Genomic DNA, 57,186 nt, shown 5'->3' on the forward strand with positions numbered 1-57,186 from the left:
CCGGCCACCTGGCGGACCTGGTGTCGGCGCTGGGGCTGCTCACCGTCGACGAGCGCAAGCAGGAGCGCCTGTCCGAGCAGCTGGCCGACCACTTCGACCTGGTCGAGCAGCGCAGCTGCGAGTTCAGGCTGGAGTTGACCGAGGCGGAGGCCGAGGCGGTGGTGGCGATGGGCCCCAGCGCCTGGCACGCCGACCCGGAGGACCTGCGCGCCCGCATCGCGGCACTGCCGGGGCCGCTCACGCCGACGGCGTCCGTCACGGTCGCCACCTACCGCCCTCGGGGCTAGGCGGCGACGCCACCGATCGCTCGGCGCGGGACTCGATCTCCCGGCGGTCAGAGCGTCGGTCGAGGCCGAGCCGTGGCCTGGAGGGGGCCCGCCACGTCCTCGGAGCCGGTGCTCGCCGACGGCGCGTCCGGCAGCGCTGGTCGGCGCACCGTGACGACCGAGGTCTGCACGACCCGGCCCGTGAGCCGCCGGCGCGCCCGGCGGCTCACGGGCCGGGGGGTCACTTCGGGGTGTGCCGGGTCTGGGGGACGCCCCAGGGGTTGTCGTCCCGGAGCGGTTCCGGCAGGAGGGCCTGCGGGACGTTCTGGTAGGTCACCGGGCGGAGGAAGCGGTCGATGGCGGCCGTGCCGACCGAGGTGAAGCGGGCGTCGGTCGTCGCCGGGTAGGGGCCGCCGTGCTGCATGGCGGGGGAGACCGCCACACCGGTCGGCCAGCCGTTGAACAGCACGCGGCCCGCGCGGTCGCGCAGGCGGCGGACCAGGCTGGCGGCGAACTCGGCGTCGTCGTCCTCGGCGTGCACGGTGGCGGTGAGGTTGCCGTCGAAGGCCTCGGCCGCGCGCCGCGCCTCGTCCTCGGAGGAGTAGGTGACCACGATGGACAGCGGCCCGAAGACCTCCTCCAGCAGCGTCTCGCGGTGCTCCAGCAGCGTGTCCACGTCGGTGCTCAGCAGGGTCGGGGTCGCGCCGTCGTCGACGCTGCCCTCGACCAGCACCCGCACGCCCGGGACCTCGGTGACCGCCGCGCGGCGGGAGCAGTAGCCCTCGTGCAGGCGGTCGTTGAGCAGCCGGTGCGCGGCGACCGCCTTGGACTCCGCGGTCAGCACCTCGTCCAGGCCGTGGTCGGCGGGCAGGAACAGCAGGCCTGGCTTGGTGCACAGCTGGCCCGCGTTGCCCGAGTAGGACGTGACGTAGCCCTTGGCGATCTCCTCGCCGCGCGCCCGCACCGCGTTCGGGGTGGCGAACACCGGGTTGAGGCTGCCGAGCTCACCGAAGAACGGGATCGGGCTCGGGCGGGAGTTGGCGATGTCGAACAGGGCGCGCCCGGCCGGGACCGAGCCGGTGAACGCCGCCGCCTTGATCCGCGGGTCGCGCAGCGCGACGGTGCCGGTCTCGAAGCCCAGCACCACCTGGAACGCGCCGTCCGGCGCACCGGACTGGGCCAGGGCCTTCGTGATGATCTCGCCGGTGCGCACCGACAGGCGCGGGTGGCCGGGGTGGGCCTTGAGCACCACCGGGCAGCCCGCGGCCAGGGCCGAGGCCGTGTCGCCGCCGGCGACGGAGAACGCGAACGGGAAGTTGCTCGCGGCGAACACCAGGACCGGGCCCACCGGCACCAGCACGCGCCGCAGGTCCGGCTTGGCGCCCAGCGGGAAGTCCGGATCCGCGCTGTCCACAGTGGCCTGCAGGTAGCCGCCGTCGTCGAGGACGTCGGCGAACAGCCGCAGCTGGAAGGTGGTGCGCTTGAGCTCGCCCGTCAGGCGTCCCTCGCTGAGCCGGGACTCCTCCATGGCCAGGGGGATCAGCTCGCCGGCCGCGGCGTCGAGCGCGTCGGCGACCGCGCGGACCTGGCCGGCGCGGGTGGCGGGGGACTGCGCGCCGAACGCCTCGGCGGCGTCGGCCGCTCGCTGCAGGGCGGTCTCCAGTTCGGCTGGCGTGGTGTCCGGGATCTCGGTCAAGGTACCCGTCCTTTGCGCGGTCGGATGACGTCTTGCCTACACCGTAGTACGTCGGACGGCCGACTGGTCGGACGACGTTCGAGATGACGGCGCGTCGCGCAGGGCCGGGACCCACCTGACCAGGGCGAGCACGGAGGGCACCTCCCGTCGACCCGCGGCGGAAGGCGCCCTCGAGATCACTCCGCGCGGGAGATGCGGACCATCTCCTCGCGGGGCACGACCTTGATGCGCTCCCGGCCCTGGGCCTCGCCCAGCGCCCGCTCGTGGGCGTCCAGCCGGCCCCAGCCCTCCCACGTCGTGCACTCCACGCCGCGCTCCTCGAGCAGGCGCAGGACGCTGTCGCTCGACGGCTCCTCGGGCTCCGGCAGCGACTCCACGTCGGCGAGCAGGTTGCCGATCGTCTCCAGCGCGTCGCCCTTGGTGTGGCCGATCAGACCCACCGGTCCGCGCTTGATCCAGCCCGTGGTGTAGACGCCGGGGATGTGCTGGCCGTCCAGGTCCAGCACCCGGCCGCCCTCGTTGGGCACGGTGCCCGAGGCGTGGTCGAACGGGATGCCGGCCAGCGGCGAGCTCAGGTAGCCCACGGCGCGGTAGACCTGCTGCACCGGGTAGGTCTCGTACTCGCCGGTGCCGCGCACCCCGCCGTCGCCGGTGAGCTCCATGACCTCGACCGTGAAGCCCTCGACCCGGTCGGTGCCCAGCACCTCGACCGGCGCGCGCAGGAAGTGCAGGTGCAGCCGCCGCGGGGTGTCGTGCTTCGGGTCGCGCAGCGCCCAGTCCTGCAGCGTCTTGACGACCGTCTTCACCTGGTTGTTGGTGCGGACCGCTTCCTCGCTGGCCTCGTCGAGCTCGAAGCCCTCGGGGTGCACGATGATCTCCACCCCGTCCTGGTGGTCGAGCTCGCGCAGCTCCAGCGGCGTGAACTTGGCCTGCGCGGGACCGCGGCGGGCGAACAGGTGCACGTCGGTGACCTTCGAGTCCGCCAGCCCGCGGTGCACGTTGTCCGGGATCTCGGTGCGCAGCAGGTCGTCGGCCTGCTTGGCCAGCACGCGCGCCACGTCCAGCGCCACGTTGCCGGCGCCGATCACCGCGACCTGCTCGCCGTCCAGCGTCCAGTCGCGCGGGGCGTCCGGGTGGCCGTCGTACCAGGAGACGAAGTCGGCGGCGCCGTAGCTGTGCGGCAGGTCGATGCCCGGGATGTCCAGCGGGCGGTCCTTGGTCGCACCGGTGGCGAAGACGACCGCGTCGTAGTGGCGCCGCAGGTCGTCCAGCTTGACGTCCACGCCGTAGTCGACGTGCCCGAGGAAGCGGATCTCCGGCTTCTCCACCACGCGGTGCAGCGCGCTGACGATGCCCTTGATGCGCGGGTGGTCGGGGGCCACGCCGTAGCGGATCAAGCCGTAGGGCGCGGGCATCCGGTCCAGCAGGTCGATCTCGACCGCGGTCTCGGACTTGGTCAGGACGTCGGCCGCGTACACCCCGGCCGGCCCCGCGCCGACGATCGCTACCCGCAGTGGGCGAGTCATTCCATCTCCTCCTGCCCCGGCACCGCGGCCGAACGGACGTCGGCCGAACCCCCGGAGTGCTTCGCTGACCGGCCCATCACGGCTGGGCCTGGTGGACGTCCACCACCCGGACGAGTTCAGCTTAGGTTCGCCTTACTCGGGATCCCGCGATGCGGACGGTGATGATGGTCATAACGGGGCGTGAGTGCTGCCCCGGGCGGACGCGGAGTGCGTGACTCGATGCGGTGGGTGACAGTAGGATCGCCGCGTTGATCAACGTCCGGTCGCGGTGGACGCTCGCCCGTTGACGCACGAGGTGATCTCGGCGGCCGGGCGGGGAGCGAGGGCTTGGAGGTCACGCGACATGGCACAGCGACCGGACTGGGCACCCGAGGGAGTCGACCTGGAGACGCCCAGTGCAGCGAGGGTCTACGACTTCTACTTGGGCGGTGCCCACAACTTCGAGGTGGACCGCGAGCTCGGGCGCAAGGCCATCGCAGCGGTGCCCCACCTCAAGGAGATCGCGGTCAACAACCGCGCGTTCCTGCGGCGCGCGGTGCGGTACTGCCTGGACCAGGGTGTGCGGCAGTTCCTCGACATCGGGGCGGGGATCCCGACCGCGGGCAACGTGCACGAGATCGCGCAGGCGGTCGACCCGGAGACCCGGGTGGTGTACGTCGACAACGAGCCGGTGGCGGTGGCGCACAGCCGCGCCATCCTCGACGGCAACGACAAGGCGACCATCGTGCAGGCCGACGCGCTGGAGGTCGAGAGCGTCCTGGACGCCCCGGAGACCCAGGGCCTGCTGGACTTCTCCCAGCCCATCGCGGTGATGATGGTCGCGCTGCTGCACTTCGTGCCGGAGAGCGCCAAGCCGCGCGAGGTGATCCGCCAGTACCACGAGCGGCTCGCGCCCGGCAGCCACATCGTCGTCTCCCACGTCACCGGGGACCACGACCCGGCCAGCGCGCAGGCCCTGGTCGACCTGTACCAGAACAGCAGCAACCCGGGCACGCTGCGCTCGCGGGACGAGGTGGCCGAGCTGGTCAGCGACTTCGAGCTCGTCGAGCCGGGCGTGGTGCACGTCCCGGAGTGGCACCCGGACTCCCCGGAGGACGTGTGGGAGGAACCGGAGCGGTCCATCGTCTACGGGGCTGTCGGACGCAAGGCCTGAGGTCGGTGCGGAGCGAAGAGCGGGGAGGTCACGCGGCATGCAGGAGCGGCCGGACTGGGCGCCGGAGGGGATCGACCTGAGCAAGCCCAGCGCTGCGCGGGTCTACGACTTCTACCTGGGCGGGGCGCACAACTTCGAGGTGGACCGCGAGCTCGGGCGCAAGGTCATGGCGGTCGTGCCCGAGGTCGGTGAGCTCGCGGTCAACAACCGTTCGTTCCTGCGGCGCGCGGTGCGGTACTGCCTGGACCAGGGTGTGCGGCAGTTCCTCGACATCGGGGCGGGGATCCCGACCGCGGGCAGCGTCCACGAGATCGCGCCGGAGGCTCGGGTGGTCTACGTGGACAACGAGCCGGTGGCGGTGGCGCACAGCCGCGCCATCCTCGAGGGCAACGACCGGGCCACCGTCGTCCAGGCGGACGTGCGGGACGTCGACGGCGTCCTGGACGCCCCGGAGACCCGGGAGCTGCTGGACTTCTCCCAGCCCATCGCGGTGATGATGGTCGCGCTGCTGCACTTCGTGCCGGAGAGCGCGAAGCCCCGCGAGGTGGTCCGCCGCTACCACGAGCGGCTCGCGCCCGGCAGCTACCTGGCCCTCTCCCACATCACCGGGGACGACGACGAGGAGCGCGTGGGCAAGCTGGTCGAGCTCTACCAGGGCAGCAGCGATCCGCTCACGCTGCGCTCGCGGGACGAGGTGGCCGAGCTGGTCAGCGACTTCGAGCTCGTCGAGCCGGGCGTGGTCTACCTCTCGGAGTGGCGTCCGGAGTCCCCCGAGGACAGGTGGGAACGACCGGAGCAGTCCATTGGTTACGGCGCCCTCGGGCGCAAGGTGTGAGGTTGATGCCAGACACAGTCGATGCTGGACCGGAGCACGACGAAGCGGTCAAGGAGTGGGCTCGCCGCATCATCCACACCAGCTACGTCGCGATGGGGCGACCCGAGCTGGAGGCCTTCCTGGCCGAGCGCCTGGGCGAGCTGCTGGCCGCGCTCGACAGCGGGCCGCCCGACGCCGCTGCCGACGTCGGGCGGCACCTGGTCGACGTGCACCTGACCAACTCGCAAGCGCTGGCCCGCACGCTGCGGCACCTGGCGACCGTGCTGCCCACCCTCCGCGAGGTCGACCCGGTCCGGCTGCACGAGGTGCTCAGCGAGCTGGCCGCGGGCTACGCCGGCGCGCTGCGCGAGCAGACCCTCACCGAGCAGGCGTTGATCCAGCGCGCGGTGTCGGCCGCCCGCGACGCCGCCGAGGAGGCGCTGCGCGCCAGCGAGGCCCGGTCCCGCGCCGTGGTCACCTCCTCCGCGCTGGGCATCGCCGTGGTCCGGCTGGACGGCGTCATCGAGGAGGTCAACACGGCGCTGCGCCGGATCTTCCGGCGGGGCGACGACGAGCTGCTCGGCCGCACGATCTTCGAGCTGGCCGACGAGGCGTGGACCAAGGAGCTGGAGGCCGCCAACGACCGCCTGGTCGGGGGCAGCGACGACCACTACCAGCTGGACACCCGGTTCACCGCGCCGGACGGCTCGCACGTGTGGACCCAGCTCTCGGCCGCCCTCGTCCGCGACGCCCGCGGCGAACCCGAGTACCAGGTGGTGCTCTACGAGGACATCACCGACCGGCACATGCTCCAGGAGAACTTCCGCAGGCAGGCCGTGCACGACCCGCTCACCGGCCTGGCGAACCGGACCCAGCTGCAGACCAGCCTGGACTCGGCGCTGGAGGAGACCCAGCCGGGCCGGCGGGTGGGGCTGTGCTACTTCGACCTGGACGGGTTCAAGGCGGTCAACGACAGCCTCGGCCACCAGATCGGCGACCAGCTGCTGCGCACCGTCGCGCAGCGGCTGCAGGCCGCGGCGCAGCGCGCGGCGAAGGGGGCGCTCGCGGCCCGGATGGGCGGTGACGAGTTCGTCGTCCTGGTGCCCGACTCGACCGGTGCCACCCACCTGATCGCCGTGGTCGAGGAGATGCTGCGCGAGGTCACCAGCCCCGCGCGCATCGGCTCGCACGAGCTCAGCGCCTCGGCCAGCGTCGGGATCGTGGAGCGCCCGGTCGCCGAGACCGACGCCGAGTCGCTGCTGCGCGACGCCGACGTCACCCTCTACCGGGCCAAGCAGGACGGCCGGGCCCAGTGGGTGCTGTACGACCCGGAGCGCAACGCGGCGGCGCTGGACCGGTTCCGGCTCTCCGCCGAGCTGCCCGCGGCGATCGAGCAGTACGAGCTGTTCGTCGAGTACCGGCCGATCGTGGAGCTGGCGACCGGGCGCTGCATCTCGGCCGCCGCCAGCATCCGCTGGGACCACCCGAAGTTCGGCGAGCTCGGCGAGGAGAGCTTCCTCGGGCTGGCCGAGGAGACCGGGTTGATCACCCGGCTCGGCACCTGGGCCCTGGAGCAGGTGTGCGAGCAGGCCGCGCGCTGGGTGCAGCAGCTCGGCGAGGCGGCCCCGGTCGCCGCCGTGCGCCTGTCGCCGCGCCACGTCCGCGACCCCGAGCTGGTCGGTGACGTGCAGCGCATCCTCCGCGACACCGGGTTGCCGCCCCGGTACCTCGCGCTCGGGCTGCCCGAGTCGGCGCTGTTCGACCCGCAGGGCGACCCCGAGGACATGCTGGAGATCTTCGCCGACATGGGGCTGCGGCTGTGCGTCTACGAGTTCGGCGAGGACTACGCCCGCATGTCGCGGCTGAAGGACCTGCCGCTGGGGATGGCGCGGATCGAGGGCCCGCACCTGGACAGCTTCGCCGACCCGAGCGGCCCCACTCCGCTGGACGAGCACCTGGTGGTGGCCGCCTGCGGCGCGGCCAAGCTGCTGGGCCTGCCGGTCAGCGCGGCGGGCGTGCGCGACGAGCGGCAGGCCCACCGCCTGCGCGACCTGGGCGTGTCGCTGGCGCTGGGGCCGTTCACCGGCGGCCTGGTGTCGGCGGTCGAGCTGGTCGAGCTCGTGCTCGAGCAGTCGGCGTGACCCCGGGTGGTGGCCGAGGACCGTCCGCGACCAGCCGATAGCATCGGGGATGCGAAGCGTGTCCGCGCCGGTCGCGGCCGGCCCAGTGGAGGAGTGATCGTGTCCGTACAGCCTTCCCAAGCCCAGCAAGCTCCCCGGGTGAAGGTTCCGGCGGGCACTACTGCGGGGGCAGCCGTGGCCGAGGCCGGGCTGCCGTCCAAGGGCCCGGAGGCGGTCGTCGTCGTCCGTGACGCCGAGGGCACCCTGCGCGACCTGGCCTGGGCGCCCGAGACCGACGTCGAGGTGGAGGCGGTCGCCGCCGACACCGAGGAGGGCCGCAGCGTCATCCGGCACTCCGCCGCGCACGTGCTCGCGCAGGCGGTGCAGAACCTCTTCCCGGACGCCAAGCTCGGGATCGGCCCGCCGGTCAAGGACGGTTTCTACTACGACTTCGACGTCGACCGCCCGTTCACCCCGGAGGACCTGCAGGCGCTCGAGAAGCGCATGAAGCAGATCATCAAGTCCGGGCAGAAGTTCTCCCGCCGCCGGCTGGAGTCGGTCGAGGAGGCGAAGGAGGAGCTGGCCTCCGAGCCCTACAAGCTGGAGCTGGTCGACCTCAAGTCCGATGTGGACACCAGTGAGGTGATGGAGGTCGGCGGCGGCGAGCTCACCGTCTACGACAACATCGACCGGCACGGCGAGGTCGTCTGGGGCGACCTGTGCCGCGGCCCGCACGTCCCGCACACCCGGTTCATCCCCGCGTTCAAGCTGATGCGGGTGGCCGCCGCCTACTGGCGCGGCAACCAGAACAACCCGCAGCTGCAGCGCATCTACGGCACCGCGTGGGAGTCCAAGGAGAAGCTCGAGGAGCACCTGGAGCTGCTGGCCGAGGCCGAGCGCCGCGACCACCGCCGGCTCGGCGCCGAGCTGGACCTGTTCTCCTTCCCGGAGGAGATCGGGTCCGGGCTGCCGGTGTTCCACCCCAAGGGCGGCATCATCCGGCGCGAGCTGGAGGACTACTCCCGCAAGCGGCACGAGCAGGCCGGCTACGAGTTCGTCAACACCCCGCACATCACCAAGGACACGCTGTTCAAGACCTCCGGTCACCTCGACTGGTACCAGGACGGCATGTTCCCGGCGATGCACCTCGACGAGGAGCGCGACGCCAACGGCGAGCTGCGCAAGCCCGGGGTGGACTACTACCTCAAGCCGATGAACTGCCCGTTCCACAACCTGATCTACCGCTCCCGCGGGCGCTCCTACCGGGAGCTGCCGCTGCGGTTGTTCGAGTTCGGGTCGGTGTACCGGTACGAGAAGTCCGGTGTGGTGCACGGGCTGACCCGCGTGCGCGGCATGACCCAGGACGACGCGCACATCTACTGCACCCCGGACCAGCTCCAGGACGAGCTGAAGTCGCTGCTGGGCTTCGTGCTCGACCTGCTGCGCGACTACGGCCTGGACGACTTCTACCTGGAGCTGTCCACCCGCAACGAGGAGAAGTACGTCGGGGACGACGAGAGCTGGGAGGTCGCGACCGAGGCGCTGCGCCAGGCGGCCGAGGCCTCCGGCCTGGAACTGGTGCCGGACCCGGGCGGCGCGGCGTTCTACGGGCCGAAGATCTCGGTGCAGGCCAAGGACGCGCTGGGCCGCAGCTGGCAGATGTCGACCATCCAGGTCGACTACCACCTGCCGGAGCGGTTCGACCTGGAGTACACCGCGCCGGACGGCAGCAAGCAGCGGCCGATCAAGATCCACCGGGCGCTGTTCGGCTCCATCGAGCGGTTCTTCGGCGTGCTCACCGAGCACTACGCGGGCGCCTTCCCGGCCTGGCTCTCCCCGGTGCAGGCGGTGGGCATCCCGATCGCCGACGAGCACGTCGAGCACCTGCAGCGGGTCGCGAAGGCGTTGCGCGACAAGGGGATCCGCGTCGACATCGACACCAGCGACGACCGCATGCAGAAGAAGATCCGCACCCACACCACGCAGAAGGTGCCGTTCCTGCTGCTGGCCGGCGGCAAGGACGTGGAAGCGGACGCCGTGTCGTTCCGGTTCCGCGACGGCTCGCAGATCAACGGGGTGCCGGTGGACGCCGCGGTGAACGCGCTCGTCGACTGGGTGCAGCGCCGCGAGAACGCCTCGCCGAACGCGGAGAACTTCCAGGTGGGGACGGCGTGAGCGTCGAGCCGGGAGGAGTGGAGCTGACCGAGCAGCACGGGGTCGGGGTCCAGGACGCCCTGCAGCGGTTGTGGACCCCGCACCGGATGGCCTACATCCAGGGCGAGAACAAGCCCGACGGTGACGACAGCGACGGCTGCCCGTTCTGCCGCCTGCTGGAGTCCGGCCGCCCCGACTCCGAGACGCTCATCGTCGCCCGCGGCGAGCTGGTCTTCGCGATCCTCAACCTGTACCCGTACAACCCCGGGCACCTCATGGTGCTGCCGTACCGGCACGTGGCCGACTACACCGAGCTCACCGAGGCCGAGACGGCGGGGGTCGCGGAGTACACCCAGCGCGCGATGCGGGTGATCCGCCGGGTGTCGGCGCCGCACGGGTTCAACATCGGGCTCAACCAGGGCCCGGTGGCGGGCGCGGGCATCGCCGCGCACCTGCACCAGCACGTGGTGCCCCGCTGGGGCGGTGACTCGAACTTCATGCCCGTCATCGGGCACACCAAGGTCCTGCCCCAGCTGCTCGGCGAGACCCGCCAGCTCCTCGCCGACGCCTGGGGCGAGCTGGACTGACGCGACTCTGGTGGGAACCGGGCCCGCGATTCCCACGGGGATCGCGCACTGACGCCGGCGAGGGGCCGGGGACCTGGGGTCCCCGGCCCCTCCGCGTGCGTGGGCTCAGCTGCGGAGCTTGGCCTCGATGTCGAGGCTGATGGTCACCTTCTCGCCGATCATCGCGCCGCCCGGCGCGCCCACGCCGAAGTCGGTGCGGTTGATGACGGTCTTGGCGGACAGGCCCAGCAGGCCGTCCTCGGTGAAGCCGCCCAGCTCGGTCTCCAGCGAGATCGGCTTGGTCACGCCGTGCAGGGTGAACTCGCCGTCGATGATGAAGTCCTCGCCGTCCTGGCGGATCCCGGTGGAGCGGAAGGTCGCGGTCGGGAACTGCTCGACGTCCAGGAAGTCGGCGTTGCGCACGTGGGCGTCCCGGTCGGCGTTGCCGGTGTCGATCGAGGCGGTGTCGATGGTCGCGGTGACCGAGGACTGCAGCGGGTCGGCGGCGGTGACGATCTCGCCCTGGAAGGAGCCGAAGCGGCCGCGGGACTTGCCGACCCCCATGTGCCGCACGGTGAACTGGATGTCGGAGTGGACGGTGTCGATGTCCCAGGTGCCGGTGACGTAGCCCGGGATCTGCTCGGTGGTGGTCATGCTGCCTCCCGTGTTGCTGTGCGGGGTCTGTGTCGCTTGCGGGGTCTGCGTCGACGTCGTGCCGCCGCGCACCGTGCGCGGGGTGCCTCGGACGCAGGCGTTTCCCACCGCCAACACCCTTGAAACTTCAATGATTCCGTGGTGTGTTCGAGATCACCGAGGGGGTCCCGGTGGGCGCCCACCGGTGTTCGTGATCAGCGCGGGCTAGTCTGCTGGCAGGGCACACGACAAGCACAGGGCGGCTGACTCTTCACGCACATGCTGAACATCTTCGCGCGGGACTCGCTGTCCCGACTGACCAACCCGATCGGTGCGGGCCTGGTCCGGCTCGGTCTCTCGCCGAACGCGGTGACGCTGACCGGCACGGTCGCCAGCGCTGCGGCTGCGCTGTGGTTCTTCCCGCGCGGCGAGCTCTTCGTGGGCACCGTGGTGGTCGCGGTGTTCCTGCTCTTCGACGTCCTCGACGGCGCGATGGCCCGCGCGGGCGGCCGGGCCTCGCGGTTCGGCGGGGTGCTCGACGCGAGCTGCGACCGGCTCGTGGACGGCGCGCTGTTCGGCTCGCTGGTGTGGTGGTCGCTGGTGGTGGAGGTGGACCGGTCGCGCGGCCTGGGCCTGCTCATCTGCCTGGTCAGCGCGCAGGTGATCTCCTACGTCAAGGCCCGCGCGGAGGCCAACGGGCTCCGGGCCGACGGCGGCCTGGCCGAGCGCGCGGAGCGCTTCCTGGTGGTGCTCATCGGCACCGGCCTGCACGGCCTCGGCGTCCCGTACGTCCTCGACGTGGCGGTGTGGCTGCTGGTGCTGCTGTGCCTGATCACCATCGCCCAACGCCTGGCCACCGTCCACCGCTCCGCCCGCACCCAACGCGAGATGAGGTGAAGGGCACCGCCCGCCGACCGGGTCGGCGGGCGGTGCCCTTGGCGCTTCACCAGGACGTGTCGTCGGTTGCGGTGGTCTTCGGCGTCCTGCCCGATGTGCGGGGGAGGAGGCGCCCTTCACGCCTCGCTCGGTCGGGTCACCAGCCGCGGTGGGCGTAGCGCTGCTGCTCGGGGAGGTCGTCCACGTTGATGCCGACCATCGCCTCGCCGAGACCGCGGGAAACCTTCGCGATCACGTCCGGGTCGTCGTAGAACGTCGTCGCCTTGACGATCGCCTCGGCGCGCTTGACCGGGTCGCCCGACTTGAAGATGCCGGAGCCGACGAACACGCCCTCCGCGCCCAGCTGCCGCATCATCGCCGCGTCCGCCGGGGTCGCGATGCCGCCCGCGGTGAACAGCACCACCGGGAGCTTGCCGGTCCGCGCGACCTCGCGCACCAGCTGCACCGGCGCGCGCAGCTCCTTCGCCGCGACGTGGAGCTCGTCGTCGTCGAGCACGGACAGCCGGCGGATGTCGGCGCGGATCTGGCGCATGTGCCGCGTCGCCTCGACCACGTTGCCGGTGCCCGCCTCGCCCTTGGAACGGATCATGGCCGCGCCCTCGGAGATCCGGCGCAGCGCCTCGCCGAGGTTGGTCGCGCCGCACACGAACGGCACGGTGAACGCCCACTTGTCGATGTGGTTCGCCTCGTCGGCGGGGGTGAGCACCTCCGACTCGTCGATGTAGTCCACGCCCAGCGACTGCAGCACCTGCGCCTCGACGAAGTGCCCGATCCGGGCCTTGGCCATCACCGGGATGGACACCGCGTTGACGATGCCCTCGATCATGTCCGGGTCGGACATCCGGGCGACCCCGCCCTGCGCGCGGATGTCGGCCGGGACCCGCTCGAGCGCCATCACCGCGACCGCGCCCGCGTCCTCGGCGACCTTGGCCTGCTCGGGCGTGACCACGTCCATGATCACGCCGCCCTTGAGCATCTCCGCCATGCCGCGCTTGACCCCGTCGGTCCCGGTCTGGGAGGTGGGGGCGGTGTCCTTGACGGTCGTCACCTTCGGCCTTCCTCTGGTCGGTGTTCTGCCGGTCTTCACGGTAGGAGCGAACTGGACCACCGACACGGTCCACTGGAGGCCGTTTTCAGTAGTCCACTTCAGGTGGCGTGGAGGCGCCACCTGCGACGGGGCCGAGCGCGGGTGTGAGTTGCGACCCACTCTGGTTAGTGGTTAGTAACCAGTGACTACTCTGGACCCCATGGGCAAGCGGATGCGCGGGGCCGATCGCCGGGCCCAGGTGCTGGAGATCGCGGCGGAGGAGTTCGCCGCCCACGGGCTGCACGGGGCGTCCACCGAGGCGATCGCCCGGGAGGCCGGGATCACGCAGGCGTACGTGTTCCGGATGTTCGGCACCAAGAAGGCGCTGTTCCTCGAACTGGTCCGGGCGTCCTTCGACCGGTTGACCGACGCGATGCGGGCGGCGGCCGGGGACGCGACCGGCCTGGCGGCGCTGTCCGCCATGGGCGCGCAGTACTACGACCTGCTCGCCGACCGCACCGGTCTGCTGCTCCAGCTCCAGGGCTTCGCCGCGTGCGGCGACGAGGAGGTGCGCGCGGCGGTCCGGGAGTGCTTCGCGCGGATGTGGGACACCGTCGCGGAGACCACCGGGCTCGAGCCGGTCACGGTGAAGTCGTTCCTCGCGTTCGGGATGCTGCTCAACGCCGGGGCGGCGCTGGACGTCGAGGACGCCGACGGGGCGTGGGCCGAGGGCGTGCGGACCCGGATCCGCCCGGGCCTGTTCGAGCACATCACGGCCGAGGCGAACCGATGAGCACGCAGGTGCGCGTCGCGCCCCGCCTCGGCCCCGCGCTCGTCACCGTGGCGCTGCTGGGCGCGGTCATCGGCAGCGTCGGCGCCCCGCTCATCACGGCGGTCGCGACCGGGCTGGACGTGCCGCTCGAAGCCGCGCAGTGGACCCTCACGATCACGCTGTTCACCGGTGCCATCGCCGGTCCCGTCCTCGGCAGGCTCGGCAGCGGTCCGCACCGCCGCACCGCGGTCCTGGCCACCCTGGGACTCGTCACGCTCGGCGGCGCGCTGACCGCGCTGCCGCTGCCGTTCGCGGTGCTCGTGGTCGGGCGGGGCCTGCAGGGGCTCGGCGTCGCCGTGGTGGCGCTGCTGATGAGCGTCGCCCGCGCCCACCTGCCGGCGGAACGCGCCGCCTCGACGATCGCCGCCCTGTCTGTCGCGTCCACGGTCGGCATCGGCGTCGGCTACCCGGCGATCAGCCTCGTCGACCAGCTGGCCGGGCTCCGCGCCGCGTACGCGGTCGGGTTCCTGCTCTCCGCCGCGGCGCTCGTCGTCGCCTGGCGCGCGCTGCCCCGCGAGACCCCGGGGCCACGGCCGCGGATCGACGTGGTCGGGGCGCTCCTCCTCGGCGTCGGGATGCTCGGCGTCCTGCTGCTCGTCGCCGAACCCGCGCTGTGGGCCGACGCCCGGGTGGGGGCGGGCGTCCTCGTCGTCTCGCTCGCGGTCCTCGCGGTGTGGGCGGCCGTCGAGCTGCGCACCGCCGCGCCACTGGTGGACCTGCGGTTGCTCGGCCAGGGGCCGGTGGTCCGCGCGAACCTCGCCATGCTCGTCGCGGGAACCGGCATGTACCTGCTGTTCAGCCTCCTCACCCGCTACGTGCAGACCCCGGCGGGCGCGGGGTACGGCTTCGCCCTCCCCGGTGTCGCCGCGGGGGCCGCGCTCATCCCCTTCTCGCTCGCCGGGTTCGTCGCCGGGAAGGTGGTGCCCGGCCTGCTCGCCCGCCTCGCGGAGCGGTGGACCTACGCGCTCTCCGCCGCCGCGGTCGTGGTCGCCGCGGTGGTGTTCGCGGCCGCCACCGGCTCGCTCGTCGTCGTGCTGGTCGCGATGGCGGTCCTCGGCTTCGGCGTGGGCGGTGTCTCCTCGGTGATGCCGAAGCTCGTGCTCGCCGGGGTCCCGCAGGCCGAGACCGCCAGCGTGCTGGCGATCAACCAGATCGTGCGCAGCACCGGATTCAGCGTCGGCAGCGCGCTCGCCGGGTTCCTGCTCGCCCTCGCCACCCCGCCCGGAGCGCTGGTCCCCGCGCCGGGCGGCTACGTCACCGCCGCGCTGTGCTCGGTGCCGCCGCTGGTGATCAGCGCGCTCGTGGTCGCCGTCCGCCGCCGTTGACCCCGGACCGGGTTCGACGCGCGGGGCGGCCTTGCACGGGGTGGAGCTCGGGTGTGTGATCGGAGACACAACCGGTCGCCGGGAGCGTGCGAGGAGTACTCATGGGGAGCAAGCAGAGCGGCACAGCAGGAGGGCCGGTCCTCCCGGCCCCCACCGATCCGGCCAAGATCCGCAACGTCGTGCTGGTCGGGCCCTCGGCGGCAGGCAAGACGACCCTGGTCGAAGCGCTGCTGGCGGCCACCGCGACGATCCCCCGAGCGGGCTCGGTCACCGAGGGCACCACGGTGTGCGACCACGAACCCGCGTCGATCGAGCAGCAGCGGTCCGTCTGCCTGGCCGTGGCGCCGATGCAGCACGGCGACGTCAAGATCAACCTCATCGACACCCCCGGTTACGCCGACTTCGTCGGCGAGCTGCGCGCCGGTCTGCGCGCCGCCGACGCCGCGCTGTTCGTGGTGGCCGCCGCCGAGGGCGTCGACCCGGCGACGCGCGCGATCTGGCAGGAGTGCGCCACCGTCGGCATGCCCCGCGCGGTGGTGGTCTCCCGCCTGGACCAGCCACGTGCCGACTTCGACGACGCGCTGCTGGCCTGCCAGGACGCCTTCGGCGGGGGAGTGCTGCCGCTGTACCTGCCGCACCGCGGCGCGGGCGGCGAGGTGACCGGGCTGGTCGGGCTCGTCACCGAGAGCGTCTACGAGTCCGGTGAGCAGCGGACCGCCGACGACGAGCTGCGGGCGCAGATCGACCAGCCCCGCGGCGAGCTCATCGAGGCGATCATCGCCGAGAGCGAGGACGAGTCCCTGATGGACCGCTACCTCAACGGCGAGCGCATCGACGAGGACACGCTCATCGCCGACCTGGAGGCGGCGGTGGCCAAGGGCGGCCTGCACCCGGTCGTGCCGGTGTGCGCGGCGACCGGCGTCGGCGTCCCCGAGGTGCTCGACGGCATCGTCCGCGGCTTCCCGTCACCGCTGGAGCACGCGCTGCCGGAGTTCACCGATCCGCACGGCCGCAACCCGCGGGTGCTCACCCCCGACCCCGAGGGACCGCTGGCGGCCGAGGTGGTGCACACCTCGGTCGATTCCTACGTGGGGCGGGTGTCGCTGGCGCGGGTGTTCTCCGGGACCATGCGCCCGGAGCGCGCGGTGCACGTCTCCGGGCACGGCATGGCCGAGCGGGGGCACCCCGACCACGACGAGGACGAGCGCGTGGCGCACCTGTACTCGCCGCTGGGTGCGAACCTGCGCGAGGTGCCGCACTGCATCGCCGGTGACCTGTGCGCGCTGACCAAGATCGGGTCGGCGGAGACCGGCGACACGCTCTCGGACCCGTCCGACCCGCTGCTGCTCACGCCGTGGCCGATGCCGGAGCCGCTGATGCCGATCGCGGTCACCGCGCACACCCGCAGCGACGAGGACGCGCTGGCCCGCAACCTCAACCGCCTCATCGCCGCCGACCCCAGCCTGCGGCTGGAGCGCGACAGCGAGACCCACCAGCTGGTGCTGTGGTGCATGGGCGAGGCGCACGCGGACGTGGTCCTGCAGCGGCTGCGCGAGGGCGGCGCGGAGGTCGACACGGTGCCGGTGCGGGTGCCGCTGCGGCAGACCTTCGCCCAGCCGGCCAAGGGCCACGGCAGGCACGTCAAGCAGTCCGGTGGGCACGGCCAGTACGCGGTGTGCGACATCGAGGTGGAGCCGCTGCCGCGCGGGTCGGGCGTGGAGTTCGCCGAGCGCGTGGTCGGCGGGGCGGTCCCGCGCCAGTTCATCCCCAGCGTCGAGAAGGGCGTGCGGGCGCAGGTGGAGAAGGGGATCACCGAGGGAGTCCCGCTGGTGGACCTGCGGATCACGCTGGTCGACGGCAAGGCGCACAGCGTCGACTCCTCGGACGCGGCGTTCCAGGCGGCCGGCGCGCTGGCGCTCAAGGCCGCCGCCGAGCAGGCCGGGCTGATCACCCTGGAACCCGTCGACGAGGTGGCGGTGCACATCCCGGACGAGCACCTCGGCGCGGTGCTGGGTGACCTGTCGAGCCGCCGCGGCAAGGTGGTGGGCACCGAGCCCGAGGACGGTGGCTGGACGGTGGTGCGCGCGCACGTGCCGGCCAGCGAGCTGGTCCGCTACACGGTCAACGTCCGCTCCCTGACCTCGGGCAGCGCGACCTTCACCCGCCACTTCGAGAGCTACGAGCCGGTGCCGGAGCACCTGCTGGCCCGCGGCTGACGACGGTCAGCGGTGCTCCATGACGAGCACCGCGGTGGTGCCGGGGGCGAGGGCCTCGTAGCGGTGCGGGACGTCGCCGGAGAAGGAGACGTAGTCGCCCACCTCGAGCTCCACCGGGCTGTCCTCCGGGCCCACCCGGAGGCGCCCGGCGGTGAGGACCACGTGCTCCACCGAGCCGGGGATGTGGGCGTCGGCGCGGCGGACCCCGCCCGGCTCGAGCTCGAGCACGTAGAGGTCACGGCGGGCGCCCGGTTCGCCGGACGACAGCAGCGCCGCCCCGTAGGTCGACTGCTCGGACCGCACGATCGGCACCTGGCCGGCGCGGACCACCCGGACCTGGGGGGTCGGCGGGTCGACGAGCCGGCTGAACGGCACGCCCAGTGCCACGCCGAGCGCCCACAGGGTCTCCACGCTGGGGTTGCCGGTGCCGGACTCCAGCTGGGAGAGCGTGGACTTGGCGATCCCGGCGCGCTTGGCGAGCTCGGTCAGGGTCAACCCGGCGCGTTCCCGCTCGCGGCGCAGCGACCGCGCGATGGTCTCCAGCGGCGCGGCCGGGGTGTTCTCGGTCTCACTCATGCGTGTTCGCTTCGTCGGTCGTCGTATTCGGTTTGACGAACGCTCCGTCGTGAGTTCATCCTAGCGAACGTGAGTACGGCACAGCGAACACGAGTGGGCTTCTGGCGGGACGCGCTGGTGCGCGACGTCCTCTCGATGGCGCTGGCCATGGCCATCGTGGGCGCCTCGCTCGGCGCCATCGCGGTGAGCGAGGGCGTGCCGCTGTGGATGATCACCTTGATGGGGGCGGTCGTGTTCGCCGGCGGGTCCGAGTTCATGGCCGTCGGCCTGCTCGCCGCGGGCGCGGCCCCGGTCACCGCCGTGCTCAGCGGGCTGCTGCTCAACGCCCGCCACCTGCCGTTCGGCCTGGCGGTCGGCGGGCTGTTCGGCCGCAGCTGGCCGCGCCGCCTGCTCGGCAGCCACCTCATGGTCGACGAGTCCGTCGCGTTCGCCCTGGCGCAGGACACGCCCGAGGAGAAGCGGCGCGCGTACTGGCTGACCGGCACCGCGCTGTACTGCGCCTGGGCGCCGTCGGTGTTCCTCGGCGGGCTGCTGGGGCAGGGCGTCGGGGACCCGGGCGCCTTCGGCCTCGACGCGGCGATGCCGGCCGCGCTGCTCGCGCTGATCGTGCCGTCGCTGCGGGAGTTCCGGACGCTGCGCGCCGTGGTGGTCGGCGTCCTGGTCGCGGTGCTGACCACGCCGGTGCTGCCGGAGGGCCTGCCGGTGGTGGCCGCGCTGGTCGGGCTGGCCGCGGCGCTGCCGCTGCCGAAGGCGCTGGAGGAGGCGCGGTGACGCTCGGAGTCGTCCTCGCCCTGGCCGCCGGCACCTACGCGATGCGCCTGGCGGGACCGCTGCTGCGGGGCAGGCTGCGGATCTCGCCGCGGTGGGAGCAGATGATGTCGATCGCCGCGGTCGTGCTGCTCGGCGCCTTCGTGGCCACCAGCGCGGTGTTCGAGTCCGGCGGGTTCGCCGGGTGGGCCCGCTTCGCCGGGGTGGCGGTCGGCGGGGTGCTGGCCTGGCGGCGCGCGCCCTTCGTGGTCGTCGTGGTGGTGGCGGCGGCCACGACCGCCCTGCTGCGCCTGGTCGAGCCGGCGACGTGAACTCCCGTTAACCCCGGCGTCGACCTCCGGACGCCGGGTCTTAAGGTCTCGCGTGGCTTCCGGCGCCGCTGATCGGCGCCGAGGCGGACGGAACACGCACCGAGCCGGACGATCCCGGCTCCCGCCACGGAGGACCACACCCATGGTCACCACACCCGGCACCCTCGACCGCGGCGTCGAGGAAGGAGAGGGCTACGCCAAGGGGCTGCGCAACCGGCACGTCCAGATGATCGCCATGGGCGGGGCCATCGGCGTCGGCCTGTTCCTCGGCGCCGGCGGCCGGATGCAGCAGGCCGGGCCCGCCCTGGTGCTGTCCTACCTGCTGTGCGGCATCGCGGCGTTCTTCGTGATGCGCGCGCTCGGCGAGCTCGTGCTGCACCGGCCGGTCGCGGGCAGCTTCGTGGAGTACGCCCGCGAGTTCATCGGGCCGTGGGCCGGGTTCGCCGCGGGCTGGCTGTACTTCCTCAACTGGGCGGGCTCCGGCATCGCCGAGATCACCGCGGCCGGCATCTACATCGGCAAGTGGTTCCCGGACTTCCCGCAGTGGGTGACCGCGTTGATCTGCCTGGCCGTGCTGCTGGTGGTCAACCTGCTGTCGGTGAAGCTGTTCGGCGAGCTGGAGTTCTGGTTCGCGGTCATCAAGGTGCTGGCCATCGTGACCTTCCTGTTCGTCGGCCTGGGCCTGGTGGTCACCGGCGCCGAGGTCGGCGGCAGCACCGCCGGTCCGCACCACCTCGTCGACCACGGCGGGTTCACGCCGCACGGGCTGCCCGTGGTGCTCATGAGCATGCAGGGCGTCATGTTCGCCTACGCCTCGATGGAGATGGCCGGCATCGCCGCCGGGGAGACCCGGGACCCGGCCAAGGTCATGCCGCGCGCCATCAACGGCGTGGTGTGGCGGATCGCGGTCTTCTACGTCGGCTCGGTGCTGCTGCTGGCCATGGTGCTGCCGTGGACGTCCTACAGCGGCGAGCAGAGCCCGTTCGTGACCGTCTTCTCCAGCATCGGCATCCCGTGGGCCGGGGACGTCATGAACTTCGTGGTGCTCACCGCCGCGTTGTCCAGCTGCAACTCCGGGCTCTACGCCACCGGCCGGATCCTGCGCTCGCTGGGCCGCCGCGGCGAGGCGCCCTCGTTCACCGAGCGGATGAACGCCCGGCACGCGCCCTACGGCGCGGTGCTGTTCACCGGTGCGGTGTTCCTGGTCGGCGTGCTGCTCAACTACGTCGTGCCCAAGGACGCCTTCGACATCGCCACCTCCATCGCCTCGCTCGGCGTCATCGCGACCTGGGCGGCGCTGCTCGTCGCGCAGGCGCGGCTGCGCGAGCGGGCGCAGCGGGGCGAGCTGACCCGCCCGTCCTACCGGATGCCCGGCTCGCCGTGGACCAACTGGGTCGTCCTGGCGTTCCTGCTGCTCATCGTGCTGCTGGCGGCCTTCTCCGACGAGCTGGCGGTGCGCGCCTCGTTCTACGCGGTGCCGGTCGTCGTGGTCGCCCTGTTCGTCGGGTGGCGCCTGGTCGGCAGGTCCCGGTCTTCGACCGCGCGGCGGCGTGCAGGACAATCGGAGACGTGACGACACCCGTGATCGGCGTCCTGGCCCTGCAGGGCGGCGTGGCCGAACACCTGGCCGCGCTCGAGCGCTGCGGCGCGGACGCCCGCCCGGTGCGCCGCGCCGAGGAGCTCGACGCGGTGCACGGGATCGTGCTGCCCGGCGGGGAGTCCACCACGATGACCCGCCTGCTCGACACCTTCGAGCTGTACGAGCCGCTGCGTGAGCGGCTCGCCGCCGGGCTGCCCGCCTACGGCTCGTGCGCCGGGATGATCATGCTGGCCCGTGAGGTCGTCGACCCCGGCTCGTCCGCGGTCCGCCCGCTCGGGGCGCTGGACGTGGCCGTGCGGCGGAACGCCTTCGGGCGGCAGGTCGACTCCTTCGAGACCGACCTGGACTTCGCCGGGGTGACCGACGGCCCGGTGCGCGCGGTGTTCATCCGGGCACCCTGGGTGGAGTCGGTGGGCCCGGACGTGCAGGTGCTCGCCGCGGTCCCGGAGGTCCCGGACAGCGCTGGGCACGAGGCGGACGCCGGTAGGATCGTCGCGGTTCAGCAGGGCCCGGTGCTCGCCACCGCTTTCCACCCGGAGCTGGTCGGCGGTGACGATCGCGTGCACCGCTATTTCGTACAGATCGTCCGCGCGCAGCAGATGGACGCAGCGCAGGCGCAGTGAAGACGGAGGAGAGATGAGCGGCCACTCGAAGTGGGCCACCACCAAGCACAAGAAGGCCGCCCTCGACGCCAAGCGCGGCAAGCTCTTCGCGAAGCTGATCAAGAACGTGGAAGTTGCCGCCCGCACCGGCGGGGGCGATCCCGACGGCAACCCGACCTTGTACGACGCCATCCAGAAGGCGCGCAAGAACTCCGTGCCGTTGGACAACATCGAGCGCGCGCGCAAGCGCGGGGCCGGTGAGGAGGCCGGCGGCGCCGACTGGCAGACGATCATGTACGAGGGGTACGGCCCCAACGGCGTCGCGGTGCTGGTGGAGTGCCTGACCGACAACCGCAACCGGGCCGCGGGCGAGGTGCGCACCGCGATGACCCGCAACGGCGGCTCGATGGCCGACGCCGGTTCGGTGTCGTACCTGTTCAACCGCAAGGGCGTCGTGCTGCTGCCCAAGAACGGGCTGAGCGAGGACGACGTGCTCTCGGCGGTGCTGGAGGCCGGTGCCGAGGAGATCAACGACCTCGGCGAGAACTACGAGATCCTCACCGACCCGGCCGACCTGGTCGAGGTCCGCAAGGCGCTGCAGAGCGCGGGCATCGAGTACGACTCGGCCGAGACCAACTTCCTGGCCTCGGTGAACGTCCAGCTCGACGCCGAGGCGGCGCGCAAGATCTTCAAGCTGATCGACGCGCTCGAGGACTGCGACGACGTGCAGAACGTCTACGCGAACTTCGACGTCAGCGACGAGGTGATGGCCGAGGTCGGCTGAACCTCCCCACGACCGGCGACCGGCCCCGACCCGCTCGGGGCCGGTCGCCGGTCGCGGCCCGGACACGCCACGGGTCCGGGGCGTCGCGCCTGGTGGTCGCCCCGGCCGCTGGTGGGGGCGGGGAGGTGCGCGGGCACAATGGCGACCGTGGTCGACACGGACGAGCAACTGCGCCGGTGGCTGGTCAACACCGCTGAGAAGCACGGCGCCGCGGTCATGCACGTGCCCGCCGACGAGCACGGCGCGCAGTACGCCTTCTCGGTCGGCGCGTGGCGGCGCTTCGGCAAGCCCGAGGTGGTGGTGGTCGGGCTGCCCGAGGACGTGGCGAACGCGGTGGTGAACACCTACGTGCAGCGGGTCGGGCAGGGCGAGCGGTTCGTGCCCGGCCGACTCTACGACGGGTTCCTCAAGGGCTGCCCGGTGACCTTCGAGAAGGTCGCCCTGCGGCACTACCCCGAGTACCTGGGCAGCGCCTTCCTGGTCTACAACGGGCCGGACTTCCCGGCCGTGCAGCTGATCGCTTCCAGCCCGGAGGACGCGAAGTTCCCGTGGCAGCCGGACGCGCCCGGTGGGTTCCGCGAGCACCAGCCGGTGCTGACCGACAGCGGCCTGCCCGAGAGCTGGACGCCCGGCACCGACGGCCCCTGAACGCCGGTTTCACCCGTCCAGGCGGTCTGCCCGTGTGTCGGTGCGCGCGCCGGGGAGATCGGTCCGATAGGGTCTCGAACGGGTGTTCAGTTCGAGGGGCAGGTGGCGTCGTGCGCGTGCTGGGAGTCGACCCGGGGCTGACCCGCTGCGGGCTCGGCGTGGTCGACGGGGGACGGGGGCGGTCGGTGACGGCCGTGGCCGTCGGCGTCGCGCGCACCCCGCCCGCGGACGAGCTGCCGTCCCGGCTGAGCGCCGTCGCCGACGAGGTCGAGCGCTGGATGGACCTGCACCGCCCCGAGGTGGTGGCCATCGAGCGCGTGTTCAGCCAGCACAACGTGCGCACCGTGATGGGCACCGCGCAGGTCTCCGGCGTGGTGGCGCTGCTGGCCGCGCGGCGCGGCCTGCCGGTCGCCTTCCACACGCCCAGCGAGGTCAAGGCCGCCATCAGCGGGTCCGGCCGGGCGGACAAGAAGCAGGTCACCACCATGGTCACCAAGATCTTGGGGCTGGCCGCCGCGCCCAAGCCCGCGGACGCCGCCGACGCCCTGGCGCTGGCCGTCTGCCACCTGTGGCGCGCGCCGATGGCCAACCGCCTGGCGCAGGCTGAGGCCAGGGCCGCCGAGCTCGCCCGCACGCACCGCGCCCGGCTCGAGGCGGCCGCGAAGACGATCCGGAGAGGCGATGCTCGCCGCTGACCCGGGGTGCGCGACGATGCCGGTGCCCGCCGTGCGGTGGGGGCCGGTCGACGGCTGCGGCGCTCCGGCGACCGACGTCCAGGCACGACCAGGAGGTGTTGACCGGTGATCTCCACGGTGCGCGGTCCGGTGCTGTCCATCGGGCTGGACCACGCCGTGATCGAAGTCGGCGGCGTGGGCATGGCGGTGCACGCCACCCCGGCCACGCTGGCCGGGCTGCGGCGCGGCGAGGAGGCCCGGCTGTGGACCTCGCTGGTCGTCCGCGAGGACTCGCTCACCCTCTACGGCTTCGCCGACCCGGAGGCGCGCGACCTGTTCGTCTTGCTCCAGACCGCGTCCGGGGTGGGCCCGCGGCTCGCGCTCGCCGCGCTCGCGGTCCTCTCGCCCGACCAGCTCTGCCACGCGCTGGCCGACGGCAACCTCACGGTGCTCACCCAGGTGCCCGGCATCGGGAAGAAGAGCGCCGAGCGGTTGATCCTCGAGCTGCGGGACAAGGTCGGCGCGGTGACCGCGAGCGCCGAACCGGCCGCGGCGGTGGACCGCAGCCGGGTGCGCTCGGAGGTGTCCGAGGCGCTGGTGAGCCTGGGCTTCTCGGCCAAGCAGGCCGAGCAGAGCGTCGAGGCGGTGCTGGCCGACGGCGGCGCCGACCTGGACACCTCGGCGGTGCTGCGCAAGGCCCTGGCCACCCTCGGGCCGAAGTGAGGCCGGCGCGCGGCGAGGATCGAGGACGACGACAGCACTGCTAGGGAGACGGGCTGGAGATGTACCAGGACGAGGCCGACTGGTCCGGCGAGGGCGTCTCGTTGACCGCGCACCAGGACCCGGCCGACCGCGACGTCGAGGTGTCGCTGCGGCCGCGCAAGCTCAGCGAGTTCGTCGGCCAGTCACGGGTGCGCGAGCAGCTGGAGCTGGTGCTGCACGGCGCCCTCAAGCGCGGTGACCAGCCGGACCACGTGCTGTTCTCCGGCCCGCCCGGGCTGGGCAAGACCAGCCTGTCGATGATCATCGCCACCGAGCTCGGCTCGTCGATCCGGGTCACCTCCGGCCCGGCCCTGGAACGGCCCGGCGACCTCGCGGCGATGCTGTCCAACCTCAACGAGGGCGACGTGCTGTTCATCGACGAGATCCACCGGATCGCCCGCCCCGCCGAGGAGATGCTCTACCTGGCGATGGAGGACTACCGGGTCGACATCGTCGTGGGCAAGGGGCCGGGCGCCACCAGCATCCCGCTGGAGCTGGCGCCGTTCACGCTGGTCGGGGCCACCACCCGGTCCGGTGCGCTGACCGGGCCGCTGCGCGACCGCTTCGGCTTCACCGCGCACATGGAGTTCTACACGCCGGAGGAGCTGGAGCTGGTGCTGCGCCGCTCGGCCGGGATCCTCGGCGTGGACCTGCGCGACGACGGCGCCGTCGAGATCGCCCGCCGGTCGCGCGGCACACCCCGCATCGCCAACCGGCTGCTGCGCCGGGTCCGCGACTTCGCCGAGGTGCGCGCCGACGGCGCGGTGACCCGGGAGGTCGCGCGGTCCGCGCTGGAGGTCTACGACGTCGACGAGCTCGGCCTGGACCGGCTGGACCGGGCCGTCCTGGGCGCGCTCATCGGCTCCTTCCACGGCGGTCCGGTGGGCATCTCCACGCTGGCCGTGGCGGTCGGCGAGGAGCCGACCACGGTCGAGGAGGTGTGCGAGCCCTACCTGGTGCGCGCCGGGCTGCTGGCCCGCACGCCGCGCGGCCGGGTCGCGACCGCGGCGGCCTGGGAGCACCTCGGGCTGACCCCGCCGCAGCACGCGCCGGGCAGTCCGCAACCAGGTTTGTTCGACGAGTGACCCAACGGTGACCCGGCGCCGCTAGCGTGGTCCGGACCCGTCGCCGGGCACCCGGTGGCGGCCACCCGGCACGGCGCGGGCTCGCAGCCGCGTCCGCGCTGGGGTCGACAACACCAGAACCGCCGAGCTCCGGTGCCGGCGCCGGGGTGCTGCTTGGCCTCTGCCGCGCGGCGTTATCCTCATCACGTCTCGTTCGGTGCCGATCGGATGGGTCGTGCGCGGTGCGGCAGGCGCGGACCCCCGGCGGGCCGTGGCGTCCCTCCCACCCGGTGGGACCCGTCGGCCCGAGTCGACCTGGCACACTGGGGCTTGCACATCCGAACAATTCGGGCGCAGTACTGCGAGGGCTGGGCCCCGAAGCGTCCGCTGAACGGAGCACGATGGACCTCAACTCCCTGATTCTCCCGCTGCTGATCGTCTTGCTGGCGGTGCCGCTGTTCCTGCAGGCGCGCAAGCAGAAGCGCGCGATGGCGGAGCAGCAGAAGCTGCAGAACTCGATCACCCCCGGTGACCGGGTGATGACCACCTCCGGTGTGTTCGGCACCGTCGTGGGCACCAGCGACGACACCGTCGACCTCGAGCTCGCCCCCGGCGTGACCACCACCTGGGTGCGGCTGGCGATCCGCGAGAAGGTCACCACCTCGAGCGAGTCGGCGGCCGACGAGGTCAAGGAGACCCCGGCCAAGGACGACACCCCGGTCGAGACCGAGTCGAAGGCCGAGGTCGCGGAGCCGATCGAGCAGCAGAAGACCAACTGAGGGCAGAGGGGGAGCGCCCGCGCCGGGGTCGGTTCCGGACCCCGTGCGGCGGGCCGTCGCCCACCCGGCAGCGACGCGGGCACCGGACGGCGGTTCCGGGCCCGCGTCCGTGCGTAGTCGCTGATCCACGCACCGTGGCCACCCAGGGCGGGGTCACCCCAGTCGGGCCTGTCAAACTGAACCGTGGTGTTCCGCCGGCTGCGGTGGGCACCTGAACCGCCCGCGGGTTCTCAGACGTTCTCTCGGAGGACGACCGCGTCCCGCCGCGAGAGAGCGGCTGAGGGTCCGTGGGTGCGTGACTGCGCAACACGACCAGTGCACCGCTTCGACACCGGACAGGAGAACGAACGCCGTGGCACCTCCGGCCGGGCAGATCCGCCCAGGGCGTTACCTCGCGATCTTCGCGTTGATCGTGGCTGCTCTGTACGCGCTGGTGTTCTTCACCGGCGACGGCAAGCCGTACCCCAAGCTCGGGATCGACCTCCAGGGCGGCACCCGCGTGACGCTGACCGCGCGCACCCTGGACGGCCAGCCGCCCACCACCGAGTCGCTCAACCAGGCGCGGCAGATCATCGAGACCCGCGTCAACGGCATGGGGGTCAGCGGCTCCGAGGTCACCCGGGACGGCAACAACCTGGTCATCACGGTGCCCGGTGAGGGCAGCGAGGAGGCCAAGCAGCTGGGGCAGACCGCGGAGCTGAACTTCCGCAAGGTGGTCAACATGGTGCCGGCGCAGGCACCGCCGGCGGGCACCGCGCCGCAGGCCGCGACCCAGCAGCCCGGCGACCAGGAGCGCGAGATCGAGGAAGCCAAGCGCACCCGGCAGAGCACCGACCCGGCCGTGCAGATGCAGGCGCTGCAAGCGCTGGACTGCGCGGCCGACGACCCGCTGCGCGGCAACGACGACCCGAAGCTGCCGCTGGTCGCCTGCGACCGCGAGGGCCAGTACAAGTACGTCCTGGAGCCGGTGTTCCTGGAGGGCCGCGAGATCTCCAACGCCCAGGCGGTGCCGCCGAGCCCGCAGGACCCGGGCTGGAAGGTGTCGCTGGATTTCAAGAGCGAGGGCGCCAAGGTCTGGGCCGACTTCACCTCCGCCAACGTCGGCCAGCAGGCCGCGTTCGTGCTGGACAGCGAGGTCGTCTCGGCGCCGACCATCCAGCGGGCGCTGCTCGGCGGCAACGCGCAGATCACCGGCCAGTTCAACCAGCAGTCGGCCACCGACCTGGCCGACATCCTCAAGTACGGCTCGCTGCCGCTGGCCTTCGACCAGTCCGAGGCCGAGACGGTCTCCGCGACGCTCGGCGTGGCCTCCCTGGAGGCGGGCCTGCTCGCCGGTGGCATCGGCCTGCTGCTGGTGGCGGTGTACTGCCTGCTCTACTACCGGCTGCTGGGCATCCTGACGATCCTGTCGCTGGCGCTGTCCGGCGTCGTGGTCTACGGCGTGCTGGTGTTGCTCGGCCGCTGGATCGGGTTCACCCTCGACCTGGCCGGCGTCGCCGGTTTCATCATCGCCATCGGCATCACCGCCGACTCGTTCATCGTGTTCTTCGAACGCCTCAAGGACGAGATCCGCGAGGGCCGCACGTTCCGGTCGGCCGTGCCGCGCGCCTGGACGCGGGCGCGGCGCACGATCCTGTCCGCCGACACCGTCAGCTTCCTGGCCGCCGCGGTGCTCTACGTGCTGGCCGTCGGCCAGGTGAAGGGCTTCGCGTTCACCCTGGGCATGTCGACGGTGCTGGACCTGGTGGTGGTCTTCCTCGTCACCCACCCGCTGGTCGCGCTGGCGTCGAAGAACAAGTTCCTGTCCAAGCCGTCGGTCTCCGGCCTCGGTGCGGTGCAACGCCTCGGTAACCAGAACCGGGCCGCCCGCAAGGCCGCCGTGACCACCGCCAAGGAGGCGTGAAGGTGACGACTCCAGGTACCGAAGGCGCCCGCCACGAGAGCGTCTTCCACCGCCTCTACGTCGGGACCGGGGCGTTCGACATCGTCGGCAAGCGCGCCCGGTGGTACGTCGCGCTGGGGCTGCTGGTGCTGGTGTGCCTCGGCTCGATCGGCTTCAAGGGCTTCAACCTCGGCATCGACTTCGAGGGCGGCACCAAGCTGCAGATGCCTGCGGTCGGCGCGCAGGGCCCGATCGAGACCGACGAGGTCCAGGAGGCGTTCCGGGAGGCGGTCGGGCACCCGGCCGAGACGGTGCAGGTCGTCGGGTCAGGCGACAGCCAGTCCATCCAGATCCGCACCGAGACGCTGACCCCGGACCAGGTGGCCGCGGTCAAGCAGGAGCTGTTCACCCAGCTGCAGCCGCTGGACGCCCAGGGCCAGCCGAACCAGCAGGTGATCAGCGACAGCGCGGTCAGCGGCACCTGGGGCGGTGAGATCACCCAGCAGGCGCTGATCGCGCTCGGCGTGTTCCTGGTGCTGGTCACCGTCTTCCTGGCGTTCTACTTCGAGAAGTGGATGGCGGTGGCGGCGCTCATCGCGCTGCTGCACGACGTCGTGGTCACCGCGGGCCTGTACTCGCTGATCGGCTTCGAGGTCACGCCCAGCACCGTGATCGGCCTGCTGACCATCCTCGGCTTCTCGCTCTACGACACCGTGGTGGTCTTCGACAAGGTCAAGGAGAACACCCGCGGCCTGCTCGGGCTGACCCGCCGCACCTACCCGGAGGCGGCGAACCTGGCGGTCAACCAGACGCTGATGCGCTCCATCAACACCTCGGTCATCGCGCTGCTGCCGGTGGCCGGGCTGCTCGTGGTCGGCGCCGGGCTGCTCGGCGTCGGCATGCTGCGCGACCTGGCGCTGGTGCAGGCGATCGGCATGCTCGCCGGCGTCGTCTCGTCGGTGCTGCTGGCCACGCCGCTGCTGGTGGACCTCAAGATGCGCGAGCCGAAGTACCGCGAGCACGCCGCCAAGGTGCAGCAGCGCCGCGAGCGCGCCCAGGCCAAGGCCGCGGGCGAGGACGTCCCGGAGGAGGCGCCGACGAAGCAGGCGGTCACCGCCGGTGCGGGCTCGGCGCGGCGGCCGAGCCGCCCGTCGGGCAAGGCCGGTCGCCCGTCCGGGAAGCGGCGTCGATGACGGAGCAGACGACGATCCAGGTCAGCGACGTCTCCGACCCGGACCTGCGGCGTGCGGCCCAGCTCGTCCGCGAGGTGCCGGACTTCCCGGAGCCGGGCGTGCTGTTCCGCGACATCAGCCCGGTGCTCGCCGACGGCGCGGGGCTGCGCGCCGTGGTCTCGGCACTGGGCCGGGACTGCGAGTTCGACGTGGTCGCCGGGGTCGAGGCGCGCGGGTTCCTGGTGGGCGCCGCGGTCGCGCAGGCCCACGGCACCGGCGTGGTCGCGCTCCGCAAGCCCGGCAAGCTGCCGGTGGTCGCCGACCGCGTGGACTACGCGCTGGAGTACGGCCGGGCGACGCTGGAGCTGCCCGCGGACACGCTGCGGGCGGGGCAGCGCGTGCTCATCGTCGACGACGTGCTCGCCACCGGCGGCACCCTGGGCGCCGCCTGCCGGCTGGTGCGGCAGGCCGGTGCGGAGGTCGCGGCCGCGGCGGTCGTGCTGGAACTCACCGCGCTGGGTGGCCGGGACAAGGTCTTGGGCGAGGAAGTCCGCGCGCTCCTCCGAGCGTGAACCGGGCCCCCGGGGCGGGTGGGGCTCTCGTGACTCCGGGGGAAGCAGACACGCCGATACCGCCGGAAATCGCGATGTCCCACCCGACACGGTGATCAGCCGGGGTGAAGTCGCGTCGTCGATCGGCTGCACCAGGTGACCGCTGGCCGTATCACGCCCGCACCAGGGAAGGGCTGTAGCCCTGATGGCGTTATTCTCAGTGTCCGGGTCCCCGGACCTGGGAACGCAACACCTATCCCGGGAGCGTGCGGTGAGCCACCACGTCGATTCTCCTGCGTCGGCAGCCGACCCGGTTGCCGAGCCGCGACCGGCGTCGGCGACCCGTCGCGTTCGCGCCAGGCTGGCCAGGAAGATCACGGCGCAGCGGGCCGCCCAGGTCAAGCAGGTCCTGGAACCGCTGGCCGCGGTGCACCGCGAGCTGCACCCGCAAGCGGACCTGCAGCTGCTGCAGCGGGCCTACGACGTCGCCGAGGCCAAGCACCGGACGCAGAAGCGCAAGTCCGGCGACCCCTACATCACCCACCCGCTGGCGGTCGCCACCATCCTCGCCGAGCTGGGCATGGACACCACCACGCTGGTGGCGGGCCTGCTGCACGACACCGTCGAGGACACCGACTACTCGCTGGAGAAGCTGGCCGACGAGTTCGGTGACGAGGTCGCGCACCTGGTCGACGGCGTCACCAAGCTGGACAAGGTCAAGCTGGGTGCGGCTGCCGAGGCCGAGACCATCCGCAAGATGATCATCGCCATGGCCCGCGACCCGCGGGTGCTGGTGATCAAGCTGGCCGACCGGCTGCACAACATGCGCACCATGCGCTTCCTGCCGCCGGAGAAGCAGGCCCGCAAGGCGCGCGAGACCCTCGAGGTGCTGGCGCCGCTGGCGCACCGGCTGGGCATGGCCACGATCAAGTGGGAGCTGGAGGACCTGGCCTTCGCCATCCTGCAGCCGAAGAAGTACGACGAGATCGTGCGCCTGGTCGCCAACCGGGCGCCGTCGCGCGACACCTACCTGCGCACCGTCATCGACGAGCTGTCCCGGCAGCTCGACGCCGCCCGGCTGGCCGCGAAGGTCGAGGGCCGTCCCAAGCACTACTACTCGATCCACCAGAAGATGATCGTGCGGGGGCGCGACTTCGACGACATCCACGACCTGGTGGGCGTGCGGATCCTGGTCGACGAGGTGCGCGACTGCTACGCGGCGATGGGCGTCGTGCACGCGCTGTGGCAGCCGATGCCGGGCCGCTTCAAGGACTACATCGCCCAGCCGCGGTTCGGCGTGTACCAGTCGCTGCACACCACGGTCATCGGCCCCGAGGGCAAGCCGCTGGAGGTGCAGATCCGCACCCACGAGATGCACCGCACCGCCGAGTACGGCATCGCGGCGCACTGGCGGTACAAGGAGACCAAGGGCCGCAACGGCCGGGGCGGGCAGGCCGCCGTCGAGGTCGACGAGATGGCCTGGATGCGGCAGCTGCTGGACTGGCAGCGCGAGGCCGCCGACCCGGGCGAGTTCCTGGAGTCGCTGCGCTACGACCTGGCGACCCGGGAGATCTTCGTCTTCACCCCGAAGGGCGACGTGATCACGCTGCCGTCGGGGTCCACGCCGGTGGACTTCGCCTACGCGGTGCACACCGAGGTCGGCCACCGCTGCATCGGCGCCCGCGTCAACGGCCGGCTGGTCGCCCTCGAGCGCAAGCTGGAGAACGGCGAGGTCGTCGAGATCTTCACCTCCAAGGCGGAGGGGTCGGGCCCGAGCCGGGACTGGCTGTCGTTCGTCGCCTCGCCGCGGGCCAAGGCCAAAATCAAGCAGTGGTTCGCCAAGGAGCGCCGCGAGGAGGCGATCGAGTCCGGCAAGGAGCTGATCGCCAAGGAGATCCGCCGCCTGGGCCTGCCGGTGCAGCGCCTGGTGTCGGCGGAGACCCTCGGCGCGGTCGCCCGCGAGCTGCACTACGTCGACGTCACCGCGCTGTACGCGGCGGTGGGGGAGAAGCAGCTGTCCGCGCAGCACCTGGTGCAGCGGCTGGTGCAGTTCATCGGTGGACCGGAGCAGGCCGCGGACGAGATCGCGGAGCGGTCGACGCCGTCGACGCTGCGCGGCCGGCGCCGCAGCAGCGGCGACTCGGGCGTGGTCGTCAAGGGCGCCGGGGACGTGTGGGCGAAGCTGGCCCGCTGCTGCACGCCGGTGCCGGGCGACGAGATCCTGGGCTTCGTGACCCGCGGCGGGTGGGTCAGCGTGCACCGCACGGACTGCACCAACGCCGACGACCTGCGCCGGACGCCGGAGCGGCTGGTCGACGTCTACTGGGCGCCGTCGGCGTCGTCGGTGTTCCTGGTGGCCATCCAGGTGGAGGCCCTGGACCGGCACCGCCTGCTGTCCGACGTCACCAAGGTGCTGGCCGACGAGCGGGTCAACATCCTGTCGGCCTCGGTGACGACCTCGAAGGACCGGGTGGCGGTCAGCCGCTTCTCGTTCGAGATGGGCGACCCGAAGCACCTGGGCCACGTCCTCAAGGCGGTCCGCAACATCGAGGGCGTCTACGACGTCTACCGCGTCACCTCCGCCACGTGACCACCGCGGGTCTCGGCCCGCGTGGCGTTGCAGTTGGCGGAACCTCAGCCCCGCCTGGACTCAGCTCCGTGACCAGGGGGACGCGGTTCCAATGAGGTTTTTTCAACTTGGTGTCTGGTTGGGTGGGTGTGGCGTGTCGGTGCGGGGAAAGTGGTGAAGCTCCTGGTAGCTGGGTTGTCGACCAAGATCAAACCAGCGCGCCAGGAGCTTCGGGTGTTGTTGTATCCGTCGACGATCGATCTGTCCACTACCACGCTGCGGTATGTCGCCGACCTGCTGCGGGCGCACCGCAGGGCTGTGGGGTCGCGGTGGCGCAAGCTGGCTGCCCATGAGCAGGCACGACTGGTGCTGGCGTTTCTGCGGCATGGCGACACCTACGCGCGGCTGGCCGCCGGGTTCGGCATCGGGGTGGCCACCGTCTACCGCTACATCCACGAAACCACCCGGCTGCTGGCCGGGCGTGCCCCCTCGCTGCAGGCGGCGTTGTGGCGGCTGGCCTGGACGCACAACAACTTCGCCATCCTCGACGGCACCGAGATCCGCATCAACCGTGTGGCGGCCAACCGCCCGTTCTACTCCGGCAAACACCGCCATCACGCCATCAACCTGCAAGGACTCACCGACCCCTACGGCAGGTTGATCTGGATCTCACCGGGCCTGCCCGCCGGGGCGGTCAACGACACCAGCGCCGCCCGCGCCCACCGCATCCCCGAGCTGGCCGAGAAAGCCGGGATCTGGCTGCTGGCCGACCGCGGCTACCACAAACTCGCGCCCGGCGTGATCACCCCCTACAAGAGCTGGCACGGGCCCCTGACCACGCCCTACACCGACGCCAACACCGCCCACGCCCGCATCCGCTGCCACGGCGAACGCGGCTTCGCCACCCTCAAGAACTGGCACGTCCTCGACCGCGTCCGCTGCAGCCCCCACCACGTCACCACCCTCGCCCAAGCCATCCTCACCCTCGAACACCAAACACGATGAAAAAACCTCATTGAAACGGCGTCCCGGGACACGCGAAAGGGGCGCCGCCGGGTGACGGCGCCCCTGCGCTCGGGACCGGGTCAGGCCTGGACTTCGACCTTCTCGAAGATGACCGGCTTGTTCGGCTTGCCACCGCCCGGGGACGGCTCGTACGAGCCGTCGTCACCGGCGCGGGCGACGTCGTCGATGACCTGCAGGCCCTCCTCGGAGATCGTGCCGAACACGGTGTAGTCCGGCGACAGCGGCGCCTCGCCGAAGACCATGAAGAACTGGCTGCCGTTGGTGTTCGGGCCGGCGTTGGCCATCGCCAGGTACCCGCGCCCGTACTGCAGCTCGGGGAAGGTCTCGTCGTCGAAGGCGTAGCCCGGGCCGCCGCTGCCCGAGCCGGACGGGTCGCCGCACTGCAGCATCTGCAGGCCGGAGGTGCCGATCCGGTGGCAGGACGTCCCGTCGTAGAAGCCCTGCTCGGCGAGGGTGACGAAGCTGTTCACGGTGCACGGGGCCAGCGACCGGTCGAGGGTCAGCGGGATGTCGCCCTGGTTGGTCTTCAGGGTCGCCTGCACGGTGCCCTGGGACGACACCTCGCCGTTGGCCGGCGGCTGCACCGGCTTGCTGGGCTGCTTGCCGTCGGGGCGGTACTCGCAGGAGACCGGGTCCGGCAGCGGCGTCGGCCGCTTCGGCGGCGGCGCGAGCTCCGTGGGGATCTGGATGTCCGGCTGCGCCTGCGGCGTCTCCGACTGGGCGGTGTCCTCGCCGGTGCGGGTGAAGTAGAAGACGCCCGCCACGACTGCGATGACCACCACGATCGTCGCGCCGATGGTGATCGTCCGGCGTCGCTTGGCCTGCGCTTCCCGGCGCTCCAGTTGCCGTTCGAGCTTCCGCTTGGCCGCCTGGCGCCGTTGCTCGTTGCTGGGCACCTGCTCCCTCCCCGGTTTCCGAGAACCTGATGTTGTTCGGCGAGTTTATGGGGTGCCCCGGCGGTGCTTCCTGAGAGCCCGCACGCCACGCAGGAGCTGCGCGGGCGGGACGATAACCTGGGGTCAGTCGACCCGGCCACCGGGTGCCGCCGTGAAGAAAGGTCGCTCCTCGTGCTCGTCCTCGGATTTCCGGTAGGGCCGCTGCAGGCGAACTGCTACGTGCTCGCGCGCGGGGAGGGCGAACCCTGCGTCGTGGTGGACCCCGGCCAGGACGCCGTGGAGCCGCTGCGCGCCCAGCTGCGCGAGCACCGGCTGACCCCGGCCGCGGTGCTGCTCACCCACGGGCACTTCGACCACGTCTTCTGCGCCGGTGACGTCTGCGCCGAGCACGGCGTCCCGGCCCACGTCCACCCGGCCGACCGGTACATGCTCACCGACCCCGCTGCCGGGCTCGGCCCGGCCGGGCGGGAGCTGTTCGGCGACGGCGTGGTGTTCCCGGCGCCCGCCGAGGTGCGCGAGATCGCCGACGGCGAGGTGCTGGACCTGGCAGGCATGCGGTTCGAGGTCACCCACACGCCGGGCCATACCGGCGGGTCGGTGCTGTTCGGCGTCGAGGCCGAGGAGGGGGGACGGCTGCTGCTGTCCGGCGACACCCTCTTCGCGGGCGCCATCGGGCGCACCGACCTGCCCGGCGGCGACCACGGCCGGATGCTCGAGTCGCTGAGCACCAAGGTGCTGCCGCTGGACGACGACGTCGTCGTGCTGCCGGGCCACGGACCGACCACCACCATCGGGCGCGAACGCGCGGGCAACCCGTTCCTGCAGGGCCTGCCCGCCTCCGACGCCCTCTCCTGACGAGGACAGAGAACCCCCACACATGAGCACGTTCACCGCCCCCAAGGGCATCCCGGAGTACTACCCGCCGGAATCGGCCGGCTTCCTGGCGGTCCGCGACACCCTGGCCGACGCGGCCCGCCGGGCCGGGTACGGCTACATCGAGCTGCCGCTGTTCGAGGACACCTCCCTGTTCGCCCGCGGCGTCGGCGAGTCCACCGACGTGGTGACCAAGGAGATGTACACCTTCGCCGACCGCGGCGGCCGGTCGGTGACGCTGCGCCCGGAGGGCACCGCGGGCGTGACCAGGTCGGTCATCGAGCACGGCCTCGACCGCGGCCAGCTGCCGGTGAAGCTCTACTACAGCGGTGCGTTCTTCCGCTACGAGCGGCCGCAGGCCGGGCGCTACCGGCAGCTGCAGCAGCTCGGCGTGGAGGCGATCGGCGTCGACGACCCGGCGCTGGACGCCGAGGTCATCGCGATCGCCGACGAGGGCTACCGCCGGCTGGGCCTGACCGGGCACCGCATCGAGATCACCTCGCTCGGCGACAGCACCTGCCGCCCCGCCTACCGGGCCAAGCTGCAGGAGTTCCTGCGCGGCCTGCCGCTGGACGAGGAGACCCGCCGCCGCGCCGAGCTCAACCCGCTGCGGGTGCTCGACGACAAGCGGCCCGAGGTGCGGGAGATGGTCGCCGACGCGCCGCTGATGGTCGACCACCTCTCGGCCGAGGCGAAGGAGCACTACGAGCAGGTCAAGCAGCACCTGGTCGACCTGGGCGTGCAGTTCGTGGAGAACCCGCGCTTGGTGCGCGGCCTGGACTACTACACGAAGACGACCTTCGAGTTCGTGCACGACGGGCTCGGCGCGCAGTCCGGCATCGGCGGCGGTGGCCGCTACGACGGCCTGATGGCCGAGCTCGGCGGCCAGGAGCTGTCCGGGGTCGGGTTCGGCCTCGGCGTGGACCGCACCCTGCTGGCCTGCCAGGCCGAGGGCCTCGCGGTCGGCGACGCGGCCCGCTGCGACGTGTACTGCGTGCCGATGGGGGAGACGGCCAAGCGCCGGCTGGTCGCGGCCGCGGGCGGTCTCCGGGCGGCCGGTGTCCGCGTCGACGTCGCCTACGGCGGCAAGGGTCTCAAGGGCGCGATGAAGGCCGCGGACCGCTCCGGTGCGCGGTTCGCGCTGGTGCTCGGCGAGCGGGACCTGGAAGCGGGGACCGCGCAGCTCAAGGAGCTGGCCACCGGGGAGCAGCGGCCGGTCTCCCTGGAAGACCTGGTCGACGAGGTGCGCGCGGCCGTGGCGGAGGCCAGATGAGCGGAACCGAGGAGATCTCGCTCGACCTGCTGGACCGCAAGACGGTCAAGGCCCGGGCGCGCGGCATCATGATCGCGGCCGTCCTCGTGGCGGCCGCGTTCGGCGGCGTCGTGGGCCTGTTCGCGGGCGTCCCGGGGTTCGTGATCGCGGCGGCGATCGTGGGCGTGCCGTTCCTGCTGCTGGCCCTGGTGGAGTCGCGCAAGACCCTGTCGCTGCGCGACGGCCAGGTGCTCGCCCGCGCGCTGGGCACCCGGGTGGTGTCGCTGAAGGAGGCGGACCGGCTGGAGCTGTTCGTCACCGACCTGCGCGGGGCGCGCACGGTGAACCTGCTGGTGGGCGGGCCTCCCAAGGGCAAGGCGATCAGCGTGTCGCTGGCCATGTACGCCGGTACCGGCGGGCGTGAGCTGGGCGTCTACGCGCTGCGGCGGTTGGCGGACACGCTCGCCGGCAACCCCGACACGCGGGCGCTGGTGCTGTCGCAGCTCATCGTCGAGCAGCTGCGGTCGGAGGCCCGTGGCGACGCGGCCCCGCAGCGCCCGCTCTACGTGCTGGCCTCCACGGCCCCGCAGGGCCGCGTGGCCCAGCGCCTCAACCCGGACGCGGTCTCCCGCTTCGTCGCAGAACTGGGCCGCTAACGCCGTTCTCCCGGGGCCCGGCCTCCTGCGCGCCGTGGGTTCGCCGGACGGCCGGGTGGGCGCCTGCGCAGCGTGGGGGTCTCGGCGCCGGTGGCGGCGGCCCGCCCGACCCGGTCGGCCACCGACGCCTGCGCGCTCCCCGCGGGTTCCCGGACGGCCACCGCGGCGGCGATCGCGGTGGTGATCGGCACCGCGGCCACCAGGCCGATGCTGCCGACCAGCGTCCGCACCACCTCCTGCGCGACGGCCTGGGAGGTGACGATCTCGTCGAAGCTGCGCCCGGACAGCGCGTAGGCCATCAGCATCGGCAGGGCCGTCCCGGCGTAGGCCAGCACCAGCGTGTTCACCGCGGAGGCCACGTGGTCGCGGCCGATCTGCAGGCCGGAGGAGTACAGCTGCCGCCAGGTCAGCGACGGGTTGGCCTTGCGCAGCTCCCACACCGCGCTGGTCTGGGTGACGGTGACGTCGTCGAGCACGCCCAGCGCGCCGATCACGACCCCGGCCAGCAGCAGCCCGCGCGCGTCGATCGGGGTGCCGAGCAGGCCCATCAGGCTGGAGGTGTCCTCGTCCAGCCCGGTGAGCCGGGTGGCCGCCGCGAACACCGCGCTGAGCACCCCGATGAGCGCCAGGCTCAGCATCGTGCCCAGCACGGCCGTGGAGGTCCGCGCGGAGAAGCCGTGCGTCAGGTACAGCGCGATGAACATGATCACCCCGGCCCCGACGATCGCCACCAGCAGTGGGTCCTCGCCGGCGAGCACGGCCGGCAGCACGAAGCCGATCAGCACCGCGAAGCTCAACCCGAGCGCGCCGAGCGCGGCGAGGCCCTGCCACCTTCCGAGCACGAGCACCGCCCCGGCGAACACCAGGGCCAGCACCAGCAGCGGAGTGCCGCGCTGGAAGTCGACGACCTGGTAGGAGCTCGGCTCCCGGGGATCTGCGCCGGAGTAGCTGAGCACGACCTGGTCGCCGACCGCGAACCGCGGGGAGCCCGGGTCGGTGGGCACGACCTGCTGGATGGTCTGCCCGGGGCGGGGCCCGTCCTGCATCCGCACGTCGAGGACCGCGCACTCGTCCTGCTCCGGCGCGTCCGCGGTGCACGGGCCCCGGACGGCGGAGAGGACCTCACCGTTCACCGGCTGCTGCCCGAACCCCAGGTCGGCGCCGGTGCGCGGTTCGTGCCCGAAGGGGTGGAGCAGCAGCACCCCGACGATCGCCGCCAGCGCGAACGGCACGAGGGCGATGGCCAGCACGCGCTTGACCTGCGTGGAGGCCGGTTCGACCGGCCCGTGGCCGTGCCCGTGCCCGTGCCCGTGGGTGGGCGGGGTGCTGGCGGGCCGCCGCCCCGAGCCGCGCGGGCGGCGGGGGCGGGCGCGGTGCTCACCACCGGGCGTGGGTGGCTCAGCGGCAGGAGAGCGCTCGGTCACCGGGCAATTATGGGGACCGCGCGCCCGGCACCCGTGCCAGAGGGGCACCGGCGGCGATCTCAGCCACTCCCGGCCTCGCTCCGGCCGTCACCACGATCGGCTGATGTGGCGGAACACGACTCGACACGATCTCGAATGTGAGTTCGACTTGGTGGAGACACGCCGGGACTGCCGGAACCCGACGGCGTCGCGGTCCGGCGCTGCGCTGCACGGTCGCACGCCGGACACTGACGCCGACGAGCCAGGAACGGAGCTTCGAGCCATGCGGTGGGAACGCCAGCGGGTGACGCCGCCGAAGGGGAGCGCGGCCGCTCCCGAGCTGCCCTTGGGGCTGCCCGAAGGCGCCCCCGGCTCGGCGGAGCAGCGGCCGCGCGCAGGACTGCGCCTGCCGGACCCGGTGCCCATCGAGGCGGGCACCGAGGACGCCTTCGCGATCGAGGTCCATGCGAAGTCGATCATCAACCGGGTGCCGGGCGAGGCCGCCGTGCCCTTCGGCTGGACGATCAACCCGTACCGGGGCTGCGGGCACGCGTGCCGGTACTGCTTCGCGCGTCGGACCCACACGTACCTGGACCTGGACGCGGGGCACGACTTCGACAGCAAGGTCGTGGTCAAGGTCAACGCCGGGACGCTGCTGCGCAAGGAGCTGGCCAGCCCGCGCTGGAAGGGCGAGCCGATCGCGATGGGGACCAACACCGACCCCTACCAGCGCGCGGAGGGCCGCTACCGGCTGATGCCGCAGATCATCTCGGCGCTGCGCGACCGGGCCAACCCGTTCTCCATCCTGACCAAGGGCACGCTGGTCCTGCGCGACCTCGACCTGATCGTGCAGGCCGCCGAGGTGGCGCCGGTGTCGGTGGCGACCTCGGTGGGCTCGGTCGACGAGACGCTGTGGCGGGCCGTCGAGCCAGGAGCGCCGTCCCCGCTCCGGCGGCTGGACGTGGTGCGCCGCTTCGCCGACGCCGGGATCGGGTGCTCGGTGCTGATGGCGCCGGTCCTGCCGGGGCTCAGCGACAGCCCGGAGCAGATCGACGCCACGGTGCGGGAGCTGGTCGCCGCCGGCGCCGCGAGCATCACCCCGCTGGTGCTGCACCTGCGGCCGGGTGCGCGGGAGTGGTACCACGCCTGGCTCAGCCGCGAACGCCCCGACCTGCTGCCGCTGTACGAGCGGCTGTACCGCAACGGCGCGTACGCCCCCAAGGCCTACCAGCGAGAGGTCATCGCCCGGGTCGACGAGGCCAAGCGCCGCCACGGGCTGACACCCCCGCCACGCCCGGAGAACTTCCGCACGCAGCACCGTGAACCACCCCAGTCCGACGCAGACCGCGACCGCGAGCGCCAGCTCGCGCTGCTGTGACGAGCGGGCGCTGCGAGCCGGCGCGGGACCGCCGACGTCGACAGCGATGGCGGCGAGCGCACGTCGGTTCCAGCGGAACGACTGCGTTCTCGGTTGTGCTCGGCTGTCCGAGTCGGTCTCGCCCAGCCTCACCAGGACACCCTGGAACGCGGCTGCGCTGGTGCGCGGAAATGCGCTGTGGTCGTGATCGGTGTTCTGGTTGGGTGAGGACCATGAGTGCAGGCGCGACCTACAGCACGGCCCGCATCGCGACGGGCCCGGTGCTGTTCATCTCCGGCCAAACCCCTGCCGACCCCGACGGGTCCACACCGTCCGACGTCGAGGAGCAGACCCGGCTGGTGCTCGCGAAGATCCAGGACGTGCTGGTCGAGCACGGGTGCGGGTGGGGCGACGTCGTCAAGGTGACCTACTACCTGCGCGACATCGCCGACCTGGACGTCGTCCGGACGGTGATCCGCGATGTGGTACCGGAACCGCGGCCCGCGGCGACCCTCGCGCAGGTCAGTGCCTTCGTCGACCCGTCCTTCGCCGTGGAGGTCGACGCCGTCGCCGACCTCGGCAACCGCCCCTGACGGCCCGGCCACCCGAGCGGTGAGCCTCGCGCCTGGCGACGGGTGCGAGGCTCAAGGGGCAGGCGGCGCGGTGCCGCAGACCGCCTCCTCGCCGATGGGGACCGGGCGCGGTCTGGGCAGTGTCGCGGACGATCCCTGCCGTCAGCGGCACCTCGAAGACCGTGGCCTCGTCGACCTCGACCCCGAAGACCCGTCGCACGAGTTCCACGGCCCCGGGGGCGCCGGTGTTCCGCTCTGCTCCCGGCTCCAGGCTGACCTCGGTCATCACCGACAGGAACCGGTCAGGCTCCAGCCCACCCCGGTTGTCCGGGATCGCCGGCTCGAACCACGTGACCAGCCGCCCGTGGGCGGCGTACTGGAACAGGTCCATGCCTTCGGCCTGGCGCACCGCGACTGCCTCGGCGTCGCGTGACAGCGCCTCCAGCTTGCCCGGCCGGACCCCCTCCCAGCTGTCCAGCTCCACCACGACGGTCCAGTCCCCGGCAGGTCGTGGGCGCGCACGACCCTGCAGCCGTCCGATGACCGGGCGACGGCGTCCGCCGCGGTGACCCTGTCGTCGCGCAGCACCGCTGCACCGAGCCTCCGGAGGGCCTCCTCCGGTGCGACTCCGCGGACGAACGTCGCGCAGAGCAGGGTGATGCCGGGGGCGTCGAGCCACGTGTAGCCGTCTGCGTCGCCGGTCATGGCCGCACTCCACGGATCGCCGGGGGCTGGGGTGCCCCCGCGAGGGACCGGGACCGCTCGCCGTCCACCGCCTCGTCCCGTGACGTCACGGTCACACGTAGCCGTCGGACAGGGTCTGCCACTGCTCGGGGTCGTGGCCTGCGCGGCGGGATCACTGTGGACGGTCACCGGCCGGAGGTCGCGCCGGTCTTCCGGGAGACCATCCCCCGGGCCGAGAGCACCGAGGTGACGGTGACCGAGGTGCACCCGCTCCGCGACTTCGGCGGCTCCGGCGACCGCCTGCGCGGTGGCGGCCTGGTCGGGTTGGGACCGGCCGTGCGCGTGGCCGCCTCCCGCGGCGAGCCCCACGTCATCGCCGCCCCGGACGCCGACGACCTCGCCGCGGAGGAGCTGCGCCCAGCCGGTGGCCCGCCCTCCTCGAACGGCGTGACGGCGACGCCTGGACACCTCGACCCCCTACCGGGGGCGCCAGCGCGCCAGCGAGGTGGACCTGTCCGATGCTGCGGATGTCGACGCTCCGATCGACCACCGCGAGGAGACGCCGTGCCCGACATCATCGCCCGGATCCGACAGCACTCCGACTTCTGGCGGGAGAACGCGCCGCGAGCCGAGCAGCTCGGGCGGCTCCCCGACGACGTCGCCGCCAAGCTCACCGAGCTGGGCGTGGTCCGGTTGCTGCAGTCCAAGCGGTACGGCGGCTGCGAGGCGCACCCGCGGACGTTCTTCGAGAGCGTCTTCGAGCTGGGTCGGCGCTGCGGCTCGACGGGGTGGGTCGCCGGGGTGGTCGGCGTGCACCCGCACGAGCTGTCCCAAGCCGACCCGCGCCTGCAGGAGGAGCTCTGGGGACAGGACCCGGACACCTGGGTGGCGTCGCCCTACGCGCCCATGGGCAGGGCCACCCCGGTGCCGGGCGGGTACGACCTCACCGGGCGGTGGTCCTTCTCCTCCGGCACCGACCACTGCCAGTGGGTGGTGATCGGCGGACGGGTCCTGGACGACACCGGGGAGCAGATCGGGACCGCCCACTTCTGCCTGCCCAGGGGCGACTACGAGATCGTCGACGGGTCCTGGGAGGTGATGGGGCTGCGGGGGACGGGGTCGAAGGACCTCGTCGTGGAGCACGCCTTCGTCCCCGAGCACCGGGTCATCGCCCAGGAGGAGATCGTCGCGGGCACCGCCGCGCGGGCCCAGGGGCTGGACAACCCGCTCTACTCCCTCCCGCGCGACATCGTCTTCTCCGGGGCGATCACGATGGCCACCCTGGCCCTCTGCCAGGGAGTCCTCGACGCCTACGTCGAGCACGCGCGCGACCGGGTGTCCCGGATCGGTGGGAAGGCCAGCCGCGACCCGCACACCCTCGCCGCCCTCGCCGAGTCGGCGGCCGACATCCAGTCGGCGGTGCAGCACTTCCACTGGGACGTCGACCGCGTCTACGACACGGCGGCCGCGGGCGACGTCGTCGACAAGGACCTCCGCATCGAGGTCCGCCGCAACCAGGCGCACCAGAGCGCCCGAGCGGTGGCCGCGGCCGACCGCCTGTTCGTCAACGCCGGCGGCGCCTCGCTGCACCTCTCCCACCCGCTCCAGCGCATGTGGCGGGACGCCCACGCCGCCCGCAACCACATGATGAACACCACCGGCCCCGCCTACGAGCAGTACGGCCTGAACCTGTTCGGCCACGAGCTGCCGAAGAACGCCCGCTACTAGCGCAGCGGCGCGGGCCTTCAAGCACGCGATCGGCCCGCGCCGCCGGCGGTCAGTTGATCTGGACGCAGCTGGCCTCGTTGTCGAACTCGTTGTCGGTCAAGTCGCGGTCCTCGGACTCGGGGCGGGCCGTGTAGCGGTCACCGTCGCAGCTCTGGGCGTTGGACTGGAGCGTCACGTAGCGCCCGGTGTTGTTGATCATGGAGCTCGCGCCGTTGTGGACGGGGCGGTTGGTGCCTTCCCAGTTGCGGTTGCGGAGATCGCGGTCGTCGTCGTAGAAGATCGCGATCCCGCCGCCGAAGTCGTCGTCCTCGAAGAGGCAGAAGGCGTTCGCTGGGCACGCGGGGTTGTCGCGGGGTTCCACGTCGGACAGACGAGAGGCGTTCGCCGGCACGTAGTTGTCCGGGGGCGTCGCCTGGGCGCCGGAGACCAGCGCGCCGGTGAGCAGGGCGCTCGTCGCGAGAGTGACCAGCAGTCGTCGTGTCGTGCGCATCGTGCTGCCTTCCTTCCTGTGCTGTCCCTGCTCCGCACCGCAGGGGTGGCCTCGTCGGCCTCGGATCGTGCGTGGTCGAGGGTTCCGTGATCGACGACGCAGCCGTTAGGCAGCGAGTGCACAGTTCTTTGCCCACAGGTCCACGGACGTGCGGGCGTGCTCTGTTCGGGGGTGATCAAGGCGGGTGCACGCCGGTCGGGTCGGGCTCCTGCCAGGGGCGGACGAGCGCGGCGTTGCTGGGGACGCCGCTGACGGTTCTGGGGAGGTTGGATGATCGACACTGTCTTCCGCAGCGAGGAGCTGCCCGCGTCCCAGCGGTTCGAGCGCTGGCGGGCGCTGCTGGCCCAGGCGCCGGTGCCGATGCGGGCGAGCTGCGACCACGCCTCGGACTTCGCGGTGCACCAGCGTGATCTGCACCTGGAGGGCCTGCGGGTGTGGACGATGACGTTCCAGCCGATGGTCTTCCACCGGACCCCGAAGCTGGTCCGCGAGTCCGATCCGGAGACCTACAACGTCTGCGTGCTGCTCAACGGCACGATGGGGCGCACCTGGGACGGGCGCGAAGCGGTCTACGGCCCGGACGAGCTGCACGTCTTCGACTCGTCCCAGCCGTTCCGGCTGCGGGCCACGAGCACGCGGGGGCCGGTGTCCTGCGTCGGTGTCGAGATCCCCCGGAAGCAGCTGACGCTGCCGCCGGGCCGGGCCGAGCGGTTGGTCGGGCGGCCGGTGCCGGCGCGCAGCGGGATCGCGGCCCTGTTGGCGGGGACCCTGCAGCACCTGACCACCGACACCTCGCCGTACCGGCCCACCGACGAACCGCACCTGGGCGCCGTTCTCGGCGAGCTCGTCACCGCGCTGGTCTGCCACGTCACCGAGGACGAGGACCGCAGCCTGCGGCCGGAGACCCACCGGCGGACCCTGACCGCGCGCATCCGGCAGTTCATCCGGCGGCACCTGCACGACCCGCAGCTGACCCGGGACGCGATCGCCGCCGCCCACCACATCTCGACCAGCTACCTGCACCGGCTGTTCCAGGAAGACGGCATGCCGGTCATGGCGTGGGTCCGCCACCAGCGCCTGGAGCGCGCCCGCCGCTCCCTCGCCGATCCCGGCCTGCGCTCGGTGCCCGTCGGTGAGATCGGCGCGAGGTGGGGGTTCACCAGCCACAGCGACTTCACCCGGGCGTTCCGCGCCGCCTACGGGGCCCCGCCGCGCGAGTACCGGCACCAGGTGCTCCGAGACCACTAGTGGACGGCCGCGGTCCGCGGCCCCTGACCGCCGGCTGCGCGCGCGATCGGAGACTCCCGCGGTGGAGGTCCTGGTCCTGGCCCGGTCGCTGTCGCACCATTCTGAGGGGTGCCGATTTCTGCCCCGCGAGGGATCTGGCGACAACACCTTCAGGCTAGCGGATGCACATCATTTTCGACTGGCGGGGATTGAATGCAAGAAATCGATTGCTGGCACGTTTCGGAAATCGGTCTCCCGTTTCCGTTCTGTGAACGACGGCCGGCCCTCGTCGGGACCGGCCGTCGTTCCGCAATGAGTTCGATATGTGGTTACGCTGCGTACTTCACCGTTTCGCCATTTCAGCTCAACGGGTGGTGGTGCGAGAGGAGGAGCTGCACCCCAGCTGGTCCTCGGGCTGCCACCGGACGCCGAACACACCCATCCCGAAGTCCAGCGCCACCGCGTGGGTGCGGCCGAACCGGTCCACGGTGAGCGGCTTCGGGGGCTCCACCTCCTGCGTGGTGGAGTCGCCGACGTAGCTCTCGCAGTGGGTCGGCGGGTGAGCCGGGTCGAACTGCAGCTCCACCACGTACTGCCGGACCGGGAGCCGGAACAGCCGGCAGAAGCTGTGCTCGGCCTCGTTCGGGCCGGTCGGCGGGTCGATGATCTCGTACTCCAGCAGCATCGTCTCGCCGCGGGCCAGCGTGCGGTCGAACAGCAGCTCGGCGACCACGAGGTCGCGGGCGTGGTCGGTGAGCACCTGGCCGAGCCGGCAGGACCGGATGGGCCGGATGATCGGCGGGGTCTCCCGGGAGGAGGCGCCGTCGAACATGATCACCCAGCGGTCCACGCCGTTGGTCTCGGCCCGGACCAGCTTGCGCGTGCGGATCTTGCGCAGCTCACCGCGCTGGTCGACGTGCACCACGTCGTGGTGGCTGAGCCGGGCGAGCTTGCTGTCGTGGCTGGTGTCGATCTTGGTGAGCAGCTCGGCGGCCGACTCGTTCTCCGACCACAGCGCGCTCAGCGGGGGCGCCTCGGCCGTGGCCTGCCGGGTGCGGCCGCGCGGGCGGGGCGGGCCGAGCAGTGCGGACAGCGAGCCCTCCGGGACGCCCAGGACCTGTTCCAGCTGCGCCAGCGCCAGCAGCGAGTCGGGGCGCTCGGGGCGGCGGCGACCGGACTGCCAGTAGCTCAACGCGGTGATGCTGACCGGTGTGCCGCGGGCGCGCAGCCGGTGCTGGATGCGCTCCAGGCTCAGCCTGCTGGCTCGGATCGCGGTGCGCAGGGCGGCCTCGAAGGGCCCGGTGCGCAGCAGTTCGGCGAGTTCGGCCGACAGCGCGTTCGTCCCGTGTGGCGCGTTCCGGACGGTCGGCTGCGCGGTCGGGCGGGCCTCTGTTTTGGGGCCGATCATCGTTACTCCTCGTGTCCGCCGAATCCGAACTTACGCTAATCAGTGGATCTGTGATCCGCAACGACCGAGTTCCGGTCGGCGGCTCCAACTAAAGTCGGAACAGGGGTCGCTCGAGGTGCTTTTCACGTCCTCTCGGCTCATGGGATCCCACAATGCCTCTGCACGATCGTCGATCGTGCGCCGAATCAGGTGAATTGTGACCCAGTCCGGCCGGAATTGGTATCGACCATTTGGCGCCGCTGCGGCGAACGGACGAACGCGGTCGACCCCGGCTCCACCGGCCCGGGCGGCGGGTGCGGGGTGGTGACGCTGCGCGGTGGCCCCGTCGACGCGCGGGCACCTGCCGGGCGTGCGCGGCGCCTCGTTGGCTAGCCTTGAAGGCCTGCGTCCTGCCTGCTGAACCCGCATGTCGCGCGGTCCGGCGGAGCGGGACGGCACCGAAGCACTGCCGTCGAAACGCTGCGAACAGCGGAAGAAGGAGCTCAGTACCCGTGATGCGCACGCACGAGACCGGATCGCTGCGCGCCGGTCATGCCGGGCAGACCGTCACCCTCGCCGGGTGGGTGGCGCGCCGTCGCGATCACGGCGGGGTCATCTTCATCGATCTGCGCGACGCTTCGGGCGTCGCCCAGGTCGTCTTCCGCGAGGGTGAGATGGCCGAGCGCGCTCACCGGCTGCGCTCCGAGTTCTGCGTGCAGGTCACCGGTGAGGTGGTCCGGCGCCCGGAGGGCAACGAGAACCCGGAGATCCCCACTGGCGAGATCGAGGTGACCGCCACCGAGCTGGAGGTGCTCTCCGAGTCCGCGCCGCTGCCGTTCCCGCTGGACGAGCACCTGGAGGTCGGCGAGGAGGTCCGGCTCAAGCACCGCTACCTGGACCTGCGCCGCCCCGGGCCGGCCAAGGCCATGCGCATGCGCAGCGAGATCAACCGCATCGCGCGGGAGGTCCTGCACCGGCGCGGCTTCGTCGAGGTCGAGACGCCCACCATGACGCGCTCGACGCCGGAGGGCGCGCGCGACTTCCTGGTCCCGGCCCGGCTGCAGCCCGGCAACTGGTACGCGCTGCCGCAGTCGCCGCAGCTGTTCAAGCAGCTGCTCATGGTCGGCGGCATCGAGCGGTACTTCCAGATCGCGCGCTGCTACCGGGACGAGGACTTCCGCGCCGACCGGCAGCCGGAGTTCACCCAGCTCGACATCGAGATGAGCTTCGTCGAGCAGGACGACGTCATCGAGCTGGGCGAGGAGGTCCTGGCCGCGCTGTGGAGCGAGCTCGCCGGGCACGAGATCCCGCGGCCGATCCCCCGCATCACCTACGCCGAGTCGATGGCCAAGTACGGCACCGACAAGCCGGACCTGCGCTTCGGCCTCGAGCTCACCGACATGACCGAGTACTTCAAGGACACCCCGTTCCGGGTCTTCCAAGCCCCGTACGTGGGTGCGGTGGTCATGCCGGGCGGCGCCAGCCAGCCGCGGCGACAGCTCGACGCCTGGCAGGAGTGGGCCAAGCAGCGCGGGGCCAAGGGCCTGGCCTACGTGCTCGTCGGCGAGGACGGCACGCTGTCCGGTCCGGTCGCCAAGAACCTCTCCGAGAGCGAGCGGGAGGGCCTGGCGAAGGCCGTCGGCGCCAACCCCGGCGACTGCGTGTTCTTCGCGGCCGGTCAGCCCTCGTCGGCCCGCGCCCTGCTCGGCGCGGCCCGGCTGGAGATCGGGGAGCGCTGCGGCCTCATCGACCACGACGCCTGGTCGTTCGTCTGGGTGGTCGACGCCCCGATGTTCGAGCCGGTCGACGAGAGCGACGACGTCGCGGTCGGCAGCGGCCGCTGGACCGCGGTGCACCACCCGTTCACCTCGCCGAACGCCGAGTGGGTGGACAAGTTCGAGCATGACCCGGCCAACGCCCTGGCCTGGGCCTACGACATCGTCTGCAACGGCAACGAGATCGGCGGTGGTTCCATCCGCATCCACCGCTCCGACGTCCAGAAGCGGGTGTTCGAGCTCCTGGGCATCTCCGAGGAGCAGGCGCAGGACAAGTTCGGCTTCCTGCTGGAGGCGTTCAAGTACGGCCCGCCGCCGCACGGCGGCATCGCCTTCGGCTGGGACCGCATCTGCATGCTGCTGGCCGGCGCCGACTCGCTGCGCGACGTCATCGCCTTCCCGAAGAGCGGTGGCGGGTTCGACCCGCTGACCGGGGCGCCGTCCCCGATCACCGTCGAACAGCGCAAGGAAGCGGGCATCGACGCCAAGCCGGCCGCCAAGGTCGGCGAGCACAGCCTGTCGGTGTTCCCGCCCGGGGTCGTGGAGAAGCAGGGCTGACGACGGCGCGAGGTGCTGCACCCGCGGGTGCGCTGAGCGGCCGCGCTCGGACCGGGTGCGGGCCGTGGTGACGGCGCACCGGGTGCAGCACCCGCCGCGTCGGAGTGCCGAGCGGTCGGCTCGGCGCACCACCACGGTGGCGCGCTGTGAACGGGACGTCACCGATCGGGCGGTTCTTCCGTCACCCCAGGTCATCACGCAGCGTGTCGCTGCTGGGCAGGACTTCCCGGCCTCCGCGCGGATCCGCCATGCTGGTCGGCGCGGTCCGGCCCGGTCCGCCGCGCGGTGGCGGCGGTGCGCCTGGGCCACCGCTCAGGTCGCGGTGGACCTGACCGCCGACCGTGGTGTCCGCGACGGTGCCCGGCGCTGTCGCGGCGAGAGGGCGAAGTGGGGTGACGGAGTGATCGCCCGGGAACTGCTGTAGGGGGACGGCGCGGAACGGCGCCGCCGTGCAACGCGCGCGGCACGGCGTTCCGTCCACGTCAGCGGGGCGGTGTGCGCAGGGGGGCGGTCGGTCGCCGCGGCAGTGGCGGACGGCTGCCCACCAGTGAACACGCTCCGATCACGAGTGCTGACCGGTTGTGTGTCACTTGACCGGTCATGGCCGCTCGGGTTCATGTTGTGGGGGTAGTGTCTGGAGACGATGAGCGTGGAGATCACCACCGGCCCTCCGGAGGTTCGCGTCCCGGTCAGCACCGAGGCGACTGACACCGTCGGGACCGCGGAAGCTGTGCTGAGCAAGCGGACCGGGGCTCCGGTCCGGCTTGCTGATGCCGAGGACCTCGGCGGTAGCGACCGCTCGGTAGTCATGCGGGTGCGGATCGCCGAGTCGCCCTTCGAGCTGCCCAGGACCGTCGTGGTCAAGCACTACGGCGAGTGCCCGGAGGACGCGCGGTCCGACCCGTTCGCGCACGAGGCGGCGAGCTGCCAGCTCACCACGGCGCTGCCGCCCGAAGTGCGGATCGGGCCGGAACTCATCGCGCACGACGCGAACGAGCGGCTGCTGGTCCTGGAGGACCTCGGCCGCGGCTCCACGCTGGCGGACGTGCTGTTCGCCGACGACTCCCGGGTGGCCGAGCGCGCCCTGCTGGCGTGGGCTCGGGCGCTCGGGCGGCTGCACAGCACCACCGCGGGCTGCGAAGCGGACTTCGACGCGCTGATGCGGCGCCTGGGCGCCAAGTCGTGGGTCGACCCGGTCGCCGACGACATCGTGCGCTCGGTGTCCGAGCTGCCGGAGCTGCTCACCCAGGTCCTCGGCGTGGACACCCCGGCGGGCATGGTCGAGCGGCTGCGGGCGGCGAGCGAGATGCTCGGGTCCAGCCGGTACCGGGCCTTCAGCCCGTCGGACATCTGCCCGGACAACAGCCTGGTGACCGGCAGCGGCGTGCGGTTCCTGGACTTCGAGTGGGGCTGCGTGCGCGACGTCGCGATGGACGCGGCGTACCTGCAGTACCCGTTCCCGTCGTCGTGGTGCTCCTACGCGCTGCCGGACAACCTCGCCGAGAGCATGCTGTCCACCTGGCGTTCGGAGATCGCCGAGGTGTGGCCGGAGCTGGACGACGACGCGGTGCTGATGCCGCGGCTGTTCAACGCCCAGCTGCTGTGGGTGTGGGTCTCGACGTGGTGGTTCCTGCCGCGGACGGGCGAGCTCGACCGGCCCATCGACCTGCACATGCCGTCCCCGCGCCGCAGCACGGCCCTGGTCGACCGCTGGCGGCACCTGCGCTCCGACGCGCAGGGGGCCGGGCTGGACGACGTGGCGGAGTTCGCCGACCGGGTCGTCGACGCGTTGGTCGACCGCTTCGGCGCGGGCGCCCTGCACCTGCTGCCGTACCCGGCCTTCCGCACCGAGTGACCGGGCGGCACCCCTCGCCGAGCACCGGATGACCGCGCGGGGGAGGAGCGTGCGGCCGGTGGGCGCGACCAGCGCGGAGGTCGAACGGGCGGCGGTGGCCACCTGGCCGGCGTCGACCGTGGCGCGGGTGGACGGCTGGGTCGTGCGGCACTGCGACCTGCTCGCGCGCAAGCGCTCGAACTCGGCACTGCCCCCGGCGGAGTGGGACCTGGACGGCCTGGAGCGGGTGGAGCGGTTCTACGCGGACCGCGGCGCGGCGGCGATCGTCCAGGTCAGCCCGCTGGACCAGCACGCCGAGCTGGACGCCGTGCTGGCCGAGCGGGGGTACGGGTGGTCGCGCCCACCGAGATCCTCCTCGCCGAGGCCGACCGGGTGCTCGCGGCCTGCTCGCCGGGGGAGTTCGAGGTCCGGTGCGAGCCGCGGCCGAGCTCGTCCTGGCTCGCCGCGGTCGCGGCGGTGGGCGGCGAGCCGGAGCCGAGCCTGGACCGGGTGCCGCAGCCCGCGCGGTTCGCGGTCGCGACGTGCGGCGGCGAGCCCGTCGGCGTCGGCTTGGCCGCCGCGTCCGGGGGCTGGTGCGGCGTCTACGGGATGGCCACCCACCCCGACTGGCGGCGGCGCGGCGTCGCCACCGCGGTCCTGCGGGCGGGGGCGCGGTGGGCGTCCGGTCTGGGGGCGCGGCTCTTCCTCCAGGTCGAGGAGGACAATCCCGGTGCGCGGCGGCTCTACGCCGCACTGGGCTTCCGGGGTTCGCACCGCTACCACTGCCGAGTTCGCTCCGTCTTCCCCTGACGTTTCCCGGACGTTTCCGGGACCTCCATTCCTGGCTCAAGAATTGAGCACTCGACCCGGTAATCCTCATCACACCGCCGACACTCCCCGTAGCGAACGCTGCGGAGGCACCGCAGCGGAGGGTGTGGTGTCCAGTCGGCGACCGGGTGAATTGCGCAGGTCGCGCGCCGGGATCAGCAATTCCGCACGGGTTCCGGATGCGGCCGGGCGGTGCAGCGACGGCTTGCGCACAGGTGCCTGTCATCGGATACCTTTGATCCAGCTCCCCGCTACTTCTTCCTCCTCTCGTCGATGACGCCGGTGGGGGGATCGGCTGCCCGAGAAACACGGAGGACCCAGTGCGCGGCACGGTGTGGCGCTTCACGAGAGCGGGCCTGTTCCTGCTCTTCGCGTTCGCGCTCACCGCGCTCGGCACGGCGGCCGCGCCGCCCGGTGACGGCTGCTCGCCGTCGCGGTGGGGACCTGCGGAGAACAAGCAGTCCGAGACCAAGGAGCACCGGGACGGCGCGAAGCTCCGCGAACGGCTGCCCGGCCTCGCGCTCGGCCGGCGCTGCGGACTCCGCGCGGAAGCCCACGGCGCGCCGCTGCCCCGGGTGCTGCAACCGGCCGGCGCCGACGAGAACGAACAACGACCGAGAACCGTCCCGGATCCTGGGAACGACGCCTACCACGCTTTCGTTCGGCTCAGACATTCCCCGGACACCCTCCAGGTCGTCCGGCACTGATCGCTCCCGTTCGCCGACATTCCCATGCCGACGAAACGGAGAGAACTGCATGAGCTTCGAACATTTCGTGCGACACGCCCGGCGTCACTCGAGCACGGTTCCCGCAGCTCGCCGGAAGCAACTGGCCGCGGGCCAGCGACCGGCCGCGCTGTTCATCGGCTGCTCCGATTCCCGGGTGGTCCCCTCGCAGATCACCGGCGCGGAACCAGGCACCCTGTTCGAACTGCGGACCGCCGGGAACGTGGTGCCGGAATACGCGCCGCACTCGGCGTCCAGCGAAATGGCGACCATCGAATACGCGGTGCTGCAGCTGCGGGTGCCGGACATCATCGTCTGCGGCCACTCGCACTGCGGCGCGGTCACCGCGCGGACCGTGGCCGGGCGCGGGCTGGAGCAGCTGCCCGCGCTGCGCACCTGGCTGGGCGCGGGCGGCACCGACGGCGCCGACCTGACGGACCCGGGCGTCCGCGCCGAGAGCAAGCAGCACATCCGCGTGCAGCTGCGGACCCTGCGCGAGTACCCGTTCATCCGCGAGCGCGTCGAGGCGGGTGAGCTGCGGTTGCACGGCTGGTTCTACGAGATCGACACCGGTCTGGTCTACGTGTGCCCGCAGTCGGCGGAGGACTCCGACTTCCTGCCGCTGTAGGCCCCTGCTCCCACGACGCCGCGCGCGATGGAGCGCGCGGCGCGACCCCGTTCACCCGAAAGAACTAAGATCCTGCCCCGGAGGGCACTGTGACACAACTCGACCTACCTGATGAGCGCCGCAAGTCCGGCGTTCCCCGGTGGCCGAAGGCCACCCTCGGCGCCGACCTGGGCGCCTCGCTCGTGGTGTTCCTGGTGGCGCTGCCGCTGTGCGTCGGTGTGGCCGTCGCCTCCGGCGTCCCGGCCGAGCTGGGCATCGTCACCGGCATCGTGGGCGGCCTCCTGGTCGGCCTGCTGCCCGGCAGCACGATGCAGGTCAGCGGCCCGGCCGCCGGGCTCACCGTGCTGGTGGCCGCGGCGGTGCAGCAGCACGGGCTCGGCGCCGTGGGCGTCATCGTGCTCGGCGCCGGGGTGCTGCAGATCGTGCTGGGCGTCAGCCGCCTGGGCAGCTGGTTCCGGGCGATCTCGCCCTCCGTGGTGCAGGGCATGCTGGCCGGCATCGGACTGGTGCTGATCCTCGGGCAGATCTACCCGGTCGGCGGCCTCGCCCAGCCCGAGAGCACGTTCGCGAAGCTCACCGGCATCCCGGACCTGCTCATCGCGGTGCTGACCACGCCGACCGGTCGCAGCGGCCTGGCGCTGGCGGTGCTGGCGCTGGTCATCACGGCCGTCTGGAAGAAGGTCCCGGGCAAGCTGAGCCTGGTGCCCGGGCCGCTGGTGGCCGTGGTGGTCACCAGCGCGCTGGCCGCGCTGCTGGTGCTGCCGGTGCAGAAGGTGCAGGTGGGGTCGCTGCTGGAGACCATCGACCCGCCGGGCGCGGCGGACTGGGGCCTGCTGACCGACCCCGCCGTGCTCGGGTCGATCGTCACCTTCACGTTGATCGCCTCGGCGGAGAGCCTGTTCAGCGCCGCGGCGGTGGACCGCATGCACGACGGGCCGAAGACCCAGTACAACAAGGAGCTCGTGGCGCAGGGCGTCGGCAACACCGTCTGCGGGGCGCTCGGCGCGCTGCCGATGACCGCGGTGATCGTGCGCAGCGCCGCCAACGTGCAGGCCGGGGCGAAGACGAAGCTCTCCCGCGTGTTGCACGGCCTCTGGCTGCTGCTGTTCGTGGTGCTGCTGCCGGGCGTGCTGTCGTTCGTCCCCACCGCGGTGCTCGCCGCCCTGCTCATCCAGGCCGGGTGGAAGCTGCTCGAACTGCGGCAGGTCGCCGCGCTGGTGCGGGAGCACCGCTCCGAGGCGTTCGTGCTCGTCCTCACCACGACCGCGATCGTGGCCACGGACCTGCTGATCGGCACCCTCACCGGCCTGGCCGTCGCCATCGTCAAGACCGCGCTCGAGGTGTCCCGGCTGTCGGTCAAGGCCGAGCACGGTGACGAGCAGGTGCGCGTCCAGCTGCGCGGCAACGCGACCTTCCTGCGGCTGCCGCGGCTGCTGGACCACCTCGACCAGCTGCCGGCCGGCAAGCACATCCACCTCGACCTGACCACGCTCCGGCACCTCGACCGTGCCTGCCACCAGGCGGTCGAGCACTGGGCCGCACAACGGCGGCGCAGCGACGGCACCGTGGAGGTGGCCCTGCCCTCCCAGGTGCGCTGACGGGCGGGAGCGCGCAGCGGTGGCCCGGCTGCGCGCTCACCCGCCCAGGTGGGCGAGGCCGTCGGGCGCGGGCGGTAGCGTCGGGGTGTGAGTGAGGGCCTGTTCGACGAGGGATTGTTCGGCGCCGACACCGAGCAGCGCGCCGGCGAGCGGTTGGCCGAGAACGCGCCGTTGGCGGCGCGGATGCGGCCCCGCTCGCTCGACGAGGTCGTCGGGCAGCAGCACCTGCTGGGTCCCGGGGCGCCGCTGCGCCGGCTGGTCGAGGGCGGCGCACCGGCCTCGGTGCTGCTCTACGGCCCGCCCGGCACCGGCAAGACCACCCTGGCCAACCTCGTCTCGTCGGCCACCGGTCGGCGCTTCGCGGCGCTGTCCGCGCTGTCGTCCGGGGTGAAGGAGGTGCGGGCGGTCATCGACGAGGCCCGCCGCCGCCTCGGCCGCTCCGGCGAGTCGACCGTGCTGTTCATCGACGAGGTGCACCGCTTCTCCAAGACGCAGCAGGACGCGCTGCTCGGTGCGGTCGAGGACCGCACCGTGCTGCTGGTGGCGGCCACCACCGAGAACCCGTACTTCTCCGTGGTGGCGCCGCTGCTCTCGCGCTCGCTGGTGCTGCAACTGCACAGCCTGGAGGACGACGACATCCGCACGCTGGTGCGCCGCGCGGTGACCGAGGAACGCGGGCTCGGCGGCGCGGTGCGGCTGTCGGAGGAGGCCGAGGACCACCTGGTGGCGCTGGCCGGGGGCGACGCCCGGCGCGCGCTCACCGCGCTGGAGGCGGCCGCGGAGGCGGCGACCTCGACCGGCGCGGAGGTCATCGACCTGCACACCGTCGAGTCCACCGTGAACCGCGCCGCGGTCCTCTACGACAAGGGCGGCGACCAGCACTACGACGTCGCCAGCGCGTTCATCAAGTCCATCCGCGGGTCCGATGTGGACGCCGCGCTGCACTACCTGGCCCGGATGGTCGAGGCCGGCGAGGACCCGCGGTTCATCGCCCGGCGGCTGGTGGTGCACGCCAGCGAGGACATCGGGATGGCCGACCCGACCGCGCTGCAGACCGCCGTCGCCGCGGCGCACGCGGTGCAGTTCATCGGCATGCCGGAGGGGCGGCTGGCGCTGGCGCAGGCGACGATCCACCTGGCCACGGCACCGAAGTCGAACGCGGTGATCACGGCCATCGACGCGGCGATCGCCGACGTGCGCGCCGGCCGGGCCGGCCCGGTGCCGCCGCACCTGCGCGACGGCCACTACGCGGGGGCCACGAAGCTCGGCAACGCCCAGGGCTACCGCTACCCGCACGACCGCCAGGAGGGCGTGCTGGCCCAGCAGTACCCGCCGGACGAGCTGGTGGGGCGCGACTACTACCAGCCGACCGGCCGCGGCGCCGAGCGCACGCTCAGCGAGCGGGTGCCCAAGCTGCGCGACATCGTCCGCGGCGACGGCTAGCGCCCGGTGTGGTGTGCGCGACGGTCGATCCGCGGTGGGCGAGCGGGTAGGTTCCTCACGGACTCGTCGCGAGGAGGTCGTTGGTGGACAAGCGGATCGTGGTCACCCGGACGGTGCCGGAGGCGGCGGTGGCGGTGCTGCGCGAGGCCGGGTCGGTGCACGTGTGCACGCAGGACGGCCCGCTGTCGCCCGCCGAGCTGCGCGAGGCCGTGCGGGGCGCGCACGCGGTCGTGACGATGCTGCACGACCGGGTGGACGCCGAGCTGGTCGAGGCCGCCGGGCCCCAGCTCGAGGTGGTGGCCAACGTCGCCGTCGGCTACGACAACGTCGACGTGCCCGCCGTGACCGAGCGCGGCGTGGTCGTCACCAACACGCCCGGCGTGCTCGTCGACGCCACCGCGGACCTCACGCTCGGCCTGCTGCTCATGGTCACCCGGCGCCTCGCGGAGGGCGAGCGGCTGCTGCGCGCCCGCGAGCCGTGGACCTTCCACCTCGGCTTCATGCTCGGATCGGGCCTGCAGGGCAAGACGCTGGGCATCGTCGGCCTCGGCGGCATCGGGCAAGCCGTCGCCCGGCGGGCCCGCGCCTTCGGGATGGACGTCGTCTACACCGGACGCCGCCAGGCCCCCGCCGAGGTGGAGGCCGAGCTCGGGGCGCGCCGCCTGCCGCTGGAGGAGCTGCTGCGCACCGCCGACGTCGTCTCGCTGCACTGCCCGCTCACCGAGCAGACCCGTCACCTCATCGACCGGGACGCGCTCGCGGCGATGAAGCCGACCGCCTACCTGGTCAACACCAGCCGCGGTCCCGTGGTCGACGAGAAGGCGCTGGCCGAGGCGCTGCGCGAGGGGCGGATCGCCGGCGCGGCGCTGGACGTCTTCGAGCGCGAGCCCGAGGTGGAGCCCGCGCTGCTGGACCTGGACAACGTCGTGGTCGTCCCGCACCTCGGCTCGGCCACCGTCGAGACCCGCACCGCCATGGCCGAGCTCGCGGCCCGCAACGTCGCCGCCGTCCTCGCAGGTGAGGAGCCGATCACGCCGGTGCGGTGAGGGTCACCAGCGGGCCCCGCCGAGTGGCGATCAGTCGAAAGCGTGTTCTACTCTGGCCGCTGTCGGCGGACGCCCACTGCACCCGAACGGGGCGGACCGCCACCGAGACCCCCGGGAGTGCTGTGCAAGGGGAAGTTGCACAGCACCGGCCCGGGGGTCCCCTCGTGCCGGGACCCGTGCGCCGCGACGGCGGGGCGTCCCCCGCCGGGCCCGACCGGGGGCCGCGACCGGGTGCGCAGTTGGGCGAGCGGGGCCGGTAACCTGTGCGGCGATCAACAGGCCGCGTGCGGCGACCGCCCGGCCTGCCGGAATGACGTTGAAACATCGGGAGGGCACGTGACGCCCACGCAGATCGCCGCGCTGATCGCCGCCGGAGCGTTCGTGCTGCTGGTCGTGCTGCTGGCGATCCCGCTGATCAAGCTCGGCCGGACCTTGGACGAGGCGACCATCGCGATCCGCAAGGCGCACGAGAACTCCGACCCGCTGTTCACCGGCGCCAACACGACGATCACCCACGTCAACAACCAGCTGGAACGGGTTGACGGCATCACCGCCAACGCCAAGACCATCAGCGGCAACGTCTCGGCGTTGTCCTCGCTGTTCACGGCTACACTGGGTGGCCCGTTGGTGAAGACAGCGGCGTTCTCCTACGGGGTCAGCAAGGCGCTGCGGGCGCGCCGCAAGCGCAAGCAGGAGCCCGCAGGTCGGCACTTCCGCCGCAAGGGCAAAGGGGGGCGCAAGTGAGGCGCCTGTTCTGGTTCAGCGCCGGTGTCGCGGCCGGGGTCACGGTGATGCGCAAGCTCAACGAGACCGCGCGCAAGGCGACGCCGACGGGCATGGCCGAGCAGCTGGGCGGTGCGATGCGCGAGCTGGCCGGTGCGGTCGGCTCGTTCGGTGCCGAGGTGCGCGCCGGCATGCAGGAGCGGGAAGAGGAGTTGCAGGACGTCGTGCGCAACGCCGACACGGTGCAGTTCCGCCGCGTCGACGCGGCTCCGGCCAGCGGTGCGGCCGGCACCCGGCGAGCTCGTCGGGCGGGCCGCTGACGCCGGCGCTCTCGCGCCGCCAGCGGCTCGCCGCCACCGCGCCAACCGACACCTGACCTTCCCGAGGGACCCACCGTGCAGACCCACGACATCAACAACCGGTTCACCGAGCACTTCCGCAGCCACGGCCACACCGTCGTGCCCAGCGCGTCGCTGATCCTGGACGACCCGACGCTGCTGTTCGTCAACG

Annotated in this window: 53 protein-coding genes and 1 pseudogene (2 of these 54 only partly in view); 44 read left to right on the forward strand and 10 right to left on the reverse strand. The window is 72.4% G+C overall.

Annotated elements, in window-relative coordinates:
* Positions 1–287: the end of a putative RNA methyltransferase gene (locus HNR68_RS11155; RefSeq protein ID WP_179720190.1), read on the forward strand. It extends 538 nt beyond the left edge of the window; 287 of the gene's 825 nt are visible here — the last part of the coding sequence; the start codon falls outside the window, past its left edge; its stop codon occupies positions 285–287.
* 220 nt (positions 288–507) lie between these two features.
* Here HNR68_RS11155 and HNR68_RS11160 read toward each other — a convergent pair whose 3' ends face one another.
* Complete coding sequence (locus HNR68_RS11160; protein WP_218888259.1) at positions 508–1,962, reverse strand: aldehyde dehydrogenase (NADP(+)); 1,455 nt, start codon at positions 1,960–1,962, stop codon at positions 508–510.
* A 176-nt stretch (positions 1,963–2,138) separates the two neighbouring features.
* Positions 2,139–3,488, reverse strand: a complete 1,350-nt coding sequence (locus HNR68_RS11165; protein WP_179720192.1) for an FAD-dependent oxidoreductase — start codon at positions 3,486–3,488, stop codon at positions 2,139–2,141.
* A 343-nt stretch (positions 3,489–3,831) separates the two neighbouring features.
* Between HNR68_RS11165 and HNR68_RS11170 the strand changes: the two genes are divergently transcribed.
* The 5 genes from HNR68_RS11170 to HNR68_RS11190 all read left to right on the forward strand — a co-directional run bounded on the left by HNR68_RS11170 (position 3,832) and on the right by HNR68_RS11190 (position 10,316).
* Positions 3,832–4,641, forward strand: coding sequence for an SAM-dependent methyltransferase (locus tag HNR68_RS11170; protein ID WP_179720194.1), 810 nt, complete (start codon positions 3,832–3,834; stop codon positions 4,639–4,641).
* Between the two features lie 37 nt (positions 4,642–4,678).
* Positions 4,679–5,476 carry an SAM-dependent methyltransferase gene (locus HNR68_RS11175; protein ID WP_179720196.1) on the forward strand — a complete coding sequence of 266 codons (798 nt, stop codon included), beginning with the start codon at positions 4,679–4,681 and terminating at the stop codon, positions 5,474–5,476.
* A 5-nt stretch (positions 5,477–5,481) separates the two neighbouring features.
* Entirely contained in the window at positions 5,482–7,596 is a 2,115-nt protein-coding gene (locus HNR68_RS11180) for a putative bifunctional diguanylate cyclase/phosphodiesterase (RefSeq protein WP_179720204.1), read from the forward strand.
* Between the two features lie 138 nt (positions 7,597–7,734).
* A complete protein-coding gene (gene thrS / locus HNR68_RS11185; protein ID WP_179720206.1) occupies positions 7,735–9,750 on the forward strand; it encodes a threonine--tRNA ligase in 2,016 nt (671 codons plus the stop codon).
* An 86-nt stretch (positions 9,751–9,836) separates the two neighbouring features.
* Positions 9,837–10,316, forward strand: a complete 480-nt coding sequence (locus HNR68_RS11190) for an HIT family protein (protein WP_246330947.1) — start codon at positions 9,837–9,839, stop codon at positions 10,314–10,316.
* Between the two features lie 105 nt (positions 10,317–10,421).
* Here HNR68_RS11190 and HNR68_RS11195 read toward each other — a convergent pair whose 3' ends face one another.
* Positions 10,422–10,949, reverse strand: a complete 528-nt coding sequence (locus tag HNR68_RS11195; protein WP_179720210.1) for a YceI family protein — start codon at positions 10,947–10,949, stop codon at positions 10,422–10,424.
* 258 nt (positions 10,950–11,207) lie between these two features.
* Here HNR68_RS11195 and pgsA point away from each other — a divergent pair, with 258 nt between their 5' ends.
* A complete protein-coding gene (pgsA, locus tag HNR68_RS11200) occupies positions 11,208–11,825 on the forward strand; it encodes a phosphatidylinositol phosphate synthase (RefSeq protein ID WP_179720212.1) in 618 nt (205 codons plus the stop codon).
* A gap of 136 nt (positions 11,826–11,961) precedes the next feature.
* Here the strand turns inward: pgsA and pdxS are convergent, their stop codons facing one another.
* Positions 11,962–12,873, reverse strand: a complete 912-nt coding sequence (gene pdxS / locus HNR68_RS11205; RefSeq protein ID WP_179720214.1) for a pyridoxal 5'-phosphate synthase lyase subunit PdxS — start codon at positions 12,871–12,873, stop codon at positions 11,962–11,964.
* A 199-nt stretch (positions 12,874–13,072) separates the two neighbouring features.
* Between pdxS and HNR68_RS11210 the strand changes: the two genes are divergently transcribed.
* The 3 genes from HNR68_RS11210 (at position 13,073) to HNR68_RS11220 (ending at position 17,225) form a co-directional block, all read left to right on the forward strand.
* Entirely contained in the window at positions 13,073–13,645 is a 573-nt protein-coding gene (locus HNR68_RS11210) for a TetR/AcrR family transcriptional regulator (protein WP_246330429.1), read from the forward strand.
* Positions 13,642–15,009: an MFS transporter gene (locus HNR68_RS11215; RefSeq protein ID WP_179720216.1), complete on the forward strand. Its 1,368-nt coding sequence runs from the start codon at positions 13,642–13,644 to the stop codon at positions 15,007–15,009. Before HNR68_RS11210 ends, HNR68_RS11215 begins: the two co-directional genes overlap by 4 nt.
* 101 nt (positions 15,010–15,110) lie before the next feature.
* Positions 15,111–17,225: an elongation factor G-like protein EF-G2 gene (locus tag HNR68_RS11220; RefSeq protein ID WP_179720218.1), complete on the forward strand. Its 2,115-nt coding sequence runs from the start codon at positions 15,111–15,113 to the stop codon at positions 17,223–17,225.
* Positions 17,226–17,231: 6 nt separating this feature from the next.
* On the opposite strand, the gene HNR68_RS11225 is transcribed toward HNR68_RS11220, so the two are convergent.
* The gene (locus HNR68_RS11225; protein WP_179720220.1) at positions 17,232–17,801 is read right to left on the reverse strand and encodes a helix-turn-helix domain-containing protein; all 570 of its coding nucleotides are present in this window, start codon (positions 17,799–17,801) and stop codon (positions 17,232–17,234) included.
* A 69-nt stretch (positions 17,802–17,870) separates the two neighbouring features.
* Between HNR68_RS11225 and HNR68_RS11230 the strand changes: the two genes are divergently transcribed.
* The 15 genes from HNR68_RS11230 (at position 17,871) to HNR68_RS11300 (ending at position 32,972) form a co-directional block, all read left to right on the forward strand.
* Positions 17,871–18,572, forward strand: coding sequence for an AzlC family ABC transporter permease (locus tag HNR68_RS11230; RefSeq protein ID WP_179720222.1), 702 nt, complete (start codon positions 17,871–17,873; stop codon positions 18,570–18,572).
* Positions 18,569–18,880, forward strand: a complete 312-nt coding sequence (locus HNR68_RS11235; RefSeq protein ID WP_179720224.1) for an AzlD domain-containing protein — start codon at positions 18,569–18,571, stop codon at positions 18,878–18,880. Before HNR68_RS11230 ends, HNR68_RS11235 begins: the two co-directional genes overlap by 4 nt.
* 142 nt (positions 18,881–19,022) lie before the next feature.
* A complete protein-coding gene (locus HNR68_RS11240; protein WP_179720226.1) occupies positions 19,023–20,453 on the forward strand; it encodes an amino acid permease in 1,431 nt (476 codons plus the stop codon).
* The gene (pdxT, locus tag HNR68_RS11245; protein ID WP_343050462.1) at positions 20,441–21,103 is read left to right on the forward strand and encodes a pyridoxal 5'-phosphate synthase glutaminase subunit PdxT; all 663 of its coding nucleotides are present in this window, start codon (positions 20,441–20,443) and stop codon (positions 21,101–21,103) included. The genes HNR68_RS11240 and pdxT overlap by 13 nt, the downstream gene beginning before the upstream one ends.
* 13 nt (positions 21,104–21,116) lie before the next feature.
* Positions 21,117–21,866: a YebC/PmpR family DNA-binding transcriptional regulator gene (locus HNR68_RS11250; protein ID WP_179720230.1), complete on the forward strand. Its 750-nt coding sequence runs from the start codon at positions 21,117–21,119 to the stop codon at positions 21,864–21,866.
* 138 nt (positions 21,867–22,004) lie between these two features.
* Positions 22,005–22,514 (forward strand): DUF4262 domain-containing protein, encoded by a 510-nt coding sequence (locus HNR68_RS11255; RefSeq protein ID WP_179720232.1) that lies wholly within the window; start codon positions 22,005–22,007, stop codon positions 22,512–22,514.
* Between the two features lie 110 nt (positions 22,515–22,624).
* Positions 22,625–23,209, forward strand: coding sequence for a crossover junction endodeoxyribonuclease RuvC (gene ruvC / locus HNR68_RS11260; RefSeq protein ID WP_179720234.1), 585 nt, complete (start codon positions 22,625–22,627; stop codon positions 23,207–23,209).
* Between the two features lie 105 nt (positions 23,210–23,314).
* On the forward strand, positions 23,315–23,911 hold the full coding sequence (gene ruvA / locus HNR68_RS11265; RefSeq protein WP_179720236.1) for a Holliday junction branch migration protein RuvA: 597 nt from the start codon (positions 23,315–23,317) through the stop codon (positions 23,909–23,911).
* A 59-nt stretch (positions 23,912–23,970) separates the two neighbouring features.
* On the forward strand, positions 23,971–25,035 hold the full coding sequence (gene ruvB / locus HNR68_RS11270; RefSeq protein WP_179720238.1) for a Holliday junction branch migration DNA helicase RuvB: 1,065 nt from the start codon (positions 23,971–23,973) through the stop codon (positions 25,033–25,035).
* Between the two features lie 380 nt (positions 25,036–25,415).
* On the forward strand, positions 25,416–25,793 hold the full coding sequence (yajC, locus tag HNR68_RS11275; RefSeq protein ID WP_179720240.1) for a preprotein translocase subunit YajC: 378 nt from the start codon (positions 25,416–25,418) through the stop codon (positions 25,791–25,793).
* Between the two features lie 352 nt (positions 25,794–26,145).
* On the forward strand, positions 26,146–27,696 hold the full coding sequence (gene secD, locus HNR68_RS11280; RefSeq protein WP_179720243.1) for a protein translocase subunit SecD: 1,551 nt from the start codon (positions 26,146–26,148) through the stop codon (positions 27,694–27,696).
* Positions 27,693–28,868, forward strand: a complete 1,176-nt coding sequence (gene secF / locus HNR68_RS11285) for a protein translocase subunit SecF (protein WP_179720245.1) — start codon at positions 27,693–27,695, stop codon at positions 28,866–28,868. Before secD ends, secF begins: the two co-directional genes overlap by 4 nt.
* Positions 28,865–29,419, forward strand: a complete 555-nt coding sequence (locus HNR68_RS11290) for an adenine phosphoribosyltransferase (RefSeq protein ID WP_179720247.1) — start codon at positions 28,865–28,867, stop codon at positions 29,417–29,419. The genes secF and HNR68_RS11290 overlap by 4 nt, the downstream gene beginning before the upstream one ends.
* A gap of 250 nt (positions 29,420–29,669) precedes the next feature.
* Complete coding sequence (locus HNR68_RS11295; protein ID WP_179720249.1) at positions 29,670–31,988, forward strand: RelA/SpoT family protein; 2,319 nt, start codon at positions 29,670–29,672, stop codon at positions 31,986–31,988.
* A gap of 213 nt (positions 31,989–32,201) precedes the next feature.
* Positions 32,202–32,972, forward strand: a complete 771-nt coding sequence (locus HNR68_RS11300; protein ID WP_179724909.1) for a transposase family protein — start codon at positions 32,202–32,204, stop codon at positions 32,970–32,972.
* Positions 32,973–33,052: 80 nt separating this feature from the next.
* Here the strand turns inward: HNR68_RS11300 and HNR68_RS11305 are convergent, their stop codons facing one another.
* The gene (locus HNR68_RS11305; RefSeq protein ID WP_343050067.1) at positions 33,053–33,889 is read right to left on the reverse strand and encodes a peptidylprolyl isomerase; all 837 of its coding nucleotides are present in this window, start codon (positions 33,887–33,889) and stop codon (positions 33,053–33,055) included.
* 171 nt (positions 33,890–34,060) lie between these two features.
* Here HNR68_RS11305 and HNR68_RS11310 point away from each other — a divergent pair, with 171 nt between their 5' ends.
* Genes HNR68_RS11310 through HNR68_RS11320 form a run of 3 tightly spaced genes read left to right on the forward strand, consistent with a single transcriptional unit; the run spans position 34,061 to position 36,670 of the window.
* Complete coding sequence (locus tag HNR68_RS11310; RefSeq protein ID WP_179720251.1) at positions 34,061–34,744, forward strand: MBL fold metallo-hydrolase; 684 nt, start codon at positions 34,061–34,063, stop codon at positions 34,742–34,744.
* A gap of 22 nt (positions 34,745–34,766) precedes the next feature.
* Positions 34,767–36,035 carry a histidine--tRNA ligase gene (gene hisS, locus HNR68_RS11315; protein ID WP_179720253.1) on the forward strand — a complete coding sequence of 423 codons (1,269 nt, stop codon included), beginning with the start codon at positions 34,767–34,769 and terminating at the stop codon, positions 36,033–36,035.
* A complete protein-coding gene (locus tag HNR68_RS11320; RefSeq protein ID WP_179720255.1) occupies positions 36,032–36,670 on the forward strand; it encodes a hypothetical protein in 639 nt (212 codons plus the stop codon). The genes hisS and HNR68_RS11320 overlap by 4 nt, the downstream gene beginning before the upstream one ends.
* Here HNR68_RS11320 and HNR68_RS11325 read toward each other — a convergent pair.
* Positions 36,667–38,094 carry a YibE/F family protein gene (locus HNR68_RS11325; protein ID WP_179720257.1) on the reverse strand — a complete coding sequence of 476 codons (1,428 nt, stop codon included), beginning with the start codon at positions 38,092–38,094 and terminating at the stop codon, positions 36,667–36,669. The two genes, HNR68_RS11320 and HNR68_RS11325, sit on opposite strands and share 4 nt — an antisense overlap.
* Before the next feature lie 262 nt (positions 38,095–38,356).
* On the opposite strand from HNR68_RS11325, the gene HNR68_RS11330 reads away from it, so the two are divergent.
* Together HNR68_RS11330 and HNR68_RS11335 are read left to right on the forward strand one after the other, a co-directional pair.
* A complete protein-coding gene (locus tag HNR68_RS11330; protein ID WP_179720259.1) occupies positions 38,357–39,451 on the forward strand; it encodes an Rv2578c family radical SAM protein in 1,095 nt (364 codons plus the stop codon).
* A 212-nt stretch (positions 39,452–39,663) separates the two neighbouring features.
* A complete protein-coding gene (locus HNR68_RS11335; RefSeq protein ID WP_179720261.1) occupies positions 39,664–40,023 on the forward strand; it encodes a RidA family protein in 360 nt (119 codons plus the stop codon).
* On the opposite strand, the gene HNR68_RS27585 is transcribed toward HNR68_RS11335, so the two are convergent.
* Positions 39,953–40,720, reverse strand: coding sequence for a DUF6461 domain-containing protein (locus HNR68_RS27585; protein WP_425502868.1), 768 nt, complete (start codon positions 40,718–40,720; stop codon positions 39,953–39,955). The two genes, HNR68_RS11335 and HNR68_RS27585, sit on opposite strands and share 71 nt — an antisense overlap.
* Before the next feature lie 530 nt (positions 40,721–41,250).
* On the opposite strand from HNR68_RS27585, the gene HNR68_RS27405 reads away from it, so the two are divergent.
* On the forward strand, positions 41,251–42,414 hold the full coding sequence (locus HNR68_RS27405) for an acyl-CoA dehydrogenase family protein (RefSeq protein WP_179720265.1): 1,164 nt from the start codon (positions 41,251–41,253) through the stop codon (positions 42,412–42,414).
* A 49-nt stretch (positions 42,415–42,463) separates the two neighbouring features.
* Here the strand turns inward: HNR68_RS27405 and HNR68_RS11350 are convergent, their stop codons facing one another.
* Positions 42,464–42,904, reverse strand: coding sequence for a peptidase inhibitor family I36 protein (locus tag HNR68_RS11350; protein WP_179720267.1), 441 nt, complete (start codon positions 42,902–42,904; stop codon positions 42,464–42,466).
* A 270-nt stretch (positions 42,905–43,174) separates the two neighbouring features.
* Here HNR68_RS11350 and HNR68_RS11355 point away from each other — a divergent pair, with 270 nt between their 5' ends.
* Complete coding sequence (locus HNR68_RS11355; RefSeq protein ID WP_246330431.1) at positions 43,175–44,152, forward strand: AraC-like ligand-binding domain-containing protein; 978 nt, start codon at positions 43,175–43,177, stop codon at positions 44,150–44,152.
* Between the two features lie 343 nt (positions 44,153–44,495).
* Here the strand turns inward: HNR68_RS11355 and HNR68_RS11360 are convergent, their stop codons facing one another.
* Complete coding sequence (locus HNR68_RS11360; protein WP_179720269.1) at positions 44,496–45,539, reverse strand: hypothetical protein; 1,044 nt, start codon at positions 45,537–45,539, stop codon at positions 44,496–44,498.
* A 491-nt stretch (positions 45,540–46,030) separates the two neighbouring features.
* Between HNR68_RS11360 and aspS the strand changes: the two genes are divergently transcribed.
* From aspS to alaS, 12 genes and pseudogenes are all read left to right on the forward strand, one after another.
* Positions 46,031–47,851, forward strand: coding sequence for an aspartate--tRNA ligase (gene aspS, locus HNR68_RS11365; RefSeq protein WP_179720271.1), 1,821 nt, complete (start codon positions 46,031–46,033; stop codon positions 47,849–47,851).
* Positions 47,852–48,500: 649 nt separating this feature from the next.
* The gene (locus HNR68_RS11370) at positions 48,501–49,706 is read left to right on the forward strand and encodes a hypothetical protein (protein ID WP_425502917.1); all 1,206 of its coding nucleotides are present in this window, start codon (positions 48,501–48,503) and stop codon (positions 49,704–49,706) included.
* Between the two features lie 28 nt (positions 49,707–49,734).
* Positions 49,735–49,920, forward strand: a pseudogene (locus HNR68_RS27590) (hypothetical protein); the annotation flags it as partial.
* A gap of 116 nt (positions 49,921–50,036) precedes the next feature.
* A complete protein-coding gene (locus HNR68_RS27410) occupies positions 50,037–50,495 on the forward strand; it encodes a GNAT family N-acetyltransferase (protein WP_343050069.1) in 459 nt (152 codons plus the stop codon).
* Between the two features lie 338 nt (positions 50,496–50,833).
* The gene (locus HNR68_RS11380; protein WP_179720275.1) at positions 50,834–51,220 is read left to right on the forward strand and encodes a hypothetical protein; all 387 of its coding nucleotides are present in this window, start codon (positions 50,834–50,836) and stop codon (positions 51,218–51,220) included.
* Between the two features lie 49 nt (positions 51,221–51,269).
* Positions 51,270–51,866: a carbonic anhydrase gene (locus HNR68_RS11385; RefSeq protein WP_179720276.1), complete on the forward strand. Its 597-nt coding sequence runs from the start codon at positions 51,270–51,272 to the stop codon at positions 51,864–51,866.
* A gap of 89 nt (positions 51,867–51,955) precedes the next feature.
* Complete coding sequence (locus tag HNR68_RS11390) at positions 51,956–53,464, forward strand: SulP family inorganic anion transporter (protein WP_179720277.1); 1,509 nt, start codon at positions 51,956–51,958, stop codon at positions 53,462–53,464.
* A gap of 87 nt (positions 53,465–53,551) precedes the next feature.
* Positions 53,552–54,907, forward strand: a complete 1,356-nt coding sequence (locus tag HNR68_RS11395; protein ID WP_179720278.1) for a replication-associated recombination protein A — start codon at positions 53,552–53,554, stop codon at positions 54,905–54,907.
* An 83-nt stretch (positions 54,908–54,990) separates the two neighbouring features.
* The gene (locus HNR68_RS11400; RefSeq protein ID WP_179720279.1) at positions 54,991–55,953 is read left to right on the forward strand and encodes an NAD(P)-dependent oxidoreductase; all 963 of its coding nucleotides are present in this window, start codon (positions 54,991–54,993) and stop codon (positions 55,951–55,953) included.
* Positions 55,954–56,289: 336 nt separating this feature from the next.
* Positions 56,290–56,697, forward strand: a complete 408-nt coding sequence (locus HNR68_RS11405) for a DUF948 domain-containing protein (RefSeq protein WP_179720280.1) — start codon at positions 56,290–56,292, stop codon at positions 56,695–56,697.
* Entirely contained in the window at positions 56,694–56,996 is a 303-nt protein-coding gene (locus tag HNR68_RS11410; protein ID WP_179720281.1) for a hypothetical protein, read from the forward strand. The genes HNR68_RS11405 and HNR68_RS11410 overlap by 4 nt, the downstream gene beginning before the upstream one ends.
* Positions 56,997–57,071: 75 nt before the next feature.
* Positions 57,072–57,186, forward strand: partial view of an alanine--tRNA ligase gene (gene alaS / locus HNR68_RS11415; RefSeq protein WP_179720282.1) — the 5' portion only. Its footprint extends 2,558 nt past the window's final position; the window shows 115 of its 2,673 coding nt (coding positions 1–115); it begins with the start codon at positions 57,072–57,074; its stop codon lies off the right edge, out of view.

The organism is Saccharopolyspora hordei (genome assembly GCF_013410345.1).
Classification (GTDB): Bacteria; Actinomycetota; Actinomycetes; order Mycobacteriales; family Pseudonocardiaceae; genus Saccharopolyspora; species Saccharopolyspora hordei.

Bases quoted from the DNA above. Each gene is read 5' to 3' on its own strand.
- HNR68_RS11170 (WP_179720194.1), top strand. From the start codon at position 3,832: ATGGCACAGCGACCGGACTGGGCACCCGAGGGAGTCGACCTGGAGACG.
- HNR68_RS11175 (WP_179720196.1), top strand. From the start codon at position 4,679: ATGCAGGAGCGGCCGGACTGGGCGCCGGAGGGGATCGACCTGAGCAAG.
- HNR68_RS11165 (WP_179720192.1), bottom strand. From the start codon at position 3,488: ATGACTCGCCCACTGCGGGTAGCGATCGTCGGCGCGGGGCCGGCCGGG.
- HNR68_RS11360 (WP_179720269.1), bottom strand. From the start codon at position 45,539: ATGATCGGCCCCAAAACAGAGGCCCGCCCGACCGCGCAGCCGACCGTC.
- hisS (WP_179720253.1), top strand. From the start codon at position 34,767: ATGAGCACGTTCACCGCCCCCAAGGGCATCCCGGAGTACTACCCGCCG.
- HNR68_RS11225 (WP_179720220.1), bottom strand. From the start codon at position 17,801: ATGAGTGAGACCGAGAACACCCCGGCCGCGCCGCTGGAGACCATCGCG.
- HNR68_RS11180 (WP_179720204.1), top strand. From the start codon at position 5,482: ATGCCAGACACAGTCGATGCTGGACCGGAGCACGACGAAGCGGTCAAG.
- yajC (WP_179720240.1), top strand. From the start codon at position 25,416: ATGGACCTCAACTCCCTGATTCTCCCGCTGCTGATCGTCTTGCTGGCG.
- HNR68_RS11290 (WP_179720247.1), top strand. From the start codon at position 28,865: ATGACGGAGCAGACGACGATCCAGGTCAGCGACGTCTCCGACCCGGAC.
- HNR68_RS11215 (WP_179720216.1), top strand. From the start codon at position 13,642: ATGAGCACGCAGGTGCGCGTCGCGCCCCGCCTCGGCCCCGCGCTCGTC.
- HNR68_RS11350 (WP_179720267.1), bottom strand. From the start codon at position 42,904: ATGCGCACGACACGACGACTGCTGGTCACTCTCGCGACGAGCGCCCTG.
- HNR68_RS11355 (WP_246330431.1), top strand. From the start codon at position 43,175: ATGATCGACACTGTCTTCCGCAGCGAGGAGCTGCCCGCGTCCCAGCGG.
- ruvB (WP_179720238.1), top strand. From the start codon at position 23,971: ATGTACCAGGACGAGGCCGACTGGTCCGGCGAGGGCGTCTCGTTGACC.
- HNR68_RS11210 (WP_246330429.1), top strand. From the start codon at position 13,073: ATGGGCAAGCGGATGCGCGGGGCCGATCGCCGGGCCCAGGTGCTGGAG.
- HNR68_RS11320 (WP_179720255.1), top strand. From the start codon at position 36,032: ATGAGCGGAACCGAGGAGATCTCGCTCGACCTGCTGGACCGCAAGACG.
- HNR68_RS11220 (WP_179720218.1), top strand. From the start codon at position 15,111: ATGGGGAGCAAGCAGAGCGGCACAGCAGGAGGGCCGGTCCTCCCGGCC.
- HNR68_RS11190 (WP_246330947.1), top strand. From the start codon at position 9,837: ATGGCCTACATCCAGGGCGAGAACAAGCCCGACGGTGACGACAGCGAC.
- HNR68_RS11250 (WP_179720230.1), top strand. From the start codon at position 21,117: ATGAGCGGCCACTCGAAGTGGGCCACCACCAAGCACAAGAAGGCCGCC.
- HNR68_RS11240 (WP_179720226.1), top strand. From the start codon at position 19,023: ATGGTCACCACACCCGGCACCCTCGACCGCGGCGTCGAGGAAGGAGAG.
- HNR68_RS11335 (WP_179720261.1), top strand. From the start codon at position 39,664: ATGAGTGCAGGCGCGACCTACAGCACGGCCCGCATCGCGACGGGCCCG.
- HNR68_RS11330 (WP_179720259.1), top strand. From the start codon at position 38,357: ATGCGGTGGGAACGCCAGCGGGTGACGCCGCCGAAGGGGAGCGCGGCC.
- HNR68_RS11255 (WP_179720232.1), top strand. From the start codon at position 22,005: ATGGCGACCGTGGTCGACACGGACGAGCAACTGCGCCGGTGGCTGGTC.
- HNR68_RS11195 (WP_179720210.1), bottom strand. From the start codon at position 10,949: ATGACCACCACCGAGCAGATCCCGGGCTACGTCACCGGCACCTGGGAC.
- pgsA (WP_179720212.1), top strand. From the start codon at position 11,208: ATGCTGAACATCTTCGCGCGGGACTCGCTGTCCCGACTGACCAACCCG.
- HNR68_RS11385 (WP_179720276.1), top strand. From the start codon at position 51,270: ATGAGCTTCGAACATTTCGTGCGACACGCCCGGCGTCACTCGAGCACG.